The sequence below is a fragment of the Ruegeria sp. AD5 genome, from assembly GCF_056542345.1.
Window position 1 is genome coordinate 281,017 of record NZ_JBQFZR010000002.1, and the last position, 56,681, is coordinate 337,697.

The 56,681-nt window shown below is 56.5% G+C and carries 58 protein-coding genes (2 of these 58 only partly in view); 29 read left to right on the plus strand and 29 right to left on the minus strand.

Annotated elements, in window-relative coordinates:
• The 8 genes from ACR0JG_RS09905 to ACR0JG_RS09940 all read left to right on the plus strand — a co-directional run.
• Positions 1-518: the 3' portion of a BMC domain-containing protein gene (locus tag ACR0JG_RS09905; RefSeq protein ID WP_480569443.1), read on the plus strand. It extends 106 nt beyond the left edge of the window; only the last 518 of its 624 coding nucleotides appear in the window; the start codon falls outside the window, past its left edge; the stop codon is at positions 516-518.
• Entirely contained in the window at positions 518-1,699 is a 1,182-nt protein-coding gene (locus ACR0JG_RS09910) for a malate dehydrogenase (protein WP_480569446.1), read from the plus strand. The genes ACR0JG_RS09905 and ACR0JG_RS09910 overlap by 1 nt, the downstream gene beginning before the upstream one ends.
• Positions 1,696-2,106, plus strand: coding sequence for a Rid family hydrolase (locus ACR0JG_RS09915; RefSeq protein ID WP_480561597.1), 411 nt, complete (start codon positions 1,696-1,698; stop codon positions 2,104-2,106). The genes ACR0JG_RS09910 and ACR0JG_RS09915 overlap by 4 nt, the downstream gene beginning before the upstream one ends.
• A 96-nt stretch (positions 2,107-2,202) precedes the next feature.
• Positions 2,203-3,483 (plus strand): ABC transporter substrate-binding protein, encoded by a 1,281-nt coding sequence (locus ACR0JG_RS09920; protein WP_170393270.1) that lies wholly within the window; start codon positions 2,203-2,205, stop codon positions 3,481-3,483.
• A 65-nt stretch (positions 3,484-3,548) separates the two neighbouring features.
• A complete protein-coding gene (locus tag ACR0JG_RS09925) occupies positions 3,549-4,400 on the plus strand; it encodes a branched-chain amino acid ABC transporter permease (protein ID WP_170510277.1) in 852 nt (283 codons plus the stop codon).
• 2 nt (positions 4,401-4,402) lie between these two features.
• A complete protein-coding gene (locus tag ACR0JG_RS09930; RefSeq protein ID WP_170393268.1) occupies positions 4,403-5,350 on the plus strand; it encodes a branched-chain amino acid ABC transporter permease in 948 nt (315 codons plus the stop codon).
• Complete coding sequence (locus ACR0JG_RS09935; RefSeq protein ID WP_170393267.1) at positions 5,347-6,078, plus strand: ABC transporter ATP-binding protein; 732 nt, start codon at positions 5,347-5,349, stop codon at positions 6,076-6,078. Before ACR0JG_RS09930 ends, ACR0JG_RS09935 begins: the two co-directional genes overlap by 4 nt.
• Positions 6,078-6,785, plus strand: a complete 708-nt coding sequence (locus tag ACR0JG_RS09940; protein WP_170393266.1) for an ABC transporter ATP-binding protein — start codon at positions 6,078-6,080, stop codon at positions 6,783-6,785. The genes ACR0JG_RS09935 and ACR0JG_RS09940 overlap by 1 nt, the downstream gene beginning before the upstream one ends.
• Positions 6,786-6,792: 7 nt before the next feature.
• On the opposite strand, the gene ACR0JG_RS09945 is transcribed toward ACR0JG_RS09940, so the two are convergent.
• From ACR0JG_RS09945 to ACR0JG_RS09965, 5 genes are all read right to left on the minus strand, one after another.
• Positions 6,793-7,545, minus strand: a complete 753-nt coding sequence (locus tag ACR0JG_RS09945; protein WP_255612112.1) for an outer membrane protein — start codon at positions 7,543-7,545, stop codon at positions 6,793-6,795.
• 80 nt (positions 7,546-7,625) lie between these two features.
• Complete coding sequence (locus ACR0JG_RS09950) at positions 7,626-8,870, minus strand: DUF3179 domain-containing (seleno)protein (protein WP_170817690.1); 1,245 nt, start codon at positions 8,868-8,870, stop codon at positions 7,626-7,628.
• A gap of 45 nt (positions 8,871-8,915) precedes the next feature.
• Positions 8,916-10,583 carry a sulfatase-like hydrolase/transferase gene (locus ACR0JG_RS09955; RefSeq protein ID WP_480569449.1) on the minus strand — a complete coding sequence of 556 codons (1,668 nt, stop codon included), beginning with the start codon at positions 10,581-10,583 and terminating at the stop codon, positions 8,916-8,918.
• A 99-nt stretch (positions 10,584-10,682) separates the two neighbouring features.
• Complete coding sequence (locus ACR0JG_RS09960) at positions 10,683-12,323, minus strand: sulfatase-like hydrolase/transferase (RefSeq protein ID WP_170595801.1); 1,641 nt, start codon at positions 12,321-12,323, stop codon at positions 10,683-10,685.
• Positions 12,320-12,598 carry a hypothetical protein gene (locus ACR0JG_RS09965; protein ID WP_480569452.1) on the minus strand — a complete coding sequence of 93 codons (279 nt, stop codon included), beginning with the start codon at positions 12,596-12,598 and terminating at the stop codon, positions 12,320-12,322. The genes ACR0JG_RS09960 and ACR0JG_RS09965 overlap by 4 nt, the downstream gene beginning before the upstream one ends.
• 239 nt (positions 12,599-12,837) lie before the next feature.
• Here ACR0JG_RS09965 and ACR0JG_RS09970 point away from each other — a divergent pair, with 239 nt between their 5' ends.
• The gene (locus ACR0JG_RS09970) at positions 12,838-14,055 is read left to right on the plus strand and encodes a tetratricopeptide repeat protein (RefSeq protein WP_480569454.1); all 1,218 of its coding nucleotides are present in this window, start codon (positions 12,838-12,840) and stop codon (positions 14,053-14,055) included.
• A gap of 12 nt (positions 14,056-14,067) precedes the next feature.
• Here the strand turns inward: ACR0JG_RS09970 and ACR0JG_RS09975 are convergent, their stop codons facing one another.
• The 10 genes from ACR0JG_RS09975 to guaA form a co-directional block, all read right to left on the minus strand.
• Positions 14,068-14,682: a TetR/AcrR family transcriptional regulator gene (locus tag ACR0JG_RS09975; RefSeq protein WP_480569458.1), complete on the minus strand. Its 615-nt coding sequence runs from the start codon at positions 14,680-14,682 to the stop codon at positions 14,068-14,070.
• A 77-nt stretch (positions 14,683-14,759) separates the two neighbouring features.
• On the minus strand, positions 14,760-15,629 hold the full coding sequence (gene ppk2 / locus ACR0JG_RS09980) for a polyphosphate kinase 2 (protein WP_480569461.1): 870 nt from the start codon (positions 15,627-15,629) through the stop codon (positions 14,760-14,762).
• Between the two features lie 49 nt (positions 15,630-15,678).
• Entirely contained in the window at positions 15,679-16,632 is a 954-nt protein-coding gene (locus ACR0JG_RS09985) for an alpha/beta fold hydrolase (protein ID WP_480569464.1), read from the minus strand.
• Positions 16,622-17,539 (minus strand): homoserine O-acetyltransferase MetA, encoded by a 918-nt coding sequence (metA, locus tag ACR0JG_RS09990; protein WP_170393257.1) that lies wholly within the window; start codon positions 17,537-17,539, stop codon positions 16,622-16,624. Before metA ends, ACR0JG_RS09985 begins: the two co-directional genes overlap by 11 nt.
• Before the next feature lie 38 nt (positions 17,540-17,577).
• Positions 17,578-18,450: an ATPase gene (locus ACR0JG_RS09995; protein ID WP_170562988.1), complete on the minus strand. Its 873-nt coding sequence runs from the start codon at positions 18,448-18,450 to the stop codon at positions 17,578-17,580.
• A 49-nt stretch (positions 18,451-18,499) separates the two neighbouring features.
• Positions 18,500-19,411, minus strand: coding sequence for a DMT family transporter (locus tag ACR0JG_RS10000; RefSeq protein ID WP_480569467.1), 912 nt, complete (start codon positions 19,409-19,411; stop codon positions 18,500-18,502).
• Positions 19,412-19,493: 82 nt separating this feature from the next.
• On the minus strand, positions 19,494-20,720 hold the full coding sequence (locus ACR0JG_RS10005; protein WP_170393255.1) for an OmpP1/FadL family transporter: 1,227 nt from the start codon (positions 20,718-20,720) through the stop codon (positions 19,494-19,496).
• 137 nt (positions 20,721-20,857) lie between these two features.
• Positions 20,858-21,745, minus strand: a complete 888-nt coding sequence (locus tag ACR0JG_RS10010) for a DMT family transporter (protein WP_480569470.1) — start codon at positions 21,743-21,745, stop codon at positions 20,858-20,860.
• Positions 21,746-21,932: 187 nt separating this feature from the next.
• The gene (locus tag ACR0JG_RS10015) at positions 21,933-22,523 is read right to left on the minus strand and encodes an acyltransferase (RefSeq protein ID WP_170610382.1); all 591 of its coding nucleotides are present in this window, start codon (positions 22,521-22,523) and stop codon (positions 21,933-21,935) included.
• A gap of 57 nt (positions 22,524-22,580) precedes the next feature.
• Entirely contained in the window at positions 22,581-24,140 is a 1,560-nt protein-coding gene (guaA, locus tag ACR0JG_RS10020) for a glutamine-hydrolyzing GMP synthase (RefSeq protein WP_480569473.1), read from the minus strand.
• Between the two features lie 70 nt (positions 24,141-24,210).
• Between guaA and ACR0JG_RS10025 the strand changes: the two genes are divergently transcribed.
• Together ACR0JG_RS10025 and ACR0JG_RS10030 are read left to right on the plus strand one after the other, a co-directional pair.
• Positions 24,211-24,651, plus strand: coding sequence for a GNAT family N-acetyltransferase (locus ACR0JG_RS10025; protein ID WP_480569477.1), 441 nt, complete (start codon positions 24,211-24,213; stop codon positions 24,649-24,651).
• Positions 24,652-24,785: 134 nt separating this feature from the next.
• The gene (locus ACR0JG_RS10030) at positions 24,786-26,330 is read left to right on the plus strand and encodes a trimethylamine methyltransferase family protein (RefSeq protein ID WP_170801006.1); all 1,545 of its coding nucleotides are present in this window, start codon (positions 24,786-24,788) and stop codon (positions 26,328-26,330) included.
• On the opposite strand, the gene ACR0JG_RS10035 is transcribed toward ACR0JG_RS10030, so the two are convergent.
• A complete protein-coding gene (locus ACR0JG_RS10035; RefSeq protein WP_480569480.1) occupies positions 26,331-26,630 on the minus strand; it encodes a DUF6477 family protein in 300 nt (99 codons plus the stop codon).
• 241 nt (positions 26,631-26,871) lie between these two features.
• Here ACR0JG_RS10035 and ACR0JG_RS10040 point away from each other — a divergent pair, with 241 nt between their 5' ends.
• Positions 26,872-27,969 carry a DUF6456 domain-containing protein gene (locus ACR0JG_RS10040; RefSeq protein ID WP_480569483.1) on the plus strand — a complete coding sequence of 366 codons (1,098 nt, stop codon included), beginning with the start codon at positions 26,872-26,874 and terminating at the stop codon, positions 27,967-27,969.
• Positions 27,970-28,029: 60 nt separating this feature from the next.
• On the plus strand, positions 28,030-28,953 hold the full coding sequence (locus tag ACR0JG_RS10045; protein WP_480569486.1) for a hydrogen peroxide-inducible genes activator: 924 nt from the start codon (positions 28,030-28,032) through the stop codon (positions 28,951-28,953).
• Between the two features lie 51 nt (positions 28,954-29,004).
• Here ACR0JG_RS10045 and ACR0JG_RS10050 read toward each other — a convergent pair whose 3' ends face one another.
• On the minus strand, positions 29,005-29,553 hold the full coding sequence (locus ACR0JG_RS10050) for a redoxin family protein (protein WP_480569489.1): 549 nt from the start codon (positions 29,551-29,553) through the stop codon (positions 29,005-29,007).
• A gap of 262 nt (positions 29,554-29,815) precedes the next feature.
• Here ACR0JG_RS10050 and lipA point away from each other — a divergent pair, with 262 nt between their 5' ends.
• Together lipA and ACR0JG_RS10060 are read left to right on the plus strand one after the other, a co-directional pair.
• Complete coding sequence (gene lipA / locus ACR0JG_RS10055) at positions 29,816-30,766, plus strand: lipoyl synthase (protein WP_480569492.1); 951 nt, start codon at positions 29,816-29,818, stop codon at positions 30,764-30,766.
• Positions 30,763-31,908, plus strand: coding sequence for an amidohydrolase (locus ACR0JG_RS10060; protein WP_480569495.1), 1,146 nt, complete (start codon positions 30,763-30,765; stop codon positions 31,906-31,908). Before lipA ends, ACR0JG_RS10060 begins: the two co-directional genes overlap by 4 nt.
• On the opposite strand, the gene ACR0JG_RS10065 is transcribed toward ACR0JG_RS10060, so the two are convergent.
• Positions 31,898-32,071 carry a hypothetical protein gene (locus ACR0JG_RS10065; RefSeq protein ID WP_170645967.1) on the minus strand — a complete coding sequence of 58 codons (174 nt, stop codon included), beginning with the start codon at positions 32,069-32,071 and terminating at the stop codon, positions 31,898-31,900. The two genes, ACR0JG_RS10060 and ACR0JG_RS10065, sit on opposite strands and share 11 nt — an antisense overlap.
• Positions 32,071-32,619: a hypoxanthine phosphoribosyltransferase gene (gene hpt / locus ACR0JG_RS10070; RefSeq protein WP_010439696.1), complete on the minus strand. Its 549-nt coding sequence runs from the start codon at positions 32,617-32,619 to the stop codon at positions 32,071-32,073. Before hpt ends, ACR0JG_RS10065 begins: the two co-directional genes overlap by 1 nt.
• Positions 32,620-32,691: 72 nt before the next feature.
• Here hpt and ACR0JG_RS10075 point away from each other — a divergent pair, with 72 nt between their 5' ends.
• On the plus strand, positions 32,692-33,135 hold the full coding sequence (locus tag ACR0JG_RS10075; RefSeq protein WP_170510230.1) for a type II toxin-antitoxin system RatA family toxin: 444 nt from the start codon (positions 32,692-32,694) through the stop codon (positions 33,133-33,135).
• Positions 33,136-33,173: 38 nt separating this feature from the next.
• Positions 33,174-34,469 carry an MmgE/PrpD family protein gene (locus ACR0JG_RS10080; RefSeq protein WP_480569499.1) on the plus strand — a complete coding sequence of 432 codons (1,296 nt, stop codon included), beginning with the start codon at positions 33,174-33,176 and terminating at the stop codon, positions 34,467-34,469.
• On the opposite strand, the gene pyrC is transcribed toward ACR0JG_RS10080, so the two are convergent.
• The gene (pyrC, locus tag ACR0JG_RS10085) at positions 34,466-35,503 is read right to left on the minus strand and encodes a dihydroorotase (RefSeq protein WP_480569502.1); all 1,038 of its coding nucleotides are present in this window, start codon (positions 35,501-35,503) and stop codon (positions 34,466-34,468) included. The two genes, ACR0JG_RS10080 and pyrC, sit on opposite strands and share 4 nt — an antisense overlap.
• A 146-nt stretch (positions 35,504-35,649) precedes the next feature.
• Here pyrC and ACR0JG_RS10090 point away from each other — a divergent pair, with 146 nt between their 5' ends.
• Both ACR0JG_RS10090 and ACR0JG_RS10095 read left to right on the plus strand, forming a co-directional pair.
• Positions 35,650-36,558, plus strand: a complete 909-nt coding sequence (locus ACR0JG_RS10090; RefSeq protein WP_170735152.1) for an AAA family ATPase — start codon at positions 35,650-35,652, stop codon at positions 36,556-36,558.
• A gap of 34 nt (positions 36,559-36,592) precedes the next feature.
• Positions 36,593-37,849, plus strand: a complete 1,257-nt coding sequence (locus tag ACR0JG_RS10095) for a vWA domain-containing protein (RefSeq protein ID WP_480569506.1) — start codon at positions 36,593-36,595, stop codon at positions 37,847-37,849.
• A gap of 3 nt (positions 37,850-37,852) precedes the next feature.
• Here the strand turns inward: ACR0JG_RS10095 and ACR0JG_RS10100 are convergent, their stop codons facing one another.
• Complete coding sequence (locus ACR0JG_RS10100) at positions 37,853-38,353, minus strand: hypothetical protein (RefSeq protein WP_170510628.1); 501 nt, start codon at positions 38,351-38,353, stop codon at positions 37,853-37,855.
• A 206-nt stretch (positions 38,354-38,559) separates the two neighbouring features.
• On the opposite strand from ACR0JG_RS10100, the gene ACR0JG_RS10105 reads away from it, so the two are divergent.
• From ACR0JG_RS10105 to ACR0JG_RS10125, 5 genes are all read left to right on the plus strand, one after another.
• Positions 38,560-39,528, plus strand: a complete 969-nt coding sequence (locus tag ACR0JG_RS10105; protein ID WP_170817705.1) for an XdhC family protein — start codon at positions 38,560-38,562, stop codon at positions 39,526-39,528.
• Positions 39,525-40,526 (plus strand): molybdopterin-binding protein, encoded by a 1,002-nt coding sequence (locus ACR0JG_RS10110; protein WP_480569511.1) that lies wholly within the window; start codon positions 39,525-39,527, stop codon positions 40,524-40,526. Before ACR0JG_RS10105 ends, ACR0JG_RS10110 begins: the two co-directional genes overlap by 4 nt.
• A 156-nt stretch (positions 40,527-40,682) precedes the next feature.
• Positions 40,683-41,168, plus strand: coding sequence for a (2Fe-2S)-binding protein (locus tag ACR0JG_RS10115; RefSeq protein WP_170393234.1), 486 nt, complete (start codon positions 40,683-40,685; stop codon positions 41,166-41,168).
• A gap of 51 nt (positions 41,169-41,219) precedes the next feature.
• Positions 41,220-43,580, plus strand: a complete 2,361-nt coding sequence (locus ACR0JG_RS10120) for a xanthine dehydrogenase family protein molybdopterin-binding subunit (RefSeq protein ID WP_170510619.1) — start codon at positions 41,220-41,222, stop codon at positions 43,578-43,580.
• A gap of 95 nt (positions 43,581-43,675) precedes the next feature.
• Positions 43,676-44,467, plus strand: coding sequence for an FAD binding domain-containing protein (locus ACR0JG_RS10125; protein ID WP_170510198.1), 792 nt, complete (start codon positions 43,676-43,678; stop codon positions 44,465-44,467).
• Positions 44,468-44,514: 47 nt separating this feature from the next.
• Here the strand turns inward: ACR0JG_RS10125 and ACR0JG_RS10130 are convergent, their stop codons facing one another.
• Entirely contained in the window at positions 44,515-45,414 is a 900-nt protein-coding gene (locus tag ACR0JG_RS10130; RefSeq protein WP_480569515.1) for a MurR/RpiR family transcriptional regulator, read from the minus strand.
• Between the two features lie 110 nt (positions 45,415-45,524).
• Between ACR0JG_RS10130 and ACR0JG_RS10135 the strand changes: the two genes are divergently transcribed.
• Entirely contained in the window at positions 45,525-46,277 is a 753-nt protein-coding gene (locus ACR0JG_RS10135; RefSeq protein ID WP_480569518.1) for a beta-keto acid cleavage family enzyme, read from the plus strand.
• On the plus strand, positions 46,274-47,590 hold the full coding sequence (locus ACR0JG_RS10140) for an aspartate aminotransferase family protein (RefSeq protein ID WP_480569521.1): 1,317 nt from the start codon (positions 46,274-46,276) through the stop codon (positions 47,588-47,590). Before ACR0JG_RS10135 ends, ACR0JG_RS10140 begins: the two co-directional genes overlap by 4 nt.
• 74 nt (positions 47,591-47,664) lie before the next feature.
• On the opposite strand, the gene infC is transcribed toward ACR0JG_RS10140, so the two are convergent.
• From infC to ACR0JG_RS10170, 6 genes are all read right to left on the minus strand, one after another.
• Complete coding sequence (gene infC / locus ACR0JG_RS10145) at positions 47,665-48,255, minus strand: translation initiation factor IF-3 (RefSeq protein ID WP_310793657.1); 591 nt, start codon at positions 48,253-48,255, stop codon at positions 47,665-47,667.
• Between the two features lie 116 nt (positions 48,256-48,371).
• Positions 48,372-49,205 carry a ferredoxin--NADP reductase gene (locus ACR0JG_RS10150; protein ID WP_170405452.1) on the minus strand — a complete coding sequence of 278 codons (834 nt, stop codon included), beginning with the start codon at positions 49,203-49,205 and terminating at the stop codon, positions 48,372-48,374.
• Between the two features lie 105 nt (positions 49,206-49,310).
• Entirely contained in the window at positions 49,311-49,718 is a 408-nt protein-coding gene (locus tag ACR0JG_RS10155; RefSeq protein ID WP_170393227.1) for a DUF934 domain-containing protein, read from the minus strand.
• On the minus strand, positions 49,715-50,476 hold the full coding sequence (locus tag ACR0JG_RS10160; RefSeq protein WP_480569524.1) for a phosphoadenylyl-sulfate reductase: 762 nt from the start codon (positions 50,474-50,476) through the stop codon (positions 49,715-49,717). The genes ACR0JG_RS10155 and ACR0JG_RS10160 overlap by 4 nt, the downstream gene beginning before the upstream one ends.
• Positions 50,466-52,130 carry a nitrite/sulfite reductase gene (locus tag ACR0JG_RS10165; RefSeq protein ID WP_480569527.1) on the minus strand — a complete coding sequence of 555 codons (1,665 nt, stop codon included), beginning with the start codon at positions 52,128-52,130 and terminating at the stop codon, positions 50,466-50,468. Before ACR0JG_RS10165 ends, ACR0JG_RS10160 begins: the two co-directional genes overlap by 11 nt.
• 65 nt (positions 52,131-52,195) lie before the next feature.
• Positions 52,196-52,510 carry a DUF2849 domain-containing protein gene (locus tag ACR0JG_RS10170; protein WP_480569530.1) on the minus strand — a complete coding sequence of 105 codons (315 nt, stop codon included), beginning with the start codon at positions 52,508-52,510 and terminating at the stop codon, positions 52,196-52,198.
• 245 nt (positions 52,511-52,755) lie between these two features.
• Between ACR0JG_RS10170 and ACR0JG_RS10175 the strand changes: the two genes are divergently transcribed.
• Positions 52,756-53,229, plus strand: a complete 474-nt coding sequence (locus tag ACR0JG_RS10175) for an Lrp/AsnC family transcriptional regulator (RefSeq protein ID WP_010439761.1) — start codon at positions 52,756-52,758, stop codon at positions 53,227-53,229.
• Between the two features lie 106 nt (positions 53,230-53,335).
• Here ACR0JG_RS10175 and ACR0JG_RS10180 read toward each other — a convergent pair whose 3' ends face one another.
• Positions 53,336-54,517, minus strand: a complete 1,182-nt coding sequence (locus ACR0JG_RS10180) for a cytochrome P450 (protein ID WP_480569533.1) — start codon at positions 54,515-54,517, stop codon at positions 53,336-53,338.
• Between the two features lie 46 nt (positions 54,518-54,563).
• Between ACR0JG_RS10180 and ACR0JG_RS10185 the strand changes: the two genes are divergently transcribed.
• Both ACR0JG_RS10185 and ACR0JG_RS10190 read left to right on the plus strand, forming a co-directional pair.
• Positions 54,564-56,297 (plus strand): sensor histidine kinase, encoded by a 1,734-nt coding sequence (locus ACR0JG_RS10185; protein WP_480569536.1) that lies wholly within the window; start codon positions 54,564-54,566, stop codon positions 56,295-56,297.
• Positions 56,294-56,681 carry the start of a sigma-54-dependent transcriptional regulator gene (locus ACR0JG_RS10190; RefSeq protein WP_170393221.1) on the plus strand. The gene runs 842 nt beyond the window's last position, so 388 of the gene's 1,230 nt are visible here — the first part of the coding sequence; its start codon is at positions 56,294-56,296; its stop codon lies beyond the right edge, outside the window. Before ACR0JG_RS10185 ends, ACR0JG_RS10190 begins: the two co-directional genes overlap by 4 nt.

The following is a 56,681-nucleotide window of genomic DNA, read 5'->3' on the forward strand; positions in this document are numbered from 1 at the left end:
ATACGGTTTTGATCGGAGAGTTTGCGCCGGGTAACGGAGTATTCTCGCTGATCGACCGAGCGCTCAAGGCATCTTCGGTTGAGGCGACAACACAAATGGTCGAGCGCGAGTTCGGGTTCTTTATCCTGCGGTCTCCGTCGAATGCGGAGGTGTCCGCTGCGCGCGATGCGATGCTGGTAGAGCTCGGCGCAACAATGTCTGACCGGTTGAAACCGGCGATCAGTTCCACGCAGATTATCACCAGCGTCGAACCCTATCAGGCGCAACTGCTGAACAAATGGCGCAAAGGGGCTCTGATCGTTCCAGGGCAGACGCTGGGCATCGTCGAATGTGCCCCGGCTGCTTATATCTCGATTGCCGCGAATGAAGCGGAGAAGGCGGCAGAGATCGATATTGTCGAAGTGCGCGCCGTGGGGCGGTTTGGCCGCCTGTTCATCTCGGGGTCTGAAAACTCGGTCAAGACCGCCGTCGAGGCCGCAACCCGCGCGATAGAGGCGGTGGACGGGCAAGCCAACTGATGGCAGCGCCGCGCGTCATAGGTTCAGAGGCGGTCGAAGATGCCCGCCGTCGCGGTCGGATCGTGTTTGAAGTCCTGCCCGACGATATCGTGACGGCCTTGGCACGCGAAACTGCCGAGCGTGTTGGCATAAAGCTTGTCGACGGACCGCTGGAAAAGCCACAACCAACGCGTACAGACGCTGCTATTTCAATGCAGCGTGTGTTGTATCGCCGCTCGCCCAAATGGGTTGCTCCGGTGCGTGCGAAACGCAAGGCCCGTAGGCTCGGCAAACTTGCCTTGATCGGGGCAGGGGGCGTCGGGGGCAATGTGGCGCATCTGGCGGCGATGCAGGATATCGCGGATGAGATCGCGCTGATCGATATTGCGCCCGGAATGGCCGCTGCTACGGCGTTGGATCTGAACCACACGTCAGGCATCACCGGAGCGCGCGCCCGGTGCGTCGGCGGCGAGTCGTTAGATCTTGTGGCCGGGGCCGAAGTGATTGTGGTGACCGCAGGCCGTGCCCGGCGTCCGGGTATGAGCCGCGCGGATCTGATCGACGTGAATGCGCGCGTGATCCGCCAGGCCGCTGAGGCCATACGCTCCGCTGCGCCTGATGCCATCGTCATCGTGGTGACCAATCCGCTTGACGAAATGACCGTAGAAATGCTGCGCGCAACCGGGTTCCCTCGTGAAAGAGTGCTGGGCATGGCCGGTACTCTGGACAGCAGCCGGTTTCGCAACGCCCTTGCTATGGCTGCGGGAGTAGCGCCCGCTGATGTCGAAGCCTTCACGCTCGGAAGCCACGGGGACGAGATGGCGCCAATCCCAAGCCGGGCAAAAATTAAGGGCAGGGCATTGGATGTGTTTTTATCGCCTGATCAGATTGAGGCTTGCGTTCAGGACGCCGTGACCGGCGGTGGGCAGGTAGTTGCCCTGAAGAAATCCGGTTCCGCAACCATAGCACCGGCGCACGCGTCGATCGAGTTGATCGACCATATCCGGGGCGCACGCACCGGCCCGGTTCCGGTCTCGGTCAGGTTGCAGGGGGAATATGGCATCGATGGGGTTGTGCTTGGTGTTCCTGCCCATCTGGGGTCTTCCGGGTTGGTCGAAGTCGAGGAGTTGCGGCTGACCGATCAAGAACAAGCAGCCTTGAAGAAAGCGGCGGATGCCATCCGATCGAGGTTAGGCCTGTGACCCTCCGCATCTGGAAGTCAGGCGGGCGGTTCGAAGAAGTTGCGTCTTATTCCCGCGCAAAGCGCATCGGTCCCTTCGTTTGGGTCGCAGGGACCACAGCGATCGAACCCAGCGGGCGTATTCATGCGCCAGGAGATGTGGGCGCCCAGACAAAATACATTCTGTCCCGTATAGAAGAGGCGCTTAAGGCCGTCGGTGCCGAGATGCGCCATGTAGGCCGGGTCCGCGCCTATCTGACCGATCTGTCGCGCGCGGGTGAATTCGCGAGCGTTCACGGAGAGGTATTCAAAGATATCGATCCTGTTCTGACAGCCGTTCAAGCCGGGCTGACGCAACCCGGTTTGACGGTGGAAATCGATGTGGATGCGGTAATTCACGACGAAAACGGCGAAATCAGCGGAATCTGAACATGAGTCACCAAGAAAGGAATTGATCGAACTATCGTCTTGTGTACTGTATACAGAATACAAGAAGGGCACAATAAGACACAGGGAGCTAATGTGATGATCAAGACAGCGCTACTCAGCGGAACATGTATCGCGCTTGTGGCCTCGGCGGCCGCAGCTGAAATCAAGGTGGGCTTTATTGGATCTCTTTCCTCAGACACCGGTCTGTCGACGCTGCGTGGTGCAGAGATCGCGATTGAAGAGCTTAATGCGAATGGCGGCGTTATGGGGGAACAGATCACGCTGGTGTCTGCCGATACCGGTCAGGACCCGACTGAAGGTGTGCGGGCCTATGAATATCTGGCGGAAACCGAAGAAGTGGATTTCATCATCTCAGGCTCTATCGATGATGTTTCGCTGGGCTGGCTGCCGCGAATGCAGGAATACCGAATTCCGACGCTGGACACGTGGACGTCATATATCGGCATCATCGACATGGTGGTCGAAGATCCCGAAAGCATGGCACCATATTTCATGAACATCGCCTCAGACGAGGCGCTTGCCACGCTTTATATCAATTTCGGCGCGGATGTTCTGAAGGAAAAGATGGGTTGGGACTCCGTTGTCATTCTGGCTGAGGATACAGCGTTTGGCGAAGCGATCACCGGATTGGTGACCGAGGCGCTTGCGCCGGTTGCGGGGATCGAGGTCAAGGACATCATCACCTATGACGTCGCCACCGTAGATTTCGCGCCGATTTTCAGCCGGGCGCAGGATACAGGGGCGGATTTCATCTATCAGGTCTCATCCGTGAATTCTCAGGTGGTTTCGTCGCAATATGTGAAACTGCAGGTCCCCATGGCGATGACAGGTGTGAACGTAGCCGCATTGGGTATGGAATATTGGGAAGACACTGGCGGAGCCGGGGGCGGCATCTCGACCCTGTCACCGATCCCGTCTGTAGGGTTCAAACTTGACCCGGCAAGCCAGACCTTTGTCGACACCTATCAGGCCAAGTATGACAGCCGCCCACTGCTGCCGCATTTCAATGGGTTCAACGCCTATCACGGGCTGAAGCAGGCCATGGCTGCCGCGGAAGAGGCGGGTGGCTTCGACAATGTCGAAGGCTGGGCCGATGCGATGAAGAAGCAGGATCTGGTTCTTGAGATGGATGGTCAGCTTTGGCTGCGCTATGCCTTCTGGGGCGATGATGAGGTCGAGCCAGTGACAGGCCGCACCTATCCCCACAACATTCGCTTTGATCTTTCCGAGCCGTTTGATGATGCGGCCCCGTCTATGGTCGTTGTTCAGTGGTATGAAGACGGCACTGCCGCAGTTGTGTACCCCGAGAAATACGCGACGGGCGAATTCACGCTTCCCAGTTGGGTCAAGCCGTAACCCGGTCGCGTCGTTAGCTCGAAACGGGTGCGCGGCGACGCGCACTCGCAGCCAAGGATCCACACATGTTGCAGATACTGATTCAGGGGCTTTTGCTCAGCGGTCTCTACGCGCTCATCGCTATGGGGTTCACGCTGATCTTCAGCATCGGTCGCGTTCTGAATCTCGCCTATGGTGCCTATCTGATGGTCGGCGGCTACATTTACTTCTGGATATCGCAATCGCTTGGAATGCCTAAGCTTATGGGGGTTGCCGTGGCCGCTGCGCTGGGTGTGCTGATGGGAGTTCTGAAGTACCGTTTGATTGTCAAAACGCTCAAAGGGGATCACGTGGCCGTCGAGATTTCGACGCTGATCCTTGCGGTCGTCATTCAGGCCGGGATCGTTTTGGTCTTTGGCGACAGCAGCAAAATCCTTTTGCCGATTGTTCCCGGGGTGATCAATGTGGCCGGGGCCTCGGTCACGTATAACATCCTGATTGCAACCCTTATTAGCTGGGCAATTCTGCTAGGGCTCTATGCCTTTGTGCGGCTCACACATACCGGACGGGCGATGCAGGCGGTGTCGATGGATGCTAAAGGCGCTGCAATTTCCGGGATCGATCCGGATCGCATCAATCTGATCACCTGGGGTATCTCTGGCGCATTGGGCGCAATCGGAGGCGTCTTCTTTGCCAGCTACACTCAGCTATCGCCATCCATGTGGGTGGCTCCGCTAATCATTTCGGTGGCTGTGGTTATCGTTGGCGGGATCGGATCGATCCTGGGCACTTTGGTGGTGGCGCATATTGTGGGCTTCCTCGAAGTCATCGTTGTGGCGACGCTTGCACCTGAGTTGCGCGGTGTTTTCACGATGCTGTTGATCATCGGGGTGCTGGTCACGCGACCGCAGGGCCTGTTCGGCCGAGAGGAGCTGTGACGATGGGGCTACGCTGGTTTCACTTTGCACTCTGGGGTGGCTTGATCGTCGGAATGTTCCTGCTTCCGCAATTCGTCTCGAACGGGACGATGCGCACGATGATCTTTGCCAACTACCTGGCGATCTTCGCTATCAGCTGGGACGTGTTGTCTGGCCGAACAGGCTATGTGAGCTTTGGTCATCCGTTCCTGATCGGTATCGGGGCCTACACCACGGCAATCCTGACCAAGCGCTTTGACGTCGCTGTCGAAATCTCGATCCCGATCGCCGTACTTGTTACCATGATCGCAGGCCTATTGGTGCTGCTTCCAGCGCTGCGTATACGTGGAAGTTATTTTGCGCTCGTCACGCTGGCGTTCATGGAGTTGCTCTACCAACTGGTTCAGGTCATTCGCCCGGATCTGACTGGCGGAACGCGCGGCATGTCGGGTATTCAAACTCTGACGCGCGGCGCGGCGAACGGGTATTACCTGTCCACGACGCTGATGTTGGCAATCGCCGTCAGCATGTGGCTTTTGATGAAGACGCGACTAGGTACGGCCTTGTCTGCCATCGGAATGAACGAGGAAAGTGTGCGCGGTTCGGGCCTCAGCACCACGCGCCTCAAAGCTTTTGCCTTTCTGACAAGTGCGATGATCGCGGGCTTGGGTGGTGCCTTCTACGTTCACTATCTGGGATCGCTCGCGCCGCGTGCGTTGTTTGATATTAACTTCCTGTTCACAATCATCGTTGCGGCACTTCTGGGGGGAACCTCGACCATCATTGGCCCCATGATCGGCGCGTTCTTCATGACATTCCTGTTGGAGTATCTGCGACCGGTCCTTCCTGGCGCCGAACGGTATTTCGTCTACGGAGCCATAGCGCTGCTCCTCTATATGTATCAGCCGAAAGGCATTGTTGAGCTGGTTCGGCGTGGTTTCAAAGGCCTGGGCAAGGGGCGGACGACATGAGCGTGGCGTTACAGGTTTCAGGTCTGGTAAAACGTTTCGGCGGATTAGTCGCGACGAATGATCTTTCGTTTTCTCTCAAAGAGGGCGAGTCGCTTGGATTGATCGGTCCCAACGGGGCAGGCAAGACGACCGTGTTCAGCCAGATCATGGGTGAGTTGCGGCAAAACGGCGGAACGATCGAACTGTTCGGACAGGAAATCTCGACGCTGTCGACCCCGCAACGCATTCGGGCCGGGGTCAGCCGAACCTATCAGATCCCACGCCCGTTTGGTGATATGAGCGTTGCCGAAAATATCCGGGTTGGCCTAATGCCCGACAATATCTGGCAGATGATCGTCTCACCCCCAGATAAAGAACGTGAGCGAGAGCTTGCGCTCAGCGTCGGGTTTACAGAAGCGGACTTGAAACGCGCGCCGACAGAACTGGCCATGGGTGATCTGCGTAAACTTGAGATGGCGCGCACAATGGCAACCGCGCCCAAGGTGATGCTGCTGGATGAAGTGTTTGCGGGTCTCACCACAGGAGAGATCGCCCAAATCTCTGATCTCATTCAGTCGATGCGCAAAGATGGGATGACTTTTCTGATCGTCAGCCATGATTTGCCTGCGCTTGAGCCATTGGTCGACCGTGCGATCGCCATTGAACGGGGCACCATGATTGCCGAGGGCTCGTTCAGCGAAGTCATGAACGACAAGGCTGTTCAGGCCTCGTATCTGGGGGGCGCGTAGTGTCGTATCTGGAAATCGAAAACCTGTCGGCATTCTATGGCAAGGCGCAAGCGCTGACCGACATCTCGATCACCGTCCAACCCGGTGAGATTGTCGCTGTGGTGGGTCCAAATGGGGCTGGAAAATCGACCTTGCTGGACAGCATCATGGGGCTAGTCAAAATCGAGGGCGATATCCGGCTCAGGGGGCACAGCCTTGCCGGTCGGACGCCTTCCGAAATTGTACGACATGGCGTGGGTTATGCGCCCGAACGCTTCAACCTGTTTCCCTATATGTCGGTGCGTGACAACCTAATGGTCGGTGCCTTCACGGCCCGCGAAGACATCCAGAGCAATCTGGCAATGGTACACAGCCTGTTCCCGCGTCTCGAAGAGAGGGAAGGGCAGGAGACCTCGACCCAGTCGGGCGGGGAACGTCAGATGGTCTCGTTCGGACGCGCGTTGATGACCAGCCCCGAGCTGTTGCTCGTCGACGAACCGACGATTGGTCTGGCCCCAAAAATCTGTCACGAAATCGCCGAGGTGGTGCGCAAGCTCAACAAGGAATACGGGCTGACGGTTGTGATCACCGAGCAAAACGCCAACTTCGCGCTTTCGCTGGCGAGCCGGATTTACGTGCTCGAGTCAGGACGCATGCAGACATCAGGCACCGCAGACGAGTTGCGGAATGATAAGCGATTGCTCGAGGCTTACTTTGGCGGTCACTAAAAGCCGCTCAAAAGCGGTAGGTCGCGCCAATCAGTGGACCGGATTGGTCGAACTTGAAATCGTTTCCGTCGATGTCGTGGTCGAATGAGATATAGCGGTATCCACCGCGGATCAGCCAACGATCATTAATCGCATAGTCGGCTGTCAGCAGAACCTGCCATGTCTCGCTGCCACTGCGGAAGCCGCCATAGTCTACAAACCCAGTTCCTGACCATTTGTCCGAGAACTTGACGCGTGCGCGGGCCCCGATCACGGGATCGGTCCAGCTTGAATCAACCGTTGTTCGACGGCCGGGGGCCGCGCCTGGTTGCAATTCAAAGTCGGTTTCCGTGCTGAACCACCTGAATCCACCGACAATATCCACATTCGCGGTTTGATCCTCGTAGACCCTATAGCCGACATAGCCGCTGAGAAATTGCGTGGTAAAGGATGTGTCCAAGCCTGAGCTGGCAGGGCCGGGAGTGTCACTGCTGAAAGACAGATTGGTATAGTTATAGTCGGCCAACAGGGACCACCGGCCATTTGTGGCGGCAAACGCGGCCATGAAGGCAAAATCGAGATTGTCCAACGCATCGGAAAAACTCAGGGTGCCATCCAGTGTACCCATCGGTGTGCTGAGTGAGGTCTCAGTTTCCGGCATGAAAAGATAGATTGAGGCCTCATATGACCAGTCCGACTGTTGGGCCAAGGCCATTGGTGCCATCGAACCTGCCATTGCGAGGCCAAGCGCCAATCCTGTCCACTTTACTGTCACATCCATTTTCCGTCTCCCGCCAAGAACCTTGAATTGATTTCTATTGTCGCCTCATGCCAACCTAGCCAGGCGCATTGTTCGTTCTTTCATGCTGCAACGTCTTCGGATTTGCCTGCGCCGTCACCGACACGATTGATATCGGTGCTGGGAAAAAACTCGGACCAGACATGCCAGAACACGCCTGCGCGCAGGGTTTCGACCCGTTGTAGTTGGCCCTGATCAGACATTCCCCAAAAGTCACATTGGGTCACGGGTTGACCGCTGTCATTGTACCAAACGCCCAAGCTTTCAAATTTTGGATCGAGGCTGACGACGATATCCCGCCCGCCGACACGCGCGTTGACGATCCAATCGTTGTCGACAACGAAATCGTCGGTCCAGCAGGTGGCATCCTGTCCGATTGTGATCCCCCAGACATAGGTTTTATTCGGCAGCCGATTGTCCGAACGGTCCATGTTGTCCATCACCGGAGCCTCTTCCTGATGCTGGCGGCCAATGCCCCAGCCGAACGTGATCTCGGTCATCATGTCCAGCAACCGCAGCAAGGGGTTTGGGGAGGGTTTGTTCAAAAACACCTCTCCATCCGGGAAAGCCTTTTGAAATCCACGGAAAGTCATCCGATAGGTTGGCCAGGGTGTCATCTGCGCTTCGGGCCGCAGAGGGCACGCGAGGCCGTTTGCATTTGTGTCACGATCCGCTTCGCGAAAGCCGTATATGTGCTGGATGGGTTCACCAGTATCGTTGTCCCGCAGGATCAGGTTGTTGCCGTGCTGGGCGAGAACCTCAAGGTTCAGCCGTTTGCCTTCGATGCTTGGCGCATAGCCCTGACCGAGATTGGCCATGGCGCAATAGGTCATCACGACGTCTTCTCCGCCCAGCCCTTTGTCGTCGCCCGCCAAATGTGGGCGCATGATTTGTGCATCAGGATGGGCTCGGGCATGGCCGTCATTCTCAATCACCATCACGGGGGCAGTCGGCCCGACATATTTGCGGGCCTCGTCGATGGGAAAATACTGCGCGTCATTTAGCTGATTTCTCAGACCTAGATGAACCCAGACATAGGGAAAGCCATAGAGAAGTAGAACAAGTAAAGCGGCAATGAGCCAAAGCCAGAACGGCCCGGCTCCCAGGGCGAAATGCGCGAGCGTTGCGAGAGCAAATGCGCCCAACCCGATGGCAATCAAGCGGTATTCATTGCGGATGAAACGCACCATATTCTCGCGCTTTACCTTCAACAGCATCTGGGACACGTCGCCCAAATCACGGAAGTAGACGAACCCGATCCCAAGTGATCCGATTAAACCCAGTGCGAATAGGAGTAATCCAAGCATGTGATGATCCTAGAAACTTGAGTGAATGACGACGGCGACACCGTGCTATTGCTGCGGGGATTGGCTTTTGATCAGGAAAGCCTCGACCGCTTGTTGGGTTTCGGGGCGCAGGTTCTCGATCCCTTTATAGGGCACGCCATACGCGGGTGGCGTGTCGGGGAATTTCTCTTTGCGGGCCATGTGTCGGCCAAGGATGCGTGCGAATTCCTGCCCGCCCCAGGCGCCAACCTCGGTCGAGACTGAATATTCCTCGCGCGTGTCCCGGTAGAGATCAAAGAACTTTGCCAGAATAGCGCTTTCCCCGGCTCCCGGCAGTTTGAGCTTAAGCTGGTCCTTCACGATCGCCTCGGGTTTGTTCACCGAATAGATGATCACGTGATCTCTGCGCGCTTTGGCTTCGTCCGCAAACAATAGCGCTGCGGATTGATCGACGCCATCCACAAGACGATCTCGCGGGATGTATTGCTCGGCCCCCGCAAAACGTGAAAGCGTTGTATAAAGGTCCGAAACGTGAATGATGCTGTTCAGCAAACCATCTGCCTGAATCATCCCCGGCCAGCGAATAAAGGCGTCTACCCGAACGCCGCCCTCAGTCGTATCCCCTTTGCCACCAGCATATATCATCGGAGTATAGCCCGATTGCGGGGCGTATTTGGTAAAGTGGCCGTTGTCCCCCATAACGATGACGATGGTATTCTCGCTGACCCCCAACTCTGCCATGCTGGCGAACAAATCACCCAGCCATTGATCCAAAAGTTGCATCTTGTCGACATAGAGACCGCCATTCGCGCTTTCGGGACCAGAACGTCCGGCGCGGGTATTATCCAGAGGGATCATCGGCCAATACTGCAGGAAAAAGGGGGTATCGTCGCTGGCAAGACGTTCAAGCTCTGACAAGGTTTTGTCCTGAAAGGCCTGGTTCATCTCATCGTATTTGGCCGCATTCCAGCGCTCACCTGACTCCATCCGAATTTCGCGAATTGGACCGCCCGTTTCGCCTTCGATGACGGTCATCATCGCTGAGGCGTCCGGCCTGAACCAACCGTCCAGCGTGTATTTGTCATCATAATCTCTGATCGCGACCGAGACCTGCTCTTTGATTGCATCATCATTGAAAATCGTCAGCTGACCCTGCTGGTGAATGGCGTGTTGCGCATAGTCAAAGCCTTGGTTCATCGCCCAACTTTCCGCGATATCTCCCATGTGCCACTTGCCAACATGGCTGGTTGCGTAACCAACCTGTTTCAGCACTTCGGCCAACGTCACTTCTGCCCCCGGCAGTCCAAAGCCGGCAATATCAACGGTGGTATCACCCATTCCCATGCGTACAGGCAGCCGCCCTGTCATTTGGGCGACGCGAGTAGGGGTGCAAGAGGGTTCGGTATACATCCGAACCATGCGCATCGCGTCGTCGGAGAAATCGTTGATATTCGGCGTCGAGTAACCCCGAACGGCGTTCAACTCGGGTATCCCCATGTCGCCGAATCCCAGATCATCGATCAGAACGCTGATGATGTTCGGTGGCTTACCGTTGTTGCCTTCGCGAAATGCAGCCAGGGCTTCATCCACAGCCATATCATCCTGGGCCCATTGCTCTGCGCGCTGTGCTTGCAAGATATAGAATTCGGCATCGTGTTGGATTGGGTTTTCTTGCGCGAACGTGCTGCGCGCGGCAAGGCTGGCGAATAAAACCAATACCCCTGAAATCTTCATTCGATATCCCCCGATCATGTACTGGGCGGAACGCAAACACTCCTGCCGCTGATTTCACATTAAAACATTATCATATTTAAACAGGAATTTCTGTAGCCTTCACTGCTGCCAGCTCGTGAACACATCGCGAGCCAGTTCAGATTCCGGACGCAGGTTGTCGATGCCCTCGTAGGGGATGCCGCGCCCGATTTCGGAATGTGGATGTTTCGCGATCATCTTCTGATGGCGTTTGATCATGTCCTGAAACGACGCTCCGGCCCAAAGTGAGTAACCGACCAAAGGGTGCAGTTCGCGTGGATCACGATAGATGTTGAAGGTCGGGGCCGCCGCTCCGGGTTGGCCGGGCGCGGGCAGGTGCATTTTGAATTCCTGCTTGACCACCGAGCGCAAAACCGGGCCTTCATAGACATATACATAATCGCGGCGACCGTTGCCTTCACCGTTCAGCAGCAGGGCGGTCTGATCGACACCATCGATGATGCGGTCGCGCGGGATATGATCAGTCGCGCCTGCGATCCGAGCCATTGTGGTATAGATATCAGACACATGAAAGATATCTCCGGCGGCGCTGTCAGCCTCGATTACTCCGGGCCAGCGAATGAATGCATCCGTGCGTACGCCACCTTCCAGATGTTGGGTCTTACCGCCACGATAGATCAGTTGATTGAGCCCCGAAGTTCCTTCGTAGTGGTACATCAGTCCATTGTCGGCCATCAAAACCACAACCGTGTTGTCGGCTTCTCCGGTTTCTTCGAGCTTGACCAGCAGGTCACCGATCCAGCCATCCAGTAGTTGCAGTTTGTCAGCATGAAACCCGCCGTTGCGAGAGATTGCGTTCTCGGCATAAACGAAATTCAGCGGGTAGAGCGGCCAATATTGCAGGAAAAACGGTTCTTCCTCGGCTGCGGCACGCTCCAATTGCTCAAGAGCCTGACGCTGATACCTCTCGTTCATGGCTTCATACTTGGCTTGGGTCCAGACCTCGCCCGGTGACATATCCACCTCTCGAGCGGTGCCGCCTGCTTCTGCCTCGACACCGGTCACCAGCCCGTAGGGTTTGAAACGCTCATCCAGCAGAAACTGATTGTTCTGCCCCTCGGGCACGTATCCAAGCATGTTATTCGCGCGCATCGCCTCGGGGGTCATGAGGCTCAGTTGAACTTGTTGATGCAGGGGGAAGGCGGCCCAATCGAAACCTTGGTTGTGGGGGTAGGCCTGTTCGATATCACCTTGGTGCCACTTGCCGACATGCACGGTGTTGTAGCCAACCTCTTTTAGGATCTCGGGCAGGGTCACCTCGCTGGCTGGAAGGCCTTCGCCTACCAGAGCCACTTTGACTTCTGTCACACCGGCACGCACCGGATGTCGCCCCGTCAGCATTGCCGTGCGGGTCGGCGTGCACGAGGGTTCCGTGTACATTCGCATCAGCGACAAACCTTCGGTGGCGAACTGGTTGATGCTGGGCGTTTCGATGCCCATGACGTAGTTCATCTTGCGATCACCCATCTGACCAAAGCTGATGTCGTCGATCAGGATGTACAGGATATTGGGTGGTTTGCCCCCGTTTGCGTCGCGGATTTCGGCCAGTTTCGCGTCAATCTCAATGTCCTGGGCATCCCAGACCGCGCCGAACTGGGCACGCAGAAATTCGAACTCACCATCGTGAATAATCGGGTTCTGTTGGGCATATGCCGAACCTGCAGTCAGGATTAGCGCGGGCAAAATGTGTTTCAGGGTCATTTCAAGCCTTTCGTTTTATCCATATGCCCAAGCGTACCCGGAACGTCTGACAGCTTTGCTTCGATAGAGCTTCGCAAATCAGTAACGGTTTCCGCCAGATCCGCGAGGTACCGAGGGCGAACGCCCGTGTCGGAAAGAGGAGACTGTGCCAGCTCGGTCATCATCTCCTGATAATCGAGGCAAATCCGGTCGAACTCACTGTCTTGGGCGCGCATGTTTCGCATCAGAACGGAGGTTCCCGGGAATTGTGCGTCAAAGAAGTCTTCTTCGTCCATCCGCGTTGCCTTCGTGGAAATTGCTCGTAAAGCATGCGTTCCCTAGAATATGACTTGAACGTATAAAGCCGCATGCTACCGTAGCACCATGGGGTCAAGCCATTGTCATGAAAGGATAGTTCTTGATTTCCCGGGGGGATAACAAACAACGTGACACAGCGCCTTCTTTCTCGGATGAGGAGGTGCGAAGTGCCCTTGGGCGGGTTTTGGCCTCGGGTGGTTTCAAAGGATCTGCCCGAATGCGGGCCTTTCTTAACTATGTCGTGACCGAAGCGCTTGCCGGCCGCACGGATGAGATCCGCGCCAAGACCATTGCCATGGATGTTTATGGTTACAGCGCCGACGACTTGACCAAACGGGAAGGGGTTGTGCGCGTTGATGCGGGTCGTGTCAGGCGAAAGCTAAAAGCTTACTACGGAGGTGATGGCGAAGCTGATCCCGTGGTGATTTCACTGCCTGTCGGTAGCTATGCACCCGAATTTACGCTGGGGAGTTCGCAAGCCCAGAACCCACAGGGCATTCGGCGAAGCGCGTTGGTCATCGCGTTCTTTCTGGCTTTGATTGGCTTAGGCATCTGGGTATCAGGCTATTACTCAAAGAATGAGCCTCGCAGCGCTGTGGGCCGAGGGCAAAGCGCGATTTATGACGTATCTCCCGCGCGGGTAGAAGCGATAAACCTTTGTAGTGCTGGCCGCGATGTGATGTTCCCCGTCGTTGACCTATCGCGCCTGCAACCGGCTTTGCTGATTTTTGAGACGGCGATTGAACGAGATCCACTCTTTTTCTGCGGCTATGCCGGAGCGGCACAGGTCGAGACCATGCTGGCCATTTTGTTGTTCTTTGAACAGGATGCAGAAAAGTATTTGAGGTCTGCCGATGAAAAAAGCGCCTATGCGATGGATATTGCACCCGATGCGGCCTGGGCGCTTTCGGCGCGGGCCTGGCTGGAATTTGCACTAGGCAATTACGATCGGGCCTCGGCGCTGTCTCGCAGGGCTGTTGATCTGGCTCCCACCGATCCGCATGTCGCTGAGTTTGATGCGCTTATTTCACTCTATACCCTGAATTTCGAACGAATCCTCGCACAGTCTAACTGGTATGAAGAGCTCGCAGAACGCAGCGGCGGGCTTGTCTTTGGCAATGTGCTGGGGTCCGCGTATTTTCATACCGGAGACTATGCAGCGGCGATCCGCACCTACGAGGATACGATCGAGCGCGGAGGACCGTTTGGGCCGATTTCAGCGGCCTATCTGATGGCCGCACATTGGAACAACGGAGAACAGGTCGAGGCGCGCCGCCTCGCCAATGTGTACCAGAAAACATGGCCCGGCTTTCCGCTCGAGGCCTTGAAACGCCGGGTATTCAAAGAGCCACAACCAGTCGACGCCCTTATTGCAGGGGTGAGGGCGGCGGGGGTGCCGTTGGTCAACAGCGGGACAACCCCCGAAAGTGACTGACTGGTGGGGTCGTTATTCGTCCTGCTCGACCAGACCCAGACCGCGCAGATAAATCCCAATTCCGCTTTCCAGAAGGTCTTCGGGCGGGAAGGGGGAACTTGCGCCGGTATTGCGGGCGAAAAGTTCGACTACCCCGTGGCTCATGGCCCAGATATGGGCGCTGAACATCGATGCGGGAGGGCGTTTTTCCGGCGGGATATGCTGCGACAGATCGCTGGCGGCCTTTTCAAGCACGTTTTTGGCCCGGTTCGCGGCCAGCGCCAGTTCCGGTGTACGATTGATTGAAATCCCGCTTTCGAACATCGCGATATAATAGCCGGGGTGCTTACGGGCGAAGGCAAGATAGGCGCGGCCCGTGGCCTCAAACGCCGCAAGCGCCGAGGGTTGCCCTTTGTCATAGGCAAATTTCATCAGGTCGGCGAACATCTCAAATCCCTGCCGTGCAGCCTCGGCGATCAGGTCCTCGCGCCCCTCGAAATGGCGATAGACCGCAGCCGGAGTGACCCCAGCGGTCTTTGCAGCCTCAGACAAGGTAAAACCGGTCGGTCCCTTCTGTTCGATCAGGGACAGGGCGGCCTCCATCAGGGCTTGCTTTAGGTTTCCGTGGTGATATCCGCGTTTCGTCATCCCGGCCTCAGCGCGTTTTGTTTTATATATGCAGCGACCAGGGGCTAATCCAGCGCGGGCATTGCGTTATAGTTCACTCAGGCATCCCAGATTTCTGGACCACCACTGATCTTTTTGTCCGGCGTGCCCACCACATCCAGGTTTTTGCCTTCGTAGTCCAGCTGGCTTAGCACGGTGCGAATGGCTGCCAGCCGGGCGCGTTTCTTGTCATCTGATCGAATGATCGTCCAAGGGCAGTTTTCTGAGTGGCTGCGTGTCAGGGTCTCGGTGATCGACTGACTGTATTCGTCCCATTTGTGCAGGCCTGCGATGTCGATCGGGCTGAGTTTCCACTGCTTCAACGGGTCGGTTTCGCGGGCAAGGAAGCGGTTCAGCTGCTCGGCACGTCCGACATTCAGCCAGAACTTAAAAACGTGAATGCCATCATTGCTGAACCCGGTTTCCAAAGGGAGAACCTGCCTGAAAAACCGTTCCCGCTCTTCTGTCGTGCAAAAGCCAAAGACATTTTCGACAACGCCCCGATTATACCAACTGCGATCGAAAAATACGATCTCGCCAGCCGAAGGGAGGTGAGAGATATAGCGTTGGAAATACCATTGGCTGCGTTCCGCGTCCGAGGGTTTGCTGAGCGCCACGTTCCGCGCCCCGCGTGGGTTCAAATTCTCGCGGAACCGCTTGATGGTTCCACCCTTGCCGGCGGCGTCACGGCCTTCGAACAGGATGGCGATGCGCTGGTCGTTTTCTTTGACCCATCGCTGCATCTTGACCAGCTCAATCTGCAGATCCTCCATCTGCTGATCATATTCCTTGCCTTTCAGCTTTTTGGCGTAGGGGTAGGTCGGGTTTAGAATTTCGCCCTTCTTGGCCTCTTCAATGGTTGAGCGTATGGGTTTTGGGGCGTGGTTATGAAAATAGTTCTCGATTGTGTCCGGGTCTGATTGGGTCATGCACGGCCTCGCCATAAAATCCATAACTTACTATGAATTACGGATGGGCTTAACGCAAACCCGCACGCTCGGCTGCGCGGTCGATTGCAGCGGCAACCTCTGGGGCTGCCACGACCTGCGGCATGTGTCCGATACCGTCCAACTCGATCAGCTCAGCGCCGGGGATTTGTTCGATCAGGCGCTCGGAATGCCAGTCCAGCCCGACAGTGGTATCCGCGGTACCGTGGACAATTTCGGTTGGCACGGAAATCTCGCCATAGCGGGGTTGAAGTTCAGTGACTTCATCCAGCAGATTTGCACGCTGTTTGGCATTTGCGTGCATCGAAGACTGGCGCATGGTCAAGCCCGGCCCGAAATGCTTGGCATATCCTTCGGGGGCTTTTTGCGGTGCAAACACCTGGTCCAATGCCTTCGTGACGAACCAGTCGGGAACAAATGCGCTGACCAATGGCAAGGCAAGTGCGTTGCCCGCTGTTGTCGCACCGATAGTGTTGAAAGCGTCCAGAGGTGTTTCCCACGGGATCGCCGCCGGAGCGATCAGGACCAACGCTGCGATATTGTCGGGCCGGGTGACAGCCCAGGCAAGTGAAACCGAACCGCCATAGCTTTGCCCGGCGACGATCGGTTTTTCCGCGCCTAGTTTCGATGCGGCCTGTTGCAAAATTTCCGCTTGCTCGACAATAGTTTCGCCGTCGGAGTTAAAGCTATCTGAATATCCAAGACCCGGGCGGTCGAAGACGATGACGCGATAGGTCTCGGCCAGAATTGGGGCCAGCGCAAAAGTCATGTCGCGCGTGTTTCCGCTTGACCCGTGGATAAGCACGACATCCGGCCCTTCGCCCATCACGACGGCATGGACTGCAACGCCATCGACATCGACGATCTGGCCTTCTGGCGGAAACGAAGCCTCGGCGCTGCTTTCACGCTGCGCGCTGCGCCATGCGGTCACAAGGGCGAGACCCACAAGCGCAACGCTGAGTGATATCAAAAGCTTACTGGCCAATCTTACTCATATCAAACGGGGTTGTCTGGTAAATTTCATTGATCCAGTTACCATAAAGCAGATGCGCGTGGCTGCGCCAGCGGTTCTGAGGGTTCTGGCTTGGGTCATCGTCCGGATAGTAGTTGATCGGCACGTTAATCGGCGTGTTATTTGCGATGTCCCGGTCATATTCCTGTTTAAGCGTATCGCTGTCATACTCAAAGTGGTTGAAGATATAGAGCGCCCGGTGCACAGGATCTTCGATCAGGCAGGGGCCGACATCGTCACTGCCAAGCAGGGTGATCAGATCAGGAACCGCATCGATCTCGTATTGCCGCATCTCAGTCCAACGGCTGACTGGGATCACGCAATCATCAGAAAAACCACGCAAAAATGGAGACGCGGGCGCAAGGTTCCGGTGCCGGAAGCAGCCAAAGGCCTTCGCATCCAGCATGTGTTTTTCAACGTCGTGGAAATGGTTGATCATTGCCATGCCGCCCCAGCAGACGCCGAATGTGGAATGCACGTTGGTTTGGGTCCACTCGAACACTTCGCGGATTTCATCCCAATAAGTGACGTCGGCGAAATCCAGATGCTCGATTGGGGCGCCGGTGATAATCAGACCATCGAACTTCTGGTCCTTCACCTCCTGAAAGGGGTGATAAAATTCGGCCATATGCTCGGCTGCGGTATTCTTGGTCTGATGTTCGGTCATACGGATCAGCGATAGCTCGATCTGTAGCGGGGTCGCTCCGATCAGGCGTGCGAACTGGTTTTCGGTCTGAATCTTCTTGGGCATCAGATTCAACAGGCCGATCCGAAGGGGGCGAATATCCTGCCGTGCGGCCTGATCATCAGCCATGACCATGACGCCCTCATTTGTCAGGACTTCAAAGGCGGGCAGGTCGGAGGGGATTTTGATCGGCATTTGGTCACGCTGTTGAAACTGCGAAGGAAGTCTGGAACTTAGGCGGGGTTGGGGCGGGTCTCAAGGGTGCGTTCGATCAACTCATCGAAATCGCCACTATCCCGCACTTTGGCGATGTCATCGGCTGCTATTGTAACGCCCCAATTTCGGGCCATCGCTTCATAGCGTGGCTGCCGGTGCGCCAGCGCTTGCGCATAGGTCCAGCGGATGAATGCATCCGGATCAACCTTGGTGCCGGAACACTTGTTGAGGGCGAGGTATTCGTCCCAAACCCTCTGCAGGAACTCTGCCTTATAGGACATAGGCTTTGGTGCCTTGTCGAAGCGTTTGATCAGTTCTTCAGTGTGGGCTTCATCGCCCTTGATCCAGATCATCAGGGTCTGGCGCGACAATTCGGTCAGAATGTGGTCATTTGGATTGTCAGGCTCTACCCATTCGCAGATTGACCCGCCGGTATCGCAGATAAAGTGTGGATAGCTATAAAGACGATTGGCCCGGTCTATGAAATACTTGGTATCCAACAGGGCATGGATTTCGGCCTGACGAAACTGGTCTTGCCGCAGCTGATATTCCGAGATTTCAAGGCCTCCCAGATCGGGATTGCCCGGCTTGCCCAGATAAGTCGACACCGGGGTCAGGTTCTGAAACGTGATGTTCGACCCGATATATATTGAATCCGACAGCAAAAGCTCGCGGAGAAAGGGTACTTTCATCGCCTCAGCCTTGGCATTGTCCGCGATATGTTCGCCCATATAGCGGGTGCCGATGCGGTAATCGATTGAATAGTGGAACCAGTCCCCGGCATCTCGCAGCGTGTTTGAGACATAGGATTTTCCCAACCCGGACATACCGAAGAACAACACCTTCTTTCGCGCAGCCTGACGCCAGTCCGTTGCCGAGTTGTAGATCATAATCCGCCGTCCCTTGTTTTGCCCTAGCTAAAACGGGCCGCTGGCGGCGTCAATCGCGTCGGCGAGATCGGCTGAGGATGAGCAAGCCGATCGCCAGTACCGTAAAACCAATAAAAGCACGTGGTGGCAAAGCTTCATCGCGCACCAAAGCACCCATTAGGATTGCGATTGGCGGAATGATGAGCGTTACGAGCAGAACATTGCCGCTGCCTGCTTGTTGCAGCACCCGATAGTACAGCAAATAGGCTCCGGCTGTTGCCAGCAGGGCGTAATAGGCGATTGCCAGCCAGGTTTGCAGGGGCAGGGTGAAGGTTGGAACTCCATCGACCAACAACATAACAGGCGTCATCAGGATCGCAGATCCGGTCAACATACCTGCCGCGGCGATCTGAGGGGGAAGGGCGCTCATGTGGATGCGAGCCCAGATGGCTGCAAACGCATAAGAAAGCGTGCCAGCCAGGATCGCAACCTGACCCAGGTTGCTTGGGTTTAGGTTGCTAAACTGTCTGAGGCCAATTGTGATTGAAACGCCCAGAAACCCAAGCCCTACGCCAAGGAGGCGGGTTTTGGTCAGCCTCTCGTCGCGAAAAAACAAGGCCGCTAAAAGGACGCCGAAGATCGCGGTGGCAGCGTTCAGAATCGATGTCAGCCCAGTTTCGACATAGAGCTGCCCCCAGGCCATAAGCGAGAATGGCAGGACATTGTTCAACAGCCCCATGATCAGAAAAATACCCCAGACCTTGGGATCGCTCGGGACCGGTTGGCGTTGAAAGATGATGACGATCCACAACGCCAGCGCTGCCCAAAAAACCCTGTGGAAAACTGATGTTATGACGGGAATCGTATCAAGTGCGATTCGGATCGCAAGGAATGACATTCCCCAAATGACACCAAGCAGTATCAATTCGGACCAAGTGCGAGCTGTGAGTGTTTTCTGAGAAGTCATGGCTTGTTCTGGCATCTCTCAATCAGCATATCGACCCGAAACATGCGAAAAAGCCCCACCGAGATGGCGGGGCTTAATATGCACATTTGCATCTGCTTTAGTTCAGCGCGTAAGTCACCTGAATACCAACGCTCCATGCGCTGTTGCCAGTGAACGTGGCACGGTTATCGGGGCCAGTACCGTTGGCAGTGGCATCCCCAATATCCGTATAGCGTACACCACCGGAAATCTTGGCCTTTTCAAGAGAGTAAGTGCCGCCCAGACCGATACTCCAGAACCCATCGGTCGGGCCTAGGTTCGAGACCGAGTTCCCCTGAGAGCTCTCGTAACCCAGCGTTACCGCGCCAGAGAATTCTTCGCTGAACTGATAGCCGAGACCCAGTGAGTAGGTCCATGTCGCCTCTTCGTAGTCGACCAGGTTAATACCTGTCAGACCAGTATAGACCGGCGGTGCGTACACGGTTTGCGGCCAGTCAACCCAACGGATCGAACCAAACAACAGGGTTTTTGGCGCGACACCTGTCTGGAAATCGAGATTGACCGATTGAGGCGTCACAACCTCGGTCGATGAATCAGCGCTGACGCGACCCACGACGGGTATGCCGGGTGGAACAATTCCCGTGATGGCATCGTTCGCTTCGGTCTGCGATAGATCATGTGTGATTTTCGAGTTATAGGTCAGAGCGACCCGTGCGGCGATATCTGGCCGTTCCCAAGCAACACCGACAACGTAACCGAAATCGATCTCGGCATCGGTTTCAACGCGGTATCCGCCGGACGCAAATGGTGTTGTGCTTGCACCAGCGATCGGAACTGAAACACTTGCTTTCAGACGCTGGGCGCGGAGACCACCGATAACACTGAAGCCACCATCCAATTTGTAGCGAAGCAAAGCCGTGATCGCATCGGTATCTGCTTTTGCGCGAAGCACGTCAGTTGTTGCTCCGGGAAGACCTGCCAGAGCCAAGACATTCTGCGACAAGGGATAATCCGAAGAATAGTCGATATCCGCGCCAAACGGCTCGTCATAAACCAGCGCGAAGTCGAGCTTTTCGGTCAAAGAAGTCTTGTATGCCAGATGCGGTGTGAAAAAGCTGTTCGAGACATTGCCCGAGTCAATCGTTTCCCCAAACGTCGGGCTCGTCGGGATTTGATCCTCCATCGATCCGCTTACGTCCGGCTTTGTATACCCAAGCCGAAACTGCACGACAGATCCCTCTTCGAACAGGATGTTAACACCTTGCCCACTTCGGTCTAGGCCGCCGGCCTGCGCCGCGGTTGCCCCAATGCACAACGCGCATGTGTGCAACAACACTCGTTTCATATATTCCTCCCTACACTGTCCAAATTGCCTGTTATACGCATCCTCATTGGGCGTATTCGGCCTCGTTACCGCTTTTTACTGTCTTAAACTTTAAAATTGGGTCAACCGGTGACGGAGCGTTATTCAGCAAAATAGCTCTATGCGGGTGTTGCTGAATTGCTACGGTTCTCGGACCAAACGTTCAGGAAAATCCCGGCAAAGATCACCACGGCCCCCAGCAGCGTCCAGTGATCCAGCGGCTCGTGATAAAGGACCATCCCGAGGATCGCGATGGTCGGAAGGCGTGCAAAATCAAACGGCACGACCACGGTCGCAGGCGCGATGGCCAGGGCATTGGTAATACAGTAGTGGGCCAATAGGCCTGCCAAGCCGACAAGCAAAAGAAGCGGCGCAGTCGTTAAGGTTGGAAGTGTGATTTGCCCATCCAGACCTGATGCAACCAGACCCAAACCGGCCTGCATCAAAGTAAGCCAGAACATAATGCATCCGATGCTGGCTGCGCGCGTTAAGGACTTGGTCGATATTGCTGTTAACGCGAAAAAAATCGCAGATGCGGCCGCAGCAATAACGCCGGGACTAAGTGTGGCGGCCCCTGGACGGGCCACAATGAGAATCCCGGCAAATCCGATCAGGGCTGCGGTCAGACGCAAAGCGGTCAACCTCTCGTGCAGCAGCAGTGGGGACAGCAGGATCACCCAGATGGGCTGAGTGAATTCGAGTGCAAAGACCTGGGCCAACGGGATCACCGTTACTGCATAGAACCACAGGTTCTGCCCGGTGAAATGCAACACGTTTCGAACACCATGCAAACCAAGACGTTCGGTGGTTACCTGATGCCATTTGCGTGAAGCCGAGAGGACGATTGCCACCACGCAGATACCAACTAGGCTGCGATAGAACATGATCTCAAAGGTGTCGTGCGTCACGCTCAGCTCGCGGCCGGCAATGGCCATCGATGTGAATGAGGCGATCGCCCCTGTCATCCACAGCGCCGCCTTACCGATCTGCATTTTATTGCTGTTCATGAGATCTCTTACATGTGCCGTGGTGCAACGGGCTGAATAGATTGCGTTTTACCCGATGAAGCAAGGCTAAATGTAAGTCTGGCCGTCTATGATCGCTTTGGGTGAGCGGCTTAGATGATGCCAGTATTCTGACGCGAACCCGCAAATAAAGGGGGTTCTTAACCGGTCAGCGCGCTGGCACTGATACTCAGATGGTTGGCAGAGCTTTGCTGACCGAATCGCCGTTCAACACGTATCGAGCACCGGTATGAGGGCAGGTAACCTCACCACGACCAGTGAGAGGTAAATCCAACTGCTCGCCATACTCGCTCATCCAGCCAATCTGTTTGGCAGCGACGCCCACCATCAGTGCGTATGGCTTCACGTCAGCATTAACAACGGCACCTGCGCCGATAAAAGCGTATTCCCCGATTGTAGCACCGCAAACGATCGTGCAATTGGCGCCCAGCGTGGCCCCTTTCTTTACCAGAGTATTGCGGTATTCGGCCTTTCGCTCGATCAATGAACGCGGGTTGTACACATTCGTGAACACCATGCTCGGCCCACAGAATACGCCATCTTCCAGCGTGATGTTGTCATAGATAGAAACGTTGTTCTGAATTTTGCAATCGTCGCCAATTATGACCTTGTTCCCAACGAAGACATTCTGCCCGAGTGAAACATTTCGGCCCAGTTTGGCACCGCCGCAGATGTGCACCCAATGCCAGATTCGGCAGCCATCTCCGATCTGCGCGCCTTCATCGACGATTGCCGTTTCATGTACTGAGTAGTTGCTCATCGAATTGTCCTTCTCCCGTCAAATGCGGTGCATTTCAGCACTGCCGAGGGGGAATAATCATTCCCATTCAATCGTTCCGGGAGGTTTCGAGGTGATGTCGTACGTGCATCGGTTGATGCCCTTGACTTCGTTGATGATACGCGTGGCGGTTTCACCGAGGAATTCGTGGCTGAACGGATAGTAGTCCGCTGTCATGCCATCGACGGATGTGACCGCGCGGAGGGCGCAGGCATAATCGTATGTTCGTCCATCCCCCATGACACCGACCGTGCGCACCGGAAGAATGGCGACAAAGGCCTGCCAAATCTCATCATACAGACCATGTTTGCGAATCTGGTCGATATAGATGGCATCGGCTTCGCGCAGGATCTCGAGCTTTTCGCGGGTGATCTCACCCGGACAGCGGATGGCAAGGCCGGGGCCGGGGAAGGGATGGCGACCGATGAAGCTGTCGGGCAGGCCCAACTCGCGGCCCAACGCGCGGACCTCGTCCTTGAAGAGTTCACGCAGAGGCTCGACCAGCTTCAGGCCCATCTTTTCAGGCAGGCCACCCACATTGTGGTGCGATTTGATGGTCACAGATGGACCGCCTGAAAACGACACGGATTCAATCACATCTGGATACAAGGTGCCCTGAGCAAGGAACTCGGCGCCGTCGATTGTGTCGGCGTGTTTCTGGAACACGTCGATGAACAGCTTGCCGATAATCTTGCGCTTGGTCTCAGGATCGGATTGACCATCAAGTTCACCCAGGAACAGTTCGCTTTCGTCCGCGTGGATCAACTGGATGTTGTAATTGTCGCGGAACATGCCGACGACTTCGGCAGCCTCGTTCTTGCGTAGCAGCCCATGGTCGACAAACACGCAGGTCAGCTGATCGCCAATCGCCTCATGTATCAGGATCGCCGCAACCGAGCTGTCGACACCGCCAGACAAGCCACAAATGACTTTTTTGTCCCCGACCTGTTCGCGGATCTTGCGGATCATCTCGTCCCGATAAGCCCCCATGGTCCAATCGCCCTTGAACCCTGCCAGTTTGACAAAATTCTCATAGAGCTTTGCACCCTTGGGTGTGTGATGAACCTCGGGGTGAAATTGCACCGCATAGAAATGACGCGAGGCGTCGGCCGTGATGGCATACGGCGCGTTGGGTGAAGTGCCGAACACCTCAAAACCCGGAGCGATTTCGCTTACATGATCGCCGTGGCTCATCCAGACCTGCTCGCCACCTTCGGCGAACCAGCCATCGAGGATATCAAGCCGATTATTCGGAGTAACAAATGCGCGGCCAAATTCTGCGGTGCCGTGCCCGCTTTCAACCTTGCCGCCCAGTTGATGCATCATCACCTGCTGACCATAGCAGATGCCCAGGATCGGCACGCCGTAGTCAAAAATCTCTTGCGGGGCGCGGGGTGAACCCTCGCGCGTAACACTGTCAGGGCCGCCCGAAAAAATGACGGCCTTGGGCGCCATCTCTCGCACGAAATCCATCGTGACGTTCTGGTAGGGGTGGATTTCGCAATAGACGTTCAGTTCGCGCAAGCGGCGGGCAATAAGCTGCGTCACCTGGCTGCCGAAGTCGATGATCAAAAGGCGGTCATGGCTGTCTTGGGTCATGATTGGCTATTAGGTCGCAAGCCTTGCTTGTGCAAGCGTAATGACGTCAATTCAGCGAGGAGGCTGATACGTGACCACCATAAAACTCAGAACTGCCGAACGAAGCGACGCCAAGTCGATACAAGTTTGTATCGCAAGCGCTTATGCCGATGCGATGAGAGACATTGCCGATCTGCCGGATGTTGCGTCTGGTATCGAGGAAGAGATCGCAGAGCATCAGGTCGTCATTGCTGAAGTGGACGGTACACTTCTCGGTGTCATCATATATGATCAACAGGCCGAGGCTATGATGATATTCAATCTCGCCGTTTCGCCAGAAGCTCAGGGCAAAGGTGTTGCGCGGCAATTAGTTGCAGTTGCTGAAGCTGAGGCTGTTGAGCTTGGGCTTTCTATCCTGCGCTTGCGGACTCACCGATTGATGCACGCGACCCGTGAAATGTACACCCATCTGGGTTGGGTGGAGGTCGAGGAGGCAGGGAATTCTGTCGTCATGCAGAAATGGGCAAAGTAGGGACTGACAGACATATGTCGCTGTGGCCTACAGTTCATGTCGCTTTTACCTCTAGAGCGCCGTAAACTACCTGTGGCGGAGTTTGCCGTTCATGTAACACATCTACCAAACCAACCAATCACGGGATTTACTCAATGGCAGAGGCAAACACCCGGCGCAGGGCACGGGGTGGCGGTGGTGCCGCCCGTCGTGCCGAGCGTACGGCGGTCAAGATCGAAACCGCGAAATATATCGAACGCAATATCCCCAATTTCGAGGTCCTCAACGATGAGGCGCTGGAGATTATCGAAACCAATGCGGAAACCGTATTGGCTGAGATTGGCGTCAATTTCGTAGACAATCCGGCAGCGCTTGAGCGCTGGAAAGACGCGGGTGCAGATGTCGATGGTGAGCGGGTCCGCCTGCCGCGCGGCCTGGCACGTGAGCTGATCAAGACCGCCCCTAGCGAATTTACCCAGCACGCCCGCAATCCTGAGAAATCGGTAGTCATCGGCGGCCGCAATATGGTTCTGGCTCCGGTCTATGGTCCTCCGTTCGTACGCGATGCGCAAGGCGGACGTCGTTACGCGACAATGGACGATTTCAACAAGTTCGTGAAGCTGGCCTACATGTCCAAGTGGCTGCACCATTCGGGCGGTACGGTCTGCGAACCGACAGATATTCCGGTAAACAAGCGCCATTTGGACATGCTGATGGCGCATATGACTCTGTCCGACAAACCGTTCATGGGTTCGGTCACTGATCCCAGCCGGGCGCAGGATTCGATCGAGATGTGCGAGATCCTGTTCGGCAAAGAGTTCGTGCAGAACAACACCGTGATGACATCGTTGACCAACATCAACTCGCCGATGACCTTTGACGACGTGATGATGGGTTCTCTGGAAGTTTATGCCGCAAACAATCAGGCCTGCATTATTTCGCCGTTCATCGTGGGTGGTGCTATGGCACCGGTTTCGGTCGCGGGCACGCTGACGCAGGTTCTGGCCGAGGTCATGGCAGGTGTAGCATATAGCCAGATCATCCGTCCGGGTGCTCCTGCGATCTTTGGGGCATTCGTATCGTCGATCGACATGAATTCAGGAGCGCCGACCTTTGGCACCCCAGAGGCTTCGCACGTCACTTATGGCGCGGGTCAGTTGGCGCGCCGACTGGGTCTACCATATCGCTCTGCGGGTTCGTTCTGTGGTTCAAAATTGCCGGATGCGCAAGCTGCGTATGAGACCGCGAACTCGTTGAACATGGGCCTTATGTCGGGTGTGAATTTCATGCTGCATTCCTGCGGTTGGCTCGAAGGCGGCTTGGTGGCGGATTTCGAGAAATTCGTCATGGATGCCGATCAGTTGGGCGTCTTGCACGGATTGGCCAAAGGTGTGGCCTATGATGAGAATGCACAGGCGATGGACGCCATCCGCGAAGTCGGTCCCGGAGGTCACTATTTGGGTTGTGCCCATACGCAAGCCAACTTCAAGGAAGCGTTCTGGAAAACCGATCTCTTGGATTATAAGCCGTTTGAGACCTGGGAAGAAGAAGGCGCCCGCGATACACGGACGCTGGCTTCGGCACGGGTTGAGCATCTGTTGGCGAACTACCAGCAGCCGCAGCTTGACCCTGATGTAAAGGCTGCGCTCGACGCATATGTTGCCGAAAAGAAAGCATCGATGCCGGACGCGTTCACCTGATTACTGATACTGCGTGGCGCGACTGGCCTGATACAGTTGCGCTTCGCCATTTAATGCAATCAGCAGATCAAGATGGCGCACCAGTGAATAGGCCGCGTCTTCTCCGATGCGTTGCGCGTTAATCTCACGCTCCAATTCCAGCAAACGGATCAACGCTGCACCAGTGCCCGGTGTTGATCCATATCCAAGAAGCCGTTGCAGGTGGCGGTCGCGATTATAGTCCTGCGCCCCGATCTTGGCGGCACGGGCCAGTAGTCGCGGGCGGCGGAGTGTGGTGATCATGGTCATCAGGTCCTGCACGGCAGCTTTCCTTCTTTTTCAATTTCGCTGTCTGAAATGTGACACAACCTAAGCGGGTGTTGCCTTGTGCGGGATCACCCCGAACTATGGTTTCACCACTGTTTATCTTTTTGAATCAATTCTGCTCTGTGCCGTCTGTGATTAACGAACGAGTAACGAAAGCAACTCTAGTTAGATTTGGTTAACTAAGAATCCGACGGCTAAAACTGTCAGTTTGTTTTGTCGACGAGGGCGAAGAAATATGGAAAACAGCGTGGCATTCACTGTACCGGCATGGGTTCCCGAAGGGGCGCAACGATATCTGGACCATACGGAGTCAGGGCGATCTATTCGGGATATTGCGCGGTCCGCAGGATGCCATGCCTCGACCATTCTGCGTCAGATCCGCAGGGTTGAGATGCGCAGGGACGATCCTTTGGTGGATGCAGCTCTGCATTCTCTGGCCCAGTCACACTTTGCGCCAATGGAGCGCACAGGTTCTGCATTTGCAATCGTGACGTCTGAGGCAGGACGGCCCGAAGCCCAAGACGACGAATTCGAGCGCGAGTCGCTGCGTGTACTGAGGCGCATGTGTGAATCCGGTGCAGTGCTTGCCGTGGCCGAGGATATGGACAAGGCTGTTGTGGTTCGGGACAACGGCGAAGGTGGAACTACTAAAACAGCAGTTGTAGATTGCCGGATCGCGCAGGCTCTGGCGCTGAATGATTGGATTTCATGCGATAGTCCGGGTCGGATCTCGCGCTACCGGATTTCAACCTCGGGCAGGGCTGCGCTAAGTCATTTGATTGCCGAGGCCGAAAACCGAGCGCGCACGCAGAATGAATTTGGCATGGCGGAAGCGCAGGCCGCATTCAAACCCGCAACTGCGGGTGCAAGGGCGACATCACAGCCTCGCGTCCGTTACAGCACTGTGGAAAGCCCGCTGATCGCTTTGGCGCGCCGCCGCGACCGGGATGGCAGGCCGTTTCTGGATGAAACTCTGGTGAGCGCGGGCGAGCGCTTGCGTGAGGATTTCGAACTGGCCCAGATCGGACCTCAGGTCACACAGAATTGGGATCGCTTTCTAACAGGCGGTGGACGCGGTGACTTTGCCTCGGACAGCCATGTGGGGCGAGGACCTTCTGGTGCCAGGGATCGTGTGGCCCGCGCGCTGTCTGACCTTGGACCGGGTTTGAGCGACGTCGCGCTGCGCTGTTGTTGTTATCTAGAAGGGCTTGAGCTGGCCGAAAAGCGGATGGGCTGGTCTGCGCGATCAGGCAAGATCGTGCTGCGGATCGCGTTGCAAAGGCTGAAGCGCCACTACGAGGACCAGACCGAGCGGGATCGGATGATCGGCTGAACGATTCATGCAGCCATATACCGGCCTTGCGGAAATGACCCCAAATGATAGTCAGGGGTTATGAATTTCACCTTCCGCCAGCTGCAATATTTCCAGGCCGTCGCCGAACAGCGTAACTTTGGCCGTGCCGCGCAGGTCTGCCATGTGTCGCAGCCTGCGCTTTCGGTTCAAATCAAGGCACTGGAAGACTCGATCGGTGGGCCGTTGTTCGAACGGCAGGCCCGCGACATCCTGTTGACACCACTTGGTCGAGACGTTTTGGACTATGCCCAACATGTCCTGAACGCGGCCGAACGGTTGGACCGGTTTGCACGCGACCATTCGGGTGGCCATAGGTCCCTGTCGATCGGGATTATTCCTACGGTTGCACCTTATTTGCTGCCGGGGGTGTTAGCCGGGTTGCGGGCTGCGGATGTCTCGTTACGGGTTCAGATTCGTGAGGCCCGGACCGAGCGATTGCTATCCATGTTGGGCTTGGGCGAAATAGATGCCGCCGTACTGGCGCTGCCCTTGGGAAGTGGAACTTTCCACGAAGAGCCGCTTTTCGAAGATCGGTTCTTGCTGGCAGGAAGTCAGACTCGCTTGAATCGATTGACCATCAGCCCGGAAGAGTTGCGGCCTGTGGACTTGAAGACAGCGCAATTGATGCTGTTGGAAGACGGGCACTGCCTGACAGATCAGGCGCTAGAAGTTTGCGGTCAGGATCGTACCAGCGGCCAAATTAATATGGGTGCGTCCTCACTTGCCACGTTGTCGCGTTTGGTCGCCGAAGGGTTTGGCCTGACGTTGATGCCTGAACTTGCGGCGCAGGCCGAGACGGATGCAGTCCCCGGTATGCGATTGTTGCGATTTGGTGCGCCGCAACCGGCGAGGACCATTGGCCTGGTGCGTCGCAGCTCGACCGGAGCGGAGGAGTGGTTCGATCGATTGGCGCAAGTAATCCGGCAGGTCGGTGAAGACGTGGTAGCTAAAACTCGAACCTAACGAAAAAGGCCCGCCGAAATGGCGGGCCTTTCAAAGTAGGGCATGACAGGATTATGCCAGCGCCGGTTCGCGGGCTTCGTCCAGATGCTTCATTAGGTTTTCCGGGGACGACACGCCGTAAGGGTCTTCGGGGCAGTTATCCATCAGGCCGAGTTCTTCGAACCATGCCTCCACAACGCCATCGTTGACGATGGCTGCGTAACGCCACGAGCGCATGCCAAAGCCCAGATTGTCCTTGTCGACCAGCATGCCCATTTTACGCGTGAACTCACCGGACCCATCAGGAATGACCTTGACGTTTTCAAGACCCTGATCGGCGGCCCATTTGTTCATGACGAAGCTGTCGTTGACGGACATGCAGTAGATTGCATCGATGCCTTTGGCCGCAAAATCGCCGTGGCCTTTTTCGAAACCAGGCAATTGATAGGTCGAGCATGTCGGGGTGAATGCGCCGGGCAGCGAGAACAGGATAACGCGCTTGCCTGCAAAATAATCCGCAGTTGTCTTGTCTTCCCAACGGAACGGGTTGGGGCCTTCGACGGCCTCATCGCGGACACGGGTGTGGAAGGTTACGTCAGGCAGTTTTGCACCGGTTTTCATCATCAAACTCCTGTGATTCACTTATGTTTGCCGCGAGAGTTAAAATGATTCTAACTCGGCTTCAATGATATATATGCTGCAAAAGCATAATATCTTTGATGGCGATAAAGCATTATAAATAATGCGTAAAATGATGTGCATGATCACTTTCGCTGCACGCGCGTAGACGTGCCGCATAGCGGCTATGCGCCGCTGGTGTAACCAAATGAGTCGGTCTATGTTATGAACAAAGAAAATTGACCCAAAGTCAGGAAAGACAGCCGTGCGTGATCTGAAAGTACCCGAGCAAAGACACCCCGAAAAGGCACATCGACCTGACAATGCGGCTCCGCGCAAACCGAACTGGATTCGGGTCAAAGCGCCGGGTGGCAAGGGCTATGCCGAGACGCACAAGATCATGCGTGACAATAATCTGGTCACCGTCTGCGAAGAAGCCGGATGCCCGAATGTAGGTGAGTGCTGGAGCCAGGGTCACGCGACCATGATGATCATGGGCGAGATTTGCACGCGCGGTTGTACCTTCTGCAACATTGCGACCGGTAAGCCGGATACTCTGGATGCATTTGAACCGGGTCGCGTGGCGCATGCGGTGCAGAAGCTGGGCTTGAACCATGTGGTCATCACATCCGTGGACCGGGATGACCTGCTCGATGGAGGCGCCGATCACTTTGCACAGACCATCCGTGCGGTGCGACACCGCTCGCCCAAGACTACGATCGAGATTCTGACGCCGGATTTCCTGAAATGCGATCCTTCGGTGCTTGAGATTGTTGTCGAGGCCAAGCCAGATGTGTTCAATCACAATCTTGAAACGGTGCCGGGCCTATATCCTCAGGTGCGTCCCGGTGCGCGATATTTCCACTCATTGCGCTTGCTGCAGCGGGTCAAAGAGATGGACCCGTCCATTTTCACCAAATCCGGCATAATGGTCGGACTGGGCGAGGACGAGCAGCAAGTTCGTCAGGTCATGGATGACATGCGCGCGGCGGATATCGATTTTCTGACTATCGGCCAGTATCTGCAGCCAACACCCAAGCATCATGGCATTGACCGCTTTGTTACACCCGAAGAGTTTGCGGCCTATGAAAAAGCTGCATTCGGCAAAGGTTTCCTTATGGTCTCGGCAACTCCTTTGACCCGGTCGTCTTACCATGCGGGCGATGATTTCGCCCGTTTGCGCGAAGCTCGACAAAAGAAGTTGAACCAGAGGTGAAACCCGAACTTCAATCCTGGCTTACCGAAAAGCGCCATGAACTGCATCAAGTGCCTGAGATATCGGGCGAGGAACGTGGAACCGCGACGAGTATCTCGAACTTGCTTCAGGCGTGTGATCCCGATGCGGTTCTGACAGGTATCGGTGGCCACGGTGTCGCGGCGGTTTATGATAGCGGACAGCCCGGACCAACCATCGGAATCCGATGTGAATTGGACGGTTTGCCGATTCAGGAAATCTCAAGTGCACGATACGCGTCGCAACATCCCGGAAAGGGGCATCTTTGCGGGCATGATGGCCATATGGCGATGGTGCTTGGTGTTGCCTTTGTATTGGGGGACAAGCGTCCGACCAAGGGGCGGGTGGTTCTGATTTTTCAACCCGCCGAAGAAACCGGTCAAGGTGCGATTGCCTATCGTGCTGATCCCAAGTTTGCGGATATCGCTCCGGACTATGTGTTTTCTTTGCACAATTTGCCGGGTTTGGAATTGGGCGGGGTTGAGCTTTGCTCGGGTCCGGCGAATTGCGCCTCGCGTGGGATGCGAATTGTTTTGACGGGCAAAACCTCTCACGCGGCGGCTCCTCAGGATGGAGTGTCGCCAGCCGGTGCGTTGGCAGAGCTTATGCCTGCTTTGGCCATTCTGGGGCAGGGTGGGGCGCTGGATGCAGAATATGCGCTGACAACGGTAACCCATGCTAGGCTGGGTGAGGCCACTTTTGGTATCGCACCCGGTCAGGCCGAACTGTGGGTGACCCTGCGCACGGTCTCGGACAGCCGGATGGCAAGCCTGATCCGCGACGCAGAACAGCTGGTGGCTACAAGTGCTCAGGCACAGGGATTAGGTGTTGAAATCACCTATGACGATGTGTTTGAGGCTTGCACAAATACGGGTGAAGCCGTGCAGATCCTGTCAGAGGCCTGCCAAAGCCGCGACATTCCTTACAAGCTGGTTGCGACCCCACAAAGGTTTTCGGAAGATTTCGGGCAGTTCGGAAAAGGCGCCAAAAGCGCCATGTTCTGGCTAGGCGCGGGGCGGGATCATCCGCAGCTACACAACCCCGACTATGATTTCCCGGATGCTTTGATCCCGATCGGGACAGATATTTTTCTGGCTGCTATCGAACAAACGCTCAAGGCCTGAGTTTTCTGGGCTGGCTTTCTGCCCATTCGGGCCACCAACCCATATATTCAATTCCGGCAATAATCAGGCAGATAAGGATCGCGCCAAACACCAGTTTCACGCGCCGTTCCGAGGGCGGGTTTCGCCCCCATTTCGACATGCGAACAAAATGGCGCAGACTCATCAGTCCTGATCTTCGACAAATCGAACCTTGCCGATAAACGGCAGGTTGCGATTGCGCTGCGCATAGTCGATGCCATAACCCACGACAAATTCATCAGGGATTTCAAACCCGATCCAGTCCGAGCGGAAATCAACCTCGCGCCGGCTGGGTTTGTCCAGAAGGGCGATGGATTTCAACCGGTGTGGCTTGCGGGTACGGAGCAGCTTGGAGACGTGGTTCAGGGTATGGCCGGTATCCACGATATCCTCGACCACCAAAACATCACGCCCTTCAATAGCGCCGCGTAAGTCCTTAAGAATACGAACTTCTCGACTGCTTTCCATCGAGTCACCGTAGGACGATGCCTCCAGAAAATCGACCTCGATGGGCAGGTCCAGCTCGCGCACCAGATCAGCGATAAAGACGAAGCTGCCGCGCAGCAGGCCGACAACGACCAGCTTGTCGGTGCCGCCGAATTCAGCCGTTATTTCGCGGCAAAGCTCTTCGATCCGGGCAGCAATTGCCTTGGCCGAGATCATCTCATCTATCACATATGCGCGCTGGCTCATCGCTGCCCCCTTGATCTTTGGCGCGCAACATACGAAATCACGCGCCATTGTCACCAGTTAATCCCGGATATCATGCCAACCCATTCCGAGACCCGCCCGCTGCCTTACACCGCACAGCAGATGTATGATCTGGTCGCGGATGTGGCGAAATACCCTGAATTTTTGCCTTGGTGCGCTGCGGCCCGTATCCGTCGGACCTATGCCGCGGGCGATGGCAAGGTGATGGAAGCGGATCTGGTTATTTCATTCAAGGTGTTCCGCGAACGCTTTGGCAGTCGGGTCACGCTATTTGATGAGCTGAAACGGATCGATACCGAGTATCTGGACGGTCCGTTCAAATACATGCGCTCGGATTGGGAATTCGAGGATACAGTTGATGGCTGCAACGTCTCGTTTCACGTTGATTTCGAATTCAAGAACGCGGTTCTGCAAGGAATCATTGGCGTGGTTTTCAACGAAGCCATGCACCGTATCGTCCGAGCATTCGAACAACGTGCTGCCGTCCTATACGGCTGAGGCTTTACGCCCGAGCGGCGCGCGCTAGACTGCGCCACATGACCGATTTGACAACTGCCCTTGCCGAGTTTGCTGCTGGTTCTGTGTCGACCACGGCGCAGGCTCGTATCGTGACATCTCTATCCGCGTTGGACTGGCTTGCTGTGGGGCGGGCAGGCGCAGATGAGCCGGTTTCCCGCATCATACGTCAGATGGTTCTTTCCGAGAGCGGTGCCGCACAGTCGCGTTTGTTCGGAGGCGGTGATGCGCCGCTACGCGCAGCGGCGCTGGTGAATGGTACCATTTCTCATGCGCTTGATTATGACGACACGCATTTCGCTCATATCGGTCATCCTTCGGTTGCCGTGTTCCCAGCCGCTCTGGCGCTTACGGCATGGGAGGATCGTCCGTTGGTCGATCTGCTCGAAGCGGCACTTGTCGGGATGGAGCTTTCGATTCGCGTCGGCCTCTGGCTGGGCCGTGGTCACTATCAGGCCGGTTTCCACCAAACCGCCACGGCGGGAGCGTTTGGGGCAGCAGTTGCCGCAGGTCGGATTCTGGCGTTTGATGTCAAACAGATGCGGGATCTGCTGGGTCTGACCGCAACCCGCGCTTCAGGGCAAAAATCGCAGTTCGGAACCATGGGCAAACCCTATAACGCTGGGCTTGCGGCTTCGAATGGGGTCGAGGCCGCGCAGTTGATCCGCAACGGGTTTCAACCTGGAGCCGACGCTTTGGAAGGCCCGTTTGGATTTGGGGCGACCCATTTGGGGGCAGGCGACATAGCTGCCTCGCTTGATGGTTTGGGGGACGAGTGGCTGTTCGAAAGCGTCAGCCACAAGTTCCACGCCTGCTGCCACGGCCTGCACGCGGCGCTTGAGGCCGCGCGAGATCTCGATATTGCAGAACCTGAAGTGGCCGAGATCAAGATCAAAACCCACCCCCGCTGGATGAGCGTGTGCAATCAACTGCAGCCGACCAGTGGATTGGGTGCGAAGTTTTCCTATCGTACGGTGATCGCGATGCAGGCGATGGGCTACGATACAGCTCTGCCGGGGAGCTATTCCGACAAGATTTGTGCTGATCCAAGACTGCAATCCTTAAGGGACCGAATCACGGTCGAGGCGGATGAGAGTCTGTCTGAGACACAAGCCCATCTGTCCCTGTTACGCCGGGACGGCGCGCGCCGCGAGGCCAGCCATGATCTGCTGGCTCCGATGTCTCTATCGGATCGCGAAGATCGCGTCAGGGAGAAAGCGGCGAAGCTGATCGGAGGGGATGAGGCAGACGCCATCTGGTCAATGCTACGCACCGGTGGGCGCGCAGCGGATTTGGCTGAAAGGCTAACTGATTAAGCGACGCGCCAATGCAGTGGAAAGCCCGGATCGAATACGGTCACGGGGCCGTCGCCGCTTTCGATTTTGGCCGGATAGACGACCTCATCGCCTTTGGTCAGCGTGATGGTCTCTTCGTTTACTGGCAGGCGATAGAAGGCCGGGCCGCTGAGTGAGGTGAACGCCTCCAGCTTGTCCAACGCATCTGCGCGCTCGAACATTTCGGCCAACAGTGACATCGTATTGGTTGCAGTGAAACAGCCGGCGCAGCCACAGGCCATTTCCTTGTTTGCATCCGTGTGCGGCGCGCTGTCTGTGCCCAAGAAGAAACGCGCATCACCCGATGTCGCGGCGGTCAGCAGTGCCAGCCGATGATCTTCGCGTTTGGCGACCGGCAAGCAGTAATAATGCGGCTTGATACCGCCCACCAGTATGTGGTTGCGGTTGATGATCAGGTGATGCGTTGTAATCGTCGCACCCAGATCTTTCTCGTTCGCCTTGACGTAATCCACGCCGTTTGACGTCGTGATGTGCTCCATCACCACGCGCAGTCCGGGTGTTGCTTTGCGAATCGGATCAAGAACGCGGTCGATGAACACCGCCTCACGATCGAAGATATCGATCTCGGCATCCGTGACTTCGCCGTGCACACATAGCGGCAGACCGATCTCGGCCATCTTCTCCAGCACCGGGCGTACCTTGTCGAAATCGCGAACGCCAGAAGACGAGTTGGTTGTTGCCCCAGCCGGGTAAAGCTTGACCGCCTTGACCAATCCGCTTGCATGTGCGGCGGCCACATCCGCCGGGTCCGTGTCTTCGGTCAGGTAGAGCGTCATCAGCGGCTCAAACGTCATATCCTCAGGCAGAGCAGCAAGGATGCGGTCCCGATAAGCTGCTGCGTCGTCACCTTTGACAACGGGCGGAACCAGATTCGGCATGATGATGGCACGGGCAAAATGGCGCGCGGTTTCAGGCAAGACGGCTTGCAGCATCGCGCCATCGCGCAGATGCAAATGCCAGTCATCGGGGCGGCGGATCGTCAGGGATTGGGTCATGGCCCCCGGCTAACACAGCCGCTTGGGTGGTGAAAGACCCTCTTGCCCTTGCCGATGAGACAGATCGCCGTAAGTCACTGACGGATGGTGGTCTTGACCTCTGGTTGTGGTCATGACCTGTTGGGGCGCAGGAAAAAGGGGAACTCATGACACAGCCAAACTCCATCGATGCCGTGCAAGAGCTTTTGGGCTCTGAGGGTTATGTCTGTGGCCGGGCTTTGGCGACGGTTGTGTTTCTTTCGCTGAAACTTGGTCGACCTCTATTTCTGGAAGGCGAGGCGGGCGTCGGCAAGACTGAGATCGCCAAGGCGCTGGCCGCAGGATTGGGGCGGCGCCTGATCAGGTTGCAGTGCTACGAAGGCCTTGATGCCTCTTCCGCTGTGTATGAGTGGAATTTCCCCGCCCAGATGGTGGCGATCCGAACCGCAGAAGCGTCGGGTGGGGCGGACCGAGGCGCGTTGCAGACCGAGCTGTTCTCGGATGATTATCTGATCGAACGCCCCTTGCTGCAGGCCATGCGTCCGGATGCTAATGGGGCACCTGTATTGCTAATTGACGAATTAGACCGGACCGACGAACCCTTTGAGGCTTTCTTGCTGGAGGCGCTCAGTGACTTTCAGGTCACGATCCCCGAGCTTGGTACTGTCAAAGCTCCAGAACCGCCCATTGTGATCGTTACCTCGAACCGTACGCGCGAAGTACACGACGCACTGAAACGCCGCTGCCTATATCATTGGGTCGATTACCCTGACTTTGCGCGCGAAATCGAAATCCTGCACGCCCGGGCTCCCGAAGCGGCGCAAGCGCTGAGCCGTGAGGTGGTCGCCTTTGTTCAGCGCTTGCGCACTGAAGATTTGTTCAAGAAACCGGGGGTGGCCGAGACCATCGATTGGGCGAAGTGCCTGCTGGCGCTGGACGTTATCAACCTCAGTCCCGAAGTAATCGGCGATACGTTGGGTGCCATCCTGAAATACCAGGACGACATCCAAAAGTTGCAGGGGTCCGAGGCCAAACGCATTCTGGATCAGGCGAAAGCCGATCTCGAACCGGCCTGATGCTTCATCTGTTCGAAAATATTTCGGGGGTTTGATGGCCGAACAACTCCCACTCGATATACCGGACAACCCCAAACTGGCCCAGAACATCACCCATTTTGCGCGCGCTTTGCGCAAGGCCGGACTGCCGATAGGAACTGGGCGCGTGGTTGACGCGATCCGCGCCGTGCAGGCTGCGGGGTTCACCGAGAAAAGAGATTTCTACTGGACGCTGCATGCCTGTTTCGTGAACCGGCCGGAACATCGAACGGTTTTTGCGCAAGTCTTCCGCCTCTATTGGCGCGATCCGCGGTATCTAGAACATATGATGTCCATGATGCTGCCCGCCATTCGCGGTGTTCAGGAGGAGCGCAAAGCGGATGCGGCTGAAAAGCGGGCGGCTGAGGCCTTGTTGGATGGCGTCGAACGCGACTTGCCAGAATCAACCGAGCAACAAGAGGAAAGCGAGATCGAGATCGACGCAACCCAAACCGCGTCATCTGAAGAACGCTTGCGCAACCTCGATTTCGAACAGATGAGTACATCCGAGATCGCCCAGGCCAAACGCATGCTGTCGCGCCTGAACTTACCGGTCAAACCCATCGAGTCTCGCCGAGGTCAGGCCAGTCCCCTCGGTCACCGCATTGATCGCGCTCGGACACTTAGGTCAGCGATGCGGCAGGGTGGCGAACTACGCGATATCGCGCACTTGCAACCCAAACCTCGGTGGCCGAATTTGGTGGCGTTGTGCGATATATCCGGGTCGATGAGCCAATACAGTCGGATCATTCTGCACTTTCTACACGCGGTTTCGAATGCCAAAGGCGCAGGTTGGGCCAAAGTGCACGCATTCACGTTTGGCACACGCCTGACCAACATCACCCGCCATCTGCATCAACGTGATGTCGATGCAGCGCTGGCCGCTGCTGGGGCCGAGGCACAGGACTGGGAAGGCGGAACCCGGATCGGAGAATGCCTGTATCAGTTCAATCGCGACTGGTCGCGGCGCGTCATGGGGCAGGGGGCGGTCGTGTTGCTGATCACCGACGGGTTAGAGCGGGGCGATCCCGAGATGCTGGAAAAGGAAATCGAGCGTTTGCACCTGTCGTCACGACGCTTGATCTGGTTGAACCCTCTGTTGCGCTGGGACGGGTTCGCACCGAAAGCTCAGGGTGTGGCGACAATGCTTCCACATGTCGACAGCTTCCGCGCCGGGCATTCGATTGCGTCGCTGGAAGATCTGGCCGCCGTGATTTCACAACCAGATGATCAGGGGCAGAAAGCGCGGCTGATGTCCGCGCTTTCAGACTAGCTGTTACGAAAGCTGCTCTTCATTGCACTTCCGTGCCATCTCCATGGCTTTGTAAGTGCCAGTCAGGTCAACGGTGAAGGCGAACTCTTTCTCCGGGAAAACGACCATCACCTTCTTCTTGGCAAGATCATCTGCGAACTGAGGGTCGTCTGACAGAACATACCCGCCCGAATAGCCCTTGGTGATGTTCCCCTTCATACCGGTGGCTTCTCCGACATAAATATTGTCGCCGATAAGGATGGCAACAGCCTCTTTCTCGCCTTTCTTGATGTTGGTTTTGGCCTTGGTGAAGACACCAACATAGCCAACGCCGCGATCTTCGGTCAGGCCCATCTGCACGACATTTTCAGCGTCATCAACCGCTTCGATAAGGCAGGATTTCTTGTCCTGATCGATGAAAACCTTCCAGCCTTCGACCTCACCGTATTTCAGAAATGTGTCAGCCCAGCCGGTGCTGGCAGTCAACAGGCCGATCGCTGCTCCGAGTGTAAGAATGCGTTTCAACTGTTTGTCTCCGCTATGAAATATGTTGGGACGATCCCGAATAGGCCCCGGAATCGCATGCAGGCTAGAATGACGCCTTCCAACATTCAACAATTTGTGAATGTGAGTTCAAAATCGGCTTGTTAGCGCCACAAGATCGACCCGCTGAGCGCTTTTCATTGCTCCAAAGCTGACTATGTTGAACCCAAGCACGGCCGGAGGTCTAAATGGAACGATTCGATAGCAGCCCGGAAACCGCACTAAAATGGTATCGCGCCGGGAAGGGCGCGGCTTTGGCCACTGTGGTTGAGACCTGGGGCAGCGCGCCGCGCCGTGTAGGCGCGCAGTTGGTCATTGCGGGCGATGGTCGGATCGAAGGCTCGGTTTCTGGTGGTTGCGTCGAAGGTGCCGTGATCGTCGAAGCGCTGGAAGCCATAGAGGAAGGCGAGGCAAGGCTGCTAGAGTTCGGTGTAAGCGACGAGGATGCGTTTGCCGTCGGTCTGGCCTGCGGCGGTACGATCAGGGTTTTGGTTGAACCGGTCGGCAAGGTCCTGCCCGAACCAATGCTGGCCGAACTGGTCGCGGCACGGGCGCGGCGCGAATCCTTGGCCTATGAAGTCAATGTCGAGACGGGCCAGCGCGCGTTGCGCCGTAATGCCTATTCCGAACGCTTGCGTATGGACAGGTCCGGGTTCGAAGAGGATGGGCAAACCTTTGTCGCTGTCCACAACCCACCGCTACGGTTGATAGTGGTGGGAGCGGTGCACATCGCCCAAGCTCTGGTGCCGATGGCCCGGATCGCGGGCTATGACCCGGCGATTATAGATCCGCGCGAGGCCTTCGCATCGGACGCACGTTTTCCCGGAGAAACCATCCTGACGGATTGGCCGGATGAGGCTGTGTCAAAGCTTGGTCTCGACTCGCGCACGGCGCTTGTGTTGCTGACCCACGACCCCAAACTTGATGACCCCGCGCTTCAGGCCGGTTTGGCGGCCGATGTGTTCTACATCGGCGCACTCGGATCTAAGCGCACACATGCCAAACGCGTGGAGCGGATGAAGCAGGCCGGGTTCAACGATGACCAGATTTCACTGATTCACGGACCTGTTGGGCTTGATATCGGGGCGGCTGGACCGTCTGAGATAGCCGTTGCGATTCTGGCGCAGATGACGGCGGTCCTGCGAGGCAGAGCGTGAAGTTTGGTCCGGTACCCGTTTCCGACGCCGACGGCGCGATATTAGCCCATTCCGTCAAAGCGGGAAACCGCAAGCTCAGGAAAGGTATAACGCTTTCGTCCGAGCACATAGCCGAGTTGCAACAAGTCGGTCTGACCGAGGTCACAGTCGCCAGACTGGAGCAAGGTGATTGCCATGAGGACGAAGCCGCAGCGCTGCTGGCAGAAGCGCTTGCACCAAGTCCCACACAGGCAAATCTGCGTGTCACCGAAGCCTTTACAGGCCGGGTCAACCTTTTAGCAAATGGACCAGGCGTCGCGGTGCTGGATACCGATGCCTTGCAAAAGTTCAATCAGGTCAACCCGATGATCACGGTTGCGACGGTGCCGCAATATCAGCAGATGGTGGCTGGCGGTATGGTAGCGACGATCAAGGTGATTTCGTATGCCGTACCTCGATCCGACGTTGAGAGTGCGGCCCGTCATGCGCAGGACGCTATTCGGTTATCGGTGCCCAAATACGAAAATGCGGGTCTCATCGTTACCGACATTGCTGGCGGGCCATCTAATGAAAAAGGTATCGCTGCTATTCGTAGCCGGGTTGAGGCTTTGGGTATGAATCTGGCAGATGTTCAGGTGGTGCCGCATCGGATGGGCGACTTAACAGCATCGATTTCGGCCATTCGGGGTGAGATCGTCATGATCCTGACCGGATCGGCCACGTCGGATAAAGATGATGTGGCGCCTGCTTCTGTGCGGGCGGCGGGGGGTATCGTCGACCGGTTTGGAATGCCGGTCGATCCGGGGAACCTGTTGTTTTTGGGATCTTCCGGCGAGCGCCCCATCATCGGTTTGCCCGGATGCGCGCGCTCACCAGCATTGAACGGGGCGGATTGGGTCTTGTCCCGCGTTGCTTGCGGAATCGAAACGACGGGCGCGGACATCGCAGGGATGGGTGTCGGTGGGCTGCTAAAAGAAATCCCGACGCGGCCACAGCCCCGCGCTGCCAAGAGTAAATGACGCAACGGCAATTTTGCCCCGTTTGGTAGACGCATCATTGTTAGAAGGCTGATCAGCGAAACTGCGGAAAAATCAGGCAAATATTTTTGTTCTCAAACGAAATTTACCGTGTTTAACTCTGGCTTAGCAAATAAGCCAAAAAAAGGGGAGGATCTTATGACCAAGGTCTCAATGACCGTGAACGGCGTTGCCGTCAGCGGTGATGTTGAAGGGCGGACTCTATTATCCGGATTTCTACGCGACCACCTGAATTTGACAGGCACACATATTGGCTGCGACACGGCTCAATGTGGCGCGTGCGTAGTGCACGTGAATGGTGAGGCGGTCAAATCCTGCAACATGCTGGCGCTGGAAGCAGACGGCGCGGATGTGGGCACGATCGAGGGGCAGGCGGCCGAAGATGGCACGCTGAACGTGATCCAACAGGCCTTTCAGGATCATCATGGGCTGCAATGTGGGTTTTGCACTCCGGGCATGGTGATGAGCGCTGCAGCATTGCTAAAGGATAACCCGCGCCCGACCGAAGGCGAAATTCGCAAGTACCTTGAGGGTAACCTATGCCGGTGCACAGGCTACCACAACATCGTCAAGGCAATCATGGCCGCATCGGGTCAAGACGTTTCCAGCATCGCCGCCGAGTGAGGCGGTTAAGAATTTTCGACGAAAATTCTTTTCCACGGAGGAGAACAAGCAATGCCCAAAGACAGTGGCATCGGAGCCAGTTCCAAGCGGCGCGAGGACGTACGCTTTCTGACCGGAGCAGGCAATTACACCGACGACATCAACGTACATGGCCAGGCCTATGTGCATTTCCTACGGTCCGACATCGCGCATGGCCGGATCACCAACATCGACACATCTGCCGCCGAGGGTATGCCGGGGGTTGTGAAGGTGTTCACCGGCAAGGACTTTGAAGGCGTGGGCGGAATGCCCTGCGGCTGGGAAGTAACCGACCGTCATGGCGCCCCGATGCAGGAACCACCGCATCCCATTCTGGCGCAAGGCAAGGTCCGACATGTAGGCGATCCCATCGCTGCCGTTGTCGCGGACAGCCTTGAACTCGCCCGCGATGCGGCGGAAGCGATTGAAGTGGATATCGAAGAGCTCCCCGCCGTGCTGGATATGAAAGCCGCAGCGCAGGATGGCGCTACGCTTATCCACGAGGATCTGAAGAACAACATCTGCTATGACTGGCATCTAGGCGAAGAAGACAATGACAAGGTCAATGAGGTTTTTGCCAACGCGGCCCATGTCACCACTCTGGACCTGATCAATAACCGTCTGGTCGCAAACCCGATGGAGCCGCGTGTTGCGGTGGCCGAGTACAGCCGGGGTACGGATGAGTACACGCTCTACACCACTTCGCAGAACCCGCATGTGATCCGCTTGCTGATGTGCGCATTTGTTCTGGGCTTGCCTGAACACAAAGTGCGTGTTGTAGCGCCTGATGTTGGTGGTGGATTTGGCACGAAGATTTTCCACTACGCGGAAGAGGCGTTCTGTACATTCGCTGCCAAGGCCTGCAACCGTCCGGTCAAATGGACCGCCAGCCGGTCCGAGGCGTTTATGTCGGATGCGCAGGGCCGCGACCACGTCAGCACGATTGAGCTCGCTTTGGACGCGGACAATAACTTCACAGGCCTCCGCACCAACACCTACGCCAATCTGGGCGCGTATCTGTCGACCTTCTCAAGCTCGGTTCCGACTTGGCTGCATGGCACTCTGATGGCGGGCAATTACAAAACGCCGGTCATTCAGGTGAATGTGAAGGCAATGTTCACCAACACAGTGCCGGTGGACGCTTATCGCGGTGCGGGTCGGCCAGAGGCGACCTATCAGCTGGAGCGCGTCATCGACAAGGCGGCGCGTGAACTGGGTGTCGATCCGATCGCCCTGCGTCGCCAGAATTTCATCACCCAGTTCCCGTATGACACACCGGTGGCGCTGACCTACGACACCGGGGATTACAACGGGACGATGGATAAGCTTGAAGCTGCTGCTGATTTGGCTGGCTTTGCCGCGCGACGGGCGGAAAGCGAGGCCAATGGCAAGCTGCGTGGCCTAGGCGTCAATTGCTATATCGAGGCCTGCGGCATCGCGCCCTCGAACATCGTCGGTATGCTGGGGGCCCGGGCAGGACTCTATGATGCAGCTACGGTTCGGGTAAACGCCACCGGTTCTATCAGTGTCATGGTTGGTGCACATAGCCACGGGCAGGGGCATGAGACTGCTTTCCCGCAGGTAGTGGCCGACATGATCGGCATCGACGAGTCGATGGTCGAGATTGTGCATGGCGACACCTCGAAGATCCCGTTCGGCATGGGCACTTATGGCTCACGCTCGCTGGCGGTCTGTGGTTCGGCCATGGTTAAGGCGACCGAAAAGGTCATCGACAAAGCCAAGAAGATCGCGGCCCACCTGCTCGAGGCGTCCGAGGCCGATATCGAGCTGAAGGACGGTCAGTTCAGCGTCGCGGGCACTGACAAGTCGGTGGCCTGGGGTGATGTGACTCTGACAGCCTATGTGCCGCACAACTTCCCATTGGAGGTTGAGCCGGGGCTGGAGGAGACCGCATTTTATGACCCGGCCAACTTCACCTTCCCAGCGGGGGCATATGCCTGCGAGGTTGAGGTGGATCCCGAGACTGGACAGGTGACCATCGAAGCGTTCACCGCTGCGGATGACTTTGGCAACATCGTTAACCCGATGATTGTGGATGGTCAGGTACATGGCGGTATCGGTCAGGGTATCGGTCAGGCTTTGTTGGAAAACTGCGCCTATGACGAGAATGGCCAGTTGCTGAGCGCATCCTTCATGGATTACGCGATGCCACGCGCCGATGATCTGCCGTTCTATGCGGTCGACCATTCCAGTCAGACGCCGTGTACGCACAACCCGTTGGGTGTGAAGGGCTGCGGTGAAGCTGGTGCGATTGGCTCGCCGCCTGCGGTAGTCAACGCGGTTCTGGATGCGCTGAACTCGGGTGGAAAGGCTGTTGATCACATTGACATGCCGATGAGCCCGTCGCGTGTTTGGACAGCAATGCATGGTTGAGAGGTTCGGGTGCGAGGGGCCAGCCCCTCGCGCTCCCCGAGATATTTATAGCCAGATGAAGGGCGGATCCGCGCTTTTCGGAAAGGAAGAACGAAATGTACAATTTCGAGTTTGAGAAACCCTCGACCATCGCTGACGCGGTTACTGCGTTGGGAGTTGAGGATGCACAGGCATTGGGGGGTGGGCAAACCCTGATCCCCACAATGAAGCAGCGGTTGGCCGCGCCATCCAAGCTGGTTTCGGTCAATGGAATCGCTGAAATGAAAGGGGTCTGCGTCGAGGATGATGGCTCGGTAGCGATAGGCGGTGCGACAACCCACGCAAATGTGGCCGCTGAAGCTGCTGGTAACTATCCGGCGCTGGCAGCGCTGGCCGGCCAGATCGGTGATCCTGCGGTGCGTAATCGTGGCACTATTGGCGGTTCGATTGCCAACAATGATCCAGCGGCCTGTTATCCGGCGGGAGTGCTGGGTTCAGGCGCGACCATTGTCACCAATAATCGCCAGATAGCGGCGGATGACTTCTTTCAGGGCATGTTCACGACAGCTTTGGAAGAGGGCGAGATTATCACTTCGGTGCGTTTCCCTGTGCCTCAGGCGGCGAGTTATCAGAAGTTTTTGCAGCCCGCGTCTCGGTTTGCGTTGGTCGGGGTTTATCTCGCTCGGTTCGCCAATGGCGTTCGGGTTGCAGTAACCGGCGCAAGCGAGGACGGAGTTTTCCGCTGGGCAGAGGCTGAGGAGGCCCTGAACAAAGAGTTCCGCGCGGACGCTTTGATGGGGCTGCACATCAATCCGATGAACATGATTGGTGATCTGCACGGGAGCAAAACGTATCGGGCGCATCTGGTCACTGTTATGACGAAACGGGCTGTCGAAGCTTGCAGCTGATCTGATTGTTAATCAGCTTTGAGAGCCTCGGTGAAAGCCGGGGCTCTTTATTCTTTCCAAACTCTTGGGGGCTTGGCGGGGCGCCAGTAGGCGCCGGTGTCTTCTCGTGCCGTCTGATAGCGTTCCACGCGGTCACGCGCGGCTGATCCCCCGGCGGCAAAGAGATGACCTAGCAGGCATTCAAGCACTGCCATCGCTCCGGAGAAGCTGGAAAAGTGATGTTGCGCGCGGGTACTTACAGGCAGCACGATGTCAGGGTTAACACCAGGGGCGATGACGTCGCTATCCGACAATAGCACGATGCGCATGCCGCGTTTACGCGCAAAACGCATGGATTGTATGGTGTCAGAGGAATAGGGGTGAACGGTAATAGCGAAAAGGCAGTCCGCTTCATCGGCCTCGAGCAAATCATCGATGGCTGATCCCATATGTCGCGGGATAAGCTGAAATCCTGGGTGTGCCATCCGACCCGCATAGTGGAGATAATAGGCCAAAGCATAGCTGGCCCGGGTCGCGGTTATGAAACAGCGATTAGCTGCAATCATGTACTCCGTGACCTGTTGCATCAAATCAGGATCGGCCAGTCGCAGGGAGCGGGCTACGACGTTCAGTTCGTTTTGCGCAAACCCAGCTTGCGCGGCGCTGAATTGGCCCCCCGATTTCATGCGATCCAGCCAGCCTTGACCCAGCCGATCTTCCCGGTCTGTGACAAGGGTTTGGCGAAAGGGTCGTCTGAACGACTCAAAACTGTCGAATCCCATGCGTTGTGCCAACCGCACCAAAACGTTTGAACTGACGCCGATCTTTTCGGCGGTAAGCCGAACCGGGTCGAGCCCGAAATCGCCAGGGTGGTCGATGATGTATTTCGCTGCGGCTTGCATTTGCTGAGGCAGGGTGTCGATTTCGTGCCGAAGCTGCTCGGTCAGTTGGGATGAGGTGTGTTGCATTTGGTAAGAAAAAACAAATGTTATGAAGAATGCAAATTGAAAACGTGAGCGAGGTGTTTAATTCGGGATCGTAAAAAACAGGTGACGGAATGTCTGGGACTGGTTTGAGGATGACGAGAAGGCCATATGTGTTGGTGGCTCCGAACGGGGCGCGGCGGGGGCATGGGGATCATCCTGCGCTGCCGATCACAACGGACGAAATCGTCAAAGCTGCGAAGACCTGCAATCGGGCAGGTGCGCAAGGCCTGCACCTGCATGTTCGTGATCAGGCGGGTCAGCATTCGCTTGATGCGGGTTTGTATTGTGAAACCATTGCTGAACTGCGTGCTGCGGCCCCTGACATGGACATCCAGATTACGACAGAAGCTGCTGGCGTTTTCAGCGTTCAAGCACAACTTGCTTGTTTGAAAGATGTGCGCCCGGACTGGGCTTCGATTTCGGTGCGCGAGATTGCACGGTCGCCCGAACTTGCGCCAAAGGTCTACGCACTATGCGCGGAACAAGGGACTCGTGTTCAGCATATCCTCTATGATGTCGCTGACGTCGAGTTACTGACCCATTGGCAGGCTAAAGGGGTGGTAAAATCGGATCAGGTCGACCGTCTGCTTGTCCTTGGTCGCTATGCCACGGCGAAAGAATCGAGTCCGAATGATCTGGATGTGTTTCCACACAGCGCTGATCCATGGATGGTCTGTGCCTTTGGAGGGCAGGAGCATGCGTGCCTGCAAAAGGCCGCGCAGTTGGGTGGCGATGTGCGCGTGGGTTTCGAAAACAGCCTTGCAGGTCCGAATGGCCAGGCTTGGGCAGACAATGCTGCATCAGTCGCGGCGCTCATTAATCTTCTGAAAAGGACTTCGACATGAGTCACGTATTTCCACGTCACACCAAGTCGGAACTGCCTGAGGCTGCTGGTGGTGACGGCTGTTATCTGATCGATTCAAACGGCCGTCGTTATTTGGATTGCGGGGATGCTGCCGTTTCATGCCTCGGCCATTCCAACGCCGCTGTGGTCAAAGCGGTGCAGGATCAGGTGGCGCAGATTGCGTTTGCGCATACCGGCTTTATGACCTCGGAACCGGCAGAGGCACTGGCTGATCTGCTGATTGAACACGCCCCCGGCGATCTGGACCGGGTCTACTTTGTCTCGGGCGGGTCAGAGGCGACCGAGGCTGCTATCAAACTGGCGCGGCAGTATTATCTTGAAACCGGTCAGCCAGAACGCCGCCATGTGATCGCGCGTCGGCAAAGCTATCACGGCAACACTTTGGGGGCACTTTCGGCGGGTGGCAATGAATGGCGGCGGGCGCAGTTTGCACCGATGCTGATCGAGATGACTCATATCGCTCCTTGCTATGAGTACGCCGAAAAGCCTGAGGATGAGAGCAGTTTTGAATATGGTCAGCGCGTTGCGAATGAGCTGGAGGCAGAAATCCTGCGCCTTGGGCCTGAAACGGTCATGGCTTTCATGGCAGAGCCGGTGGTTGGTGCGACGCTTGGGGCTGTTCCGGCAGTCGAGGGGTACTACAAGCGAATCCGTGAAATTTGCGATCAACACGGCGTTCTTCTGATCCTCGACGAAGTAATGTGCGGCATGGGTCGTACCGGGCATTTGTTTGCCTGTGATCATGACGATGTCGCGCCAGATATTCTTTGTATCGCCAAAGGGTTGGGGGCAGGGTATCAGCCTATCGGAGCGATGCTGTGTTCGGGTCGAATCTATGATGCGATCCGGGATGGATCGGGCTTCTTCCAGCATGGCCACACCTATATCGGTCATCCGGTTGCGACTGCGGCTGCGCTTGCCGTTGTACAGGAACTTACTTCTCGTGACCTGCCAGCGCGGACCGGCGTAATGGGGGGCAAATTGCAGAGCATGTTGGAAAACAAGTTTGGTCAACACCCGAATGTCGGGGACATACGGGGCCGCGGCTTATTCCGAGGAATTGAGTTGGTCGAGGATCGGGATACGAAAACCCCGTTTGATCCTTCGCGCGGCCTAGCGGCCAAGATCAAGAAAGCCGCCATGGCCGAGGGATTGATCTGTTACCCGATGTCGGGAACGCGTGATGGACGCAACGGAGATCATATCCTCCTAGCACCGCCCTTTATCATCGAAGATGACCAACTGGTCGAGCTTGTAGACAAGCTGGATCGGGCGATATCCTCGGTGATCTGATTTAGGCGAGAAGCCAGAAAACAAAGAAGCCCCTCCGATTTCGGAGGGGCTTTTGTCATTCTACAAAAGAAAACCTACTTCTGTGGCAGCGGGCCAATCATCATGATCATCTGACGGCCTTCCATCTTGGGCATGTTCTCGATCTTGCCCAGATCCTTGACGTCTTCGGCCACACGTTCCAGCAGCTCACGCCCCAGGTTCTGGTGCGCCATCTCGCGGCCCCGGAAACGCAGGGTGACTTTGACCTTGTCGCCGTTCTCAAGAAACTTGAACACGTTGCGCATCTTGACGTCATAGTCATGCGTGTCGGTGTTGGGCCGGAACTTGACCTCTTTCACCTCAATGATCTTTTGCTTCTTGCGGGCTTCGCTTTCGCGTTTCTGCTGTTCGTACTTGAACTTGCCGAAATCCATGATTTTGCAGACCGGCGGGTTCGCGTTGGGCGAAATCTCAACCAGATCGAGGCCGACATCGGCGGCCATCTGCATGGCCTTTGCGGGATGAACCACCCCGACATTTTCACCTTCGGCGCCAATCAGGCGAATTTCGGGAGCACGGATCTTGTCATTGACGCGCGGGCCGGTATCTCGCTGTGGCGGCGCGTTGTGAGGTCTGCGGGCTATGGGTTCATTCCTTTGATGATTGCAGAATTTCGAGCCCGGAATTTAGACCGGGCTGAGAGGTGTTTCAAGCGGCATAAATTGCAAGCCGCATGAATTTTCCATGAATTTCGTGAGTTTTTGCCGGTTTAGGGTGTCGATAACTCCGCCGGCAAACCCCATTAGCCCACAAATGCCTTTTCAATCACGAATTCCTTGGGTTCGGAATTTGCACCTTCTCGCAAGCCGAACTCTTCCAGAATTGCTTTGATGTCATGGTTGAAGGCAAGGCTGCCACAAACCATCGCGCGATCAGTATCTGGCTTGATACCACCTTCGATGCCCAGATCGGCAAATACGGTGCCGTCTTTTAACAGCTCGGTTATACGGCCCATCTTTGGGCTCTCTTCCCGCGTGGTGGTGGGATAATAGCGGATCTTGTCGGCGAAACCGTCACCAATCAGTTCGGCCAGCAACTCGTCCTGTTTGACGCTCTCGATCAACTCGCGACCGTAATCCAATTCAGCTACGTCGCGGCAGGTATGGGTGATGATAACCTCGTCATAATCCTCATAGGTCTGCGGTTCACGCAGCAGCGACGCGAAGGGCGCAAAGCCTGTGCCGGTGGCGAAGAACCAGATGCGCTTGCCGGGCAGCAATGCGTCATGCACCAGCGTGCCGACGGGTTTGGGCCGAAGGATGATCTGATCACCAGGCTGGATGTGCTGCAGTTTTGAGGTCAGCGGGCCGTCTTGCACTTTGATCGAGTAGAATTCCAGTTCCTCATCCCATGAAGGCGAGGCGATGGAATAGGCGCGCAACAGCGGTTTGCCATTATCGCCCAGTAGGCCGATCATAACGAACTCACCCGAGCGAAAGCGCAAGGAAGCCGGGCGCGACACCTTGAAAGAAAACAGGCGGTCGGTCCAGTGCTTGACCTCGGTCACGGTCTGGGCATCGGGCAGGACAGGGGCCTTAACGGCGGTTGCTTCACTCACGGGTTTCATCTCTGTCATCGTTTCACTACCGGTCTGCTAAACCGACATCTCCGTTTAATCTTTGATCCAAGTCAGGAAAAGGGGCAGATTGCCCCTTTCGTATCACAGGTTGGCGATGGCGGGTCAGCCGCGCAGGCGGGCCTGGTAGTTGTTGTCCTGCCAATTGGCCCGGGCCAGCCACTGATCTTCGGGTTGCCGGTTCGCCAAGGTGTCATCAATTTCGACTTCGTCAAAGCCGCTACGACGCGCCATGGCGTATTGGTCTGCAAGAACATGGCCTTTTGCCCGCAGGCGACCTGTATAACCTTTCAGACGCAGAACGCGCGCGATCGTAAAGCCGCGCCCATCCGCTGAGGATGGAAAGTCCACGCGCACCATCTGGGCGCTGCCCAGCCGGTCAAACAGTTCATCGGGGTCAGTGTCCGAGGCGATATCCAGTGCAACCACGTCATTCGCTGCATCGTCCAGCGTGACATAGCCATCGGTCCAATCATCGGGGGCAAAGCCCTCGTCGTTTACGATTACGTTCATGTTTTCTCTCCGATGCGCACCATTTTTCCATCAACAAAATGGATGCCGCATTCTTCCTTGTTCTGATCGCGCCAGCGCCCGGCGCGGGGGTCTTCGCCTTCTTTGACCGGCGAAGTGCAGGGCGCACAGCCGATCGAGGGGTATCCTTTGGCCACCAGCGGATGCCGGGGCAGGTTGTTTTCTTCCATATAGGCGCGCACATCGTTGGGCGCCCAGTGGGCCAAGGGGTTGACCTTGATCCGACCGGTTCCGTCCTCGACCTCGAAAAAGTCCAGCGCGGCACGGGTGCCGGACTGAAACCGTTTGCGCCCGGTGATCCAGCCACAATACCCAGTCAGAGCTTTCTGCAGCGGGAAGGTCTTGCGCAGGTTGCAGCAGGCATCGGTGTCACGCAGACGCAACGCGCCATAAGGATCGTCGCGCTGAACATCTCCATCCTCGGCGCGGATGATCTGCACATTGCGCAGGCCCAGACGCTCGCTGACCTCCTGCTGGTATTCCAGCGTTTCGGCAAACAGCATCTGGGTGTCCACGAACAGCACTGGGGTCATCTTGTCGACCACTGCAGCCATATGCAGCAACACCACCGATTCCGCGCCAAAGCTGGAGACCAGAGCAAGCTCCTCGATCTCGTCCAATGCGCCATGCATCACATCATGGGCACTGTGGTGGCGGAAGCGGGCGTTCAGCGCCTCGACCTTTTCGGTCAGTTCGGCGCGGTCAGCCCCCAGTTCCGTTTGGATCAGGTCAAGCGGCATTGGCCTGTGCCTCGGGGTAAAGCGCCGCTTTGAACGGTGCCATGCCAACGCGGCGATAGGTCTGCAAGAAGGTCTCTTCGGCGCTGTCGCGCTGCTCCAGATACGTGTCGACGATGCGCTCGACCGCCGGAACGATCTCGTCATAGGCGAAGCCCGGGCCAGTACGATCACCTATGGCGGCGGATTCGGTACCGTCACCACCCAAAGTGATCTGGTAGTTTTCGACGCCAGCGCGGTCCAGGCCAAGAATGCCGATGTGACCCACATGGTGGTGACCACAGGCGTTGATGCAGCCTGAAATCTTGATCTTCAGGTGGCCGATATCATGCTCCAGTTTCAGGTCTTCGAACCGGGTCGCGATTTCCTGCGCCACGGGGATCGAACGTGCCGTCGCCAGTGCGCAGTAATCCATACCGGGGCAGGCGATAATGTCGCTGATCAAGCCGATGTTGGCGGTCGCCAACTCGTATTCTTTCAGCGTCGCGTGGATCGCGGGCAGGTCGGATTTGTGGACATGCGGCAGGATTACGTTCTGCTCGTGGCTGATACGCAGTTCGTCATAGGCAAACTCTTCGGCCAGATCAGCCATTACGCGCATCTGCTCGGCAGTCGCATCGCCCGGCGTCTGGCCGTGCTTCTTGATCGAGATCGTGACGATCGCATGGTCTGCGTTCTTGTGCGGCGCGATGTTGGTGTCGACCCATGACCGGAAAACCGGATCGTTGGTATATGCGCTTTCGAACGAGGCAACTGAACCTTCACGGAAGGCCGGAGGCGCAAAGTGGCCTTTGATTTCTTCCAGCAGGTTCATATCCGCGCCTTTGAACTGCGGGCGAACCTTCAGGAAGCGCTCGTTCACCTTGGCGCGGATGGCGTCGATGCCATGCTCGTGCACGGTGATTTTGATGCGCGCCTTGTACTTGTTGTCGCGGCGACCGATCTGGTTCCACACGGAAACGGTGGCCTCAAGATAGGCCAGCAGGTCGTCAAAGGCGACGAATTCAGACAGCTCTTTGCCGATCATCGGGGTGCGGCCCAGACCGCCGCCAACGATGACGCGCGCACCCAGAACGCCATCACGCTCAACCAATTGCAGACCGATGTCATGCGCCTTGATCACGGCGCGGTCATTCTCGCTGCCGGTGATGGCGATCTTGAATTTGCGCGGCATGAACTGGAATTCAGGATGGTCGGTCGACCACTGGCGCAGCAGTTCGGCATAGGGGCGCGGATCAGCGACCTCATCCGCGGCGGCACCGGCGAAATGATCGGCGGTCACGTTGCGGATGGTGTTACCCGAGGTCTGGATGGCGTGCATGCCAACCTCGGCCAGTGCGTCCAGCATATCCGGCACGTCGTTCAGTTTCGGCCAGTTGTACTGAATGTTCTGACGGGTGGTAAAATGGCCGTAACCTTTGTCCCATTTCTCGGCCAGCAAAGCGAGCTGACGCATCTGAGCACTGGACAGCGTGCCATATGGAATAGCGACCCGCAGCATATAAGCGTGCAATTGCAGATACAGACCATTCATCAGGCGCAGTGGCTTGAATTCGTCTTCAGTCAGCGAACCGTCAATGCGACGCTCAACCTGCGCACGGAACTGCGCGTTGCGTTCTGCCAAAAATGCTGTGTCGAACTCGGAGTAGCGATACATGTTTAGCTGTCCTTAGTTGCAGCCCCGGACCCGGGGCCTTGAAGGGGAGAGAGAATGGCCTGAGATCAGGCCCGAGGCTGCGGGGAGGTTTCCTGTTTGCCGTGGGCATAGTTGGACGGACCAATCCGGCGGAAATCCTCCCGAAAGTGGGTGGGTTCGGGGCCGTTTTCTCCGGCCACCGCGTCGGCAAGATAGGCGCCGACGATCTTGTTGGCCTGACGCGCGGCATCCAGCAGACGAACCTGCGCGTGAGCTTCGTCCGTGATCAGTTCGGCATCGGACAACTCGCGCGACCACCGGTCATCTTCGGTCTGGTAAATCACATCACCTTCCAACAAGTCGTTGGCGGTGACGACTTTGGGGGTAAAAGCGCGGGCCATCAGGCAAGCTCCTTATTGAAAACCGAGACTACGTGCGGGTATTGCGCAACTCGGGCGACGCCGGGTTTGTGAATGCGCATATTTGTTTGTTTGACCTGCATCGGATCATCTCGTGACTGAATTGACTTGTGTGCCAATATAGGAAATATTCCCGCCAAATCGCCATATGCGCGAAGAAATAAGAACAAATGTTCTATATGCGGTGAGTGAAAGCAGGTTTGTCCTGAATTGGAAGGGAAATTGGAATGTCGGTGCGAATAGACGACACGGATCGGAAAATTCTAGCCGAGCTGCAACGGGATGCCAGCCAGTCGCTTGACGAAATCGCAGCCCGTGTAGGGAGCTCCAAGACGCCGGTTTGGAATCGCATTCGCAAGCTGAAGGGGGCAGGGGTCATTGGCCAGCAGACCGTATTGCTGGATGCCGAAGCGTTGGGCTTTGAGGCCACATTCTTTGTGCTGATCCGTACGTCGGAACATGAAGCAGAGTGGCAGCAGAAGTTCCTGAAAGCGTTGCGCGATCGTCCAGAGGTTCAGGAAGCGCACCGTTTGGCTGGAGACATCGATTACATTCTGAAAGTGCGCGTCAAGAACGCGCGTGCGTACGATGCGTTTTATCAGGCGTTGATTTCAGAGGTACGGGTGCACAACGTCACAGCCTTGCTTTCGATGGAAGAGATCAAATCGACCACAATGCTGCCATTGAAGTCTGTCGGATAGTTTGAAGCGTGAATGGGGGCGCCGCCCCCGCCGCCCGAAGGCGACTCCCCCAAGATATTTATGGCCAGATGAAGAACGGATCCGGGTTTCTTGACAGGATATTAAGTCAGACCGTTACCATGAGTTTGGTCAGCCCGTGGAAATGGTAGCTGTCCGAATATTGCGGCTCTGCCGTCAGCTTTAGCTTTGGGCATTGCTGGAACAGCATGGGCAGGGCGATCCGCATCTCAAGCCGGGCCAGCGGAGCGCCTACACAGAAGTGAAGGCCACCACCAAAGCTAGTATTGGCGCTTACATCTCGCATCGGGTCGAATGTATCGGGTTGGGACCAAGCAGCAGGGTCGCGATTGGCTGCGCCCAGAAGCAAGGCAACTTCGTCACCACGCGCAAAGCGGTGACCGAAGAGTTCAATGTCTTCATAGGCATAGCGTCTGAACATGTGCAGTGGTGGATCGAAACGCAGGATTTCCTCGACTGCGCCGTCGATGGTGCCGGGCGTCAGGACATACTGCTGTGTACCCGTCGTCAACATAGTCTTCACGCCATTGCCGATGGCGTGCACGGTGGCTTCGTGACCGGCGTTCAGCAACAAAATGCAGGTCGTGATCAGTTCGTCGCACGAGAGTTTTTCACCATCTTCCTCTGCCGCGATCAACCGGGTGATCAGATCGTCACGCGGGTCAGTGCGGCGTTTTTCGATGTATTCTTCGAGATAGGTGGTAAAGGCTTGTGTGGCACGGACGGCTTCGTCTTCGGTCTGGCGCGTCCGGTTTGCCTGATACATGGCCACCATGGCGTGCGACCACTGCAACAGTTGCGGTGCCATGTCTTCCGGCACACCAAGCAGACGGCAGATCGTGATCACGGGGACCTGGGTGCAATAGGCCTCCAGCAGATCGAAGGGGCCAGCGGGGAACTGCTTGATCAAATCGTGGCACAACTGTTCAGTGGACCCCTCAAGCGCCGTGATCGCGCGAGAGGTAAACGCCCGCAGTACCAGAGAACGCAATCGAGTATGACGCGGGGGTTCAAGCTCTAACATCGAATGGGATTCGACTTCTAGCCAGGGTGCAAGATGGTCTGGGCCGGGTTTTGCAAGTTCCGCCGGGATTTCACGCCCGAAGCGCCGATCGCGCAGCAGAATTTGCACCGCTTTGTGCGAGACAGCCGCGACAAGGCCGTAGTCTTTCCAGTAGAACAGATCGCCCGACTGACGTGCGCTGTCATAAAAGGGGTATGGGTTTTGCACGAATGCCGGGTCGGTCGGGGATTGGGTCAGCGTCTTCATGCGGTGCAGACTTGCCATGGCGGCTGCTGAATGCAAGACCCTAGATATGCAACGTTTTTGGATCATAGCCGGTTTCTTATGCGCGGTCGGATTGCTGTCAGCGGCGGTCTGGACTTATGGCTATCGTCAGGCCCTGTCGCAACTGAGCGAGAAGGCCGAGGCTGATTTGGAACTGGCCGCCGACCGTCTGAGCACGCAAATGCAGGTCTATCAGGAAGTGGCCGCCTTGATGGCGGATCATCCTGCTTTGCAGGGGCTAGAAACATCAGAACAGCAACGGGCCGCCCGAAAGGTGCTGCTGGATGTGGCAGACAAAACCGCTGCCGTTAACGTTATGTACCTGAATCCGGAGGGGCAGGTTCTTGTCGCGGCCCAACCGGTGACGCAGCGCGATATGTCCGCACATCCGGCCTTCGAGCGCGCCATGCAAGGTGCCTTGGGCAGCGCGCATGGGGTCGAAGACGCAAGCGGCGATCGCATCTATTCATATGCGGCCCCTGCATTTGGGGAATTGGGTCAGATACAAGGCGCGTTGATGGTTCTGGCCGATGTGCAGGACGTTGAACAAACTTGGCGCGGTAGCACCGATGCGGTGTTTTTCGTTGATACGGATGGGGTTGTCTTTATCTCGAACCGATCGGATCTGCTACTATGGCGCCGCGGGCAAGGGCAGCAGGGCCTGATGTCACCCGAAGGTGAGAATGTCGATTTCGCCTCAACCTGGATTGCGGGATATGAAGTGTGGAAGCTCAATTGGGGTCGCTATCTGCCCCGTCGCGCCCTGCATCTGACGCTCGATCTTCCGGTGATTGCGATGACCGCAGAGATGCTGGTTGATGTCGCCCCGGCGCGCCGGTTGGCGGGGTTGCAGGCGGCGGCGGTTGCGGCGATCTGTTTCGCCTTTGGTGCTTTGTTGTTTCTGGCCTCGGAACGCCGTCGGACACTTGCAGAGGCAAATACCGTGCTGGAAAGCCGGGTCGCGCAACGTACGCGCGCCTTGACGGCGGCTAATAGCGCTTTGCGCCACGAAGTTGCCGAGCGGCAGGAGGCGGAGGCCGCGCTCAAACAAGCGCAGGCCGATTTGGTTCAGGCTGGTAAGTTGAGCGCTTTGGGCAAGATGTCGGCTGGCATCAGTCATGAATTGAACCAGCCCTTGATGGCGATTCAGCAGTTCGCCGACAACGGGTCCGCCTTTCTTGAGCGCGGCAAGGGCCAGAGAGCTGGCGAAAATCTGGGCCGCATTTCCGATATGGCCGCACGCATGGCGCGGATCATCAAGAACCTGCGGGCCTTTGCGAGAAATGAAAGCGAACCAATGGGGCGCGTTGATCTGGTTCAGGTTCTGAACACTGCCACAGAATTGACCGAGGCGCGCCTGCGCGATGAGAACGTCGCGTTGGAGTGGGTGCCGCCAAAGACTGCGGTCTATGCTTGGGGTGGAGAGGTGCGACTGGTACAGGTGTTTGTCAACCTAATCAATAATGCAGCGGATGCGATGGTCGATCGACCGACGCGCAGGATATTGGTCACTCTGTCAGGGGGGAAGCCTATTCGCGTGTCGGTGCGGGATACCGGACCCGGCATCGAGGACCCCGACCGCGTGTTTGAGCCGTTCTACACCACAAAAACAGTTGGGACGTCCGAGGGGATGGGTCTGGGGCTGTCGATATCCTACGGTCTGGTTCAGAGCTTCGGGGGGGATATTCGCGGTGCCAACACGGACGAGGGTGCTGAATTCACGGTTGAACTGGAACCCTTTGAAGAAAATGAGGCAGCATGATCCGCAAAGTGCTTTTGGTCGATGATGATGCCGCCGTACGTGAGGCCTTGGCGCAAACCCTCGAATTGGCCGAGTATGAACCGGTCACCGCGGGATCTTTCGTGGCCGCAAAGGATCATATTCATCGTGACTTCGGCGGTGTGATCATCTCGGATATTCGCATGCCGGGGCGGGATGGGTTTCATCTGCTCGCATACGCGCGCGAGGTTGATCCTGAACTTCCGGTGGTATTGCTGACAGGTGAAGGCGATATCCCGATGGCGGTACAGGCCATGGGGCAGGGAGCATTTGATTTTCTGGAAAAGCCCTGTGCAGCAGCGGATTTATTGGCGGTACTCGAACGAGCCTTTGCCGCGCGCGCAGAAATTCTGCAGGAACGCGAGC

Coding starts and splice junctions, on each gene's coding strand:
- ACR0JG_RS10040 (WP_480569483.1), top strand. CDS start 26,872: ATGGAAAACAGCGTGGCATTCACTGTACCGGCATGGGTTCCCGAAGGG.
- ACR0JG_RS10185 (WP_480569536.1), top strand. CDS start 54,564: ATGCAACGTTTTTGGATCATAGCCGGTTTCTTATGCGCGGTCGGATTG.
- ACR0JG_RS10010 (WP_480569470.1), bottom strand. CDS start 21,745: ATGAACAGCAATAAAATGCAGATCGGTAAGGCGGCGCTGTGGATGACA.
- metA (WP_170393257.1), bottom strand. CDS start 17,539: ATGCCGATCAAAATCCCCTCCGACCTGCCCGCCTTTGAAGTCCTGACA.
- ACR0JG_RS10105 (WP_170817705.1), top strand. CDS start 38,560: ATGGAACGATTCGATAGCAGCCCGGAAACCGCACTAAAATGGTATCGC.
- ACR0JG_RS09930 (WP_170393268.1), top strand. CDS start 4,403: ATGGGGCTACGCTGGTTTCACTTTGCACTCTGGGGTGGCTTGATCGTC.
- ACR0JG_RS10125 (WP_170510198.1), top strand. CDS start 43,676: ATGTACAATTTCGAGTTTGAGAAACCCTCGACCATCGCTGACGCGGTT.
- ACR0JG_RS09910 (WP_480569446.1), top strand. CDS start 518: ATGGCAGCGCCGCGCGTCATAGGTTCAGAGGCGGTCGAAGATGCCCGC.
- ACR0JG_RS09965 (WP_480569452.1), bottom strand. CDS start 12,598: ATGGACGAAGAAGACTTCTTTGACGCACAATTCCCGGGAACCTCCGTT.
- ACR0JG_RS10175 (WP_010439761.1), top strand. CDS start 52,756: ATGTCGGTGCGAATAGACGACACGGATCGGAAAATTCTAGCCGAGCTG.
- ACR0JG_RS09920 (WP_170393270.1), top strand. CDS start 2,203: ATGATCAAGACAGCGCTACTCAGCGGAACATGTATCGCGCTTGTGGCC.
- ppk2 (WP_480569461.1), bottom strand. CDS start 15,629: ATGACCCAATCAGACCCGGACACAATCGAGAACTATTTTCATAACCAC.
- guaA (WP_480569473.1), bottom strand. CDS start 24,140: ATGACCCAAGACAGCCATGACCGCCTTTTGATCATCGACTTCGGCAGC.
- ACR0JG_RS10050 (WP_480569489.1), bottom strand. CDS start 29,553: ATGAAAACCGGTGCAAAACTGCCTGACGTAACCTTCCACACCCGTGTC.
- ACR0JG_RS10150 (WP_170405452.1), bottom strand. CDS start 49,205: ATGACAGAGATGAAACCCGTGAGTGAAGCAACCGCCGTTAAGGCCCCT.
- ACR0JG_RS09995 (WP_170562988.1), bottom strand. CDS start 18,450: ATGATCTACAACTCGGCAACGGACTGGCGTCAGGCTGCGCGAAAGAAG.
- ACR0JG_RS10090 (WP_170735152.1), top strand. CDS start 35,650: ATGACACAGCCAAACTCCATCGATGCCGTGCAAGAGCTTTTGGGCTCT.
- ACR0JG_RS10170 (WP_480569530.1), bottom strand. CDS start 52,510: ATGGCCCGCGCTTTTACCCCCAAAGTCGTCACCGCCAACGACTTGTTG.
- hpt (WP_010439696.1), bottom strand. CDS start 32,619: ATGAGCCAGCGCGCATATGTGATAGATGAGATGATCTCGGCCAAGGCA.
- ACR0JG_RS10030 (WP_170801006.1), top strand. CDS start 24,786: ATGGCAGAGGCAAACACCCGGCGCAGGGCACGGGGTGGCGGTGGTGCC.
- pyrC (WP_480569502.1), bottom strand. CDS start 35,503: ATGACCCAATCCCTGACGATCCGCCGCCCCGATGACTGGCATTTGCAT.
- ACR0JG_RS09925 (WP_170510277.1), top strand. CDS start 3,549: ATGTTGCAGATACTGATTCAGGGGCTTTTGCTCAGCGGTCTCTACGCG.
- ACR0JG_RS10115 (WP_170393234.1), top strand. CDS start 40,683: ATGACCAAGGTCTCAATGACCGTGAACGGCGTTGCCGTCAGCGGTGAT.
- ACR0JG_RS09955 (WP_480569449.1), bottom strand. CDS start 10,583: ATGAAGATTTCAGGGGTATTGGTTTTATTCGCCAGCCTTGCCGCGCGC.
- ACR0JG_RS10045 (WP_480569486.1), top strand. CDS start 28,030: ATGAATTTCACCTTCCGCCAGCTGCAATATTTCCAGGCCGTCGCCGAA.
- ACR0JG_RS10120 (WP_170510619.1), top strand. CDS start 41,220: ATGCCCAAAGACAGTGGCATCGGAGCCAGTTCCAAGCGGCGCGAGGAC.
- ACR0JG_RS09945 (WP_255612112.1), bottom strand. CDS start 7,545: ATGGATGTGACAGTAAAGTGGACAGGATTGGCGCTTGGCCTCGCAATG.
- ACR0JG_RS10140 (WP_480569521.1), top strand. CDS start 46,274: ATGAGTCACGTATTTCCACGTCACACCAAGTCGGAACTGCCTGAGGCT.
- ACR0JG_RS10000 (WP_480569467.1), bottom strand. CDS start 19,411: ATGCCAGAACAAGCCATGACTTCTCAGAAAACACTCACAGCTCGCACT.
- ACR0JG_RS10165 (WP_480569527.1), bottom strand. CDS start 52,130: ATGTATCGCTACTCCGAGTTCGACACAGCATTTTTGGCAGAACGCAAC.
- ACR0JG_RS10180 (WP_480569533.1), bottom strand. CDS start 54,517: ATGAAGACGCTGACCCAATCCCCGACCGACCCGGCATTCGTGCAAAAC.
- ACR0JG_RS10130 (WP_480569515.1), bottom strand. CDS start 45,414: ATGCAACACACCTCATCCCAACTGACCGAGCAGCTTCGGCACGAAATC.
- ACR0JG_RS10155 (WP_170393227.1), bottom strand. CDS start 49,718: ATGAACGTAATCGTAAACGACGAGGGCTTTGCCCCCGATGATTGGACC.
- ACR0JG_RS10135 (WP_480569518.1), top strand. CDS start 45,525: ATGACGAGAAGGCCATATGTGTTGGTGGCTCCGAACGGGGCGCGGCGG.
- ACR0JG_RS10015 (WP_170610382.1), bottom strand. CDS start 22,523: ATGAGCAACTACTCAGTACATGAAACGGCAATCGTCGATGAAGGCGCG.
- ACR0JG_RS09960 (WP_170595801.1), bottom strand. CDS start 12,323: ATGACCCTGAAACACATTTTGCCCGCGCTAATCCTGACTGCAGGTTCG.
- ACR0JG_RS09970 (WP_480569454.1), top strand. CDS start 12,838: ATGCGGGCCTTTCTTAACTATGTCGTGACCGAAGCGCTTGCCGGCCGC.
- ACR0JG_RS09975 (WP_480569458.1), bottom strand. CDS start 14,682: ATGACGAAACGCGGATATCACCACGGAAACCTAAAGCAAGCCCTGATG.
- ACR0JG_RS10080 (WP_480569499.1), top strand. CDS start 33,174: ATGACCGATTTGACAACTGCCCTTGCCGAGTTTGCTGCTGGTTCTGTG.
- ACR0JG_RS10005 (WP_170393255.1), bottom strand. CDS start 20,720: ATGAAACGAGTGTTGTTGCACACATGCGCGTTGTGCATTGGGGCAACC.
- ACR0JG_RS09935 (WP_170393267.1), top strand. CDS start 5,347: ATGAGCGTGGCGTTACAGGTTTCAGGTCTGGTAAAACGTTTCGGCGGA.
- ACR0JG_RS09950 (WP_170817690.1), bottom strand. CDS start 8,870: ATGCTTGGATTACTCCTATTCGCACTGGGTTTAATCGGATCACTTGGG.
- ACR0JG_RS10160 (WP_480569524.1), bottom strand. CDS start 50,476: ATGCCGCTTGACCTGATCCAAACGGAACTGGGGGCTGACCGCGCCGAA.
- ACR0JG_RS10095 (WP_480569506.1), top strand. CDS start 36,593: ATGGCCGAACAACTCCCACTCGATATACCGGACAACCCCAAACTGGCC.
- ACR0JG_RS10075 (WP_170510230.1), top strand. CDS start 32,692: ATGCCAACCCATTCCGAGACCCGCCCGCTGCCTTACACCGCACAGCAG.
- ACR0JG_RS10065 (WP_170645967.1), bottom strand. CDS start 32,071: ATGAGTCTGCGCCATTTTGTTCGCATGTCGAAATGGGGGCGAAACCCG.